This is a genomic window from Nonomuraea deserti (assembly GCF_004348685.1).
GTDB lineage: Bacteria > Actinomycetota > Actinomycetes > Streptosporangiales > Streptosporangiaceae > Nonomuraea > Nonomuraea deserti.
Genome location: NZ_SMKO01000043.1, coordinates 1 through 55373 on the forward strand (window position 1 = coordinate 1; position 55373 = coordinate 55373).

A 55373-nucleotide genomic window follows, 5' to 3' on the forward strand; every position below is an offset into this window, starting at 1 on the left:
CCCTATCCCCCCGCGCCCGCCCCCGTCGCCGCGCGGCTGGACCCGCACGCCGAGGTCTACTCCGCGCTCGTGCTCGCCGTGCGCGACTACGTGGCCAAGAACGGCTTCGAGTCGGTCATCCTGGGCCTGTCGGGCGGCATCGACTCGGCGCTGACGGCCACGATCGCCGCGGACGCCATCGGGCCCTCGCGTGTCCACGTGGTGCTCATGCCGTCCCGCTACTCCTCCGACCACTCGCTGGGCGACGCGGAAGAGCTGGTGCGCCGGCAGGGCGTGAAGTCGCGGGTCGCGCCGATCGCCGAGATCGTCGACGCGTACGAGAAGGAGATCGACCTGTCCGGCCTGGCCTCCGAGAACCTCCAGGCCAGGGTGCGCGGCATGATCCTCATGGGCCTGTCCAACGAGCACGGCCACCTGGTGCTGACGACGGGCAACAAGAGCGAGCTCGCGACCGGTTACTCCACGCTGTACGGCGACTCCGCGGGCGGCTTCGCCCCGATCAAGGACGTGCCGAAGACGATGGTGTGGGAGTTGTCGAGGTGGCGCAACACCCACTCCGACCCCTCCTTCCTGCTGGAGGCCGAGCGGCCGATCCCGGAGAACTCGATCACCAAGGAGCCGAGCGCCGAGCTGCGGCCCGGGCAGCGCGACACCGACTCGCTGCCGCCGTACGAGGTGCTGGACCGGCTGCTGGACGACTACGTGGAGAAGGACATGGGCTCGCAGGAGCTCGTCGCGGCCGGCCACGATCCCGAGCTGGTGACGCGGGTGATCAGGCTGGTGGACGTGGCCGAGTACAAGCGCAGGCAGTATCCGCCCGGCCCCAAGATCACCCCCAAGAACTTCGGCCGGGACCGCCGCCTGCCGATCACCAACAGGTGGCGCGAGACCACCGGCTGAACCCCACCCCTGGCTCATGGCGGCCAGGTCCAGGCCCGCGAGTTGTGCACCAGCGACGCCTGGTGGGCCAGCGCGGACGCGAGCTCCAGCGCTCCACCGCGCCGGATCCGCTCGGCCACCCCGGCGCTGCGCATGCCTGCGCTGACCTGCCGCCGCAACTCGGCGTGCCACGACACGGCCGTGGAGGTGCGCTCGCGCCAGATCCGCCACCCCGGGTAGGTGTCGCGCAGCACCTGGAGCTGGCGGACGCCAGGCTGGAGCGACGGCTGGGAGCGGGAGGCTCGATCCGGCGCGTCGGCGACGCCGCGAGGGCCTGCGCGGCCCCGGGCGATCCGTGAGAAGAGGTCTACGGCTCCCGTCGGCCTGCTCATGCTGCGCACCTCCGCCATCCGTGACCGCTGCGAAGAAGGTTCTTCATGTATCTGGGCCCATGGGAGGTTGCCCGGACGTGGCACCCGGACCCTGGCCAAACACGTAACCAACAGGTTACGCTTTCTGGGTGGACGAAGTGGCGGGAGCGATCGCCGATCCCGTGCGGCGGCGGATCCTGGTGATGCTGCGCGACGGACGGCTGTCCGCCGGGCAGATCGCCGATCAGTTCGCGATCAGCAGGCCGGCCGTGAGCCGTCACCTGCGCGTGCTCAGGGAGAGCGGCCTGGTGCGCGACGAGCTGGTCGGGAGGCAGCGCCTCTACGCGCTCGACCCCGCCAGGCTCGGCGAGCTGCTCGCCTGGCTCTCCCAGTTCGCCCGGCCCTCCGGGTGGGAGCAGCGCTTCGACGCACTGGAGACAGAGGTGTACCGAACGCGCCGCGAGCGCCGCCCCGACACCAGCAGCAGCGAGGAGAACACCGCATGAGCCCGATCCCCACCGGCCGGCTGTTCGGCACGGCCTCAGGACACGACCTCGTTCTCACCCGGACGTTCCGGGCGCCCGCCGAGGACGTGTGGGCGAGCATCACCGAGTCCGAGCGCACGGCCCGCTGGTTCGGCCCCTGGGGACCCTGTTGGCGAAGTAGATAAGACGGAAGCGGCCCCGTGATCACCACTGTGACCACGGGGCGTATCACGTGTCGGGGGACGTGTGCCTGGCCCGGTTTCACCGCTGAGATCACACATACCAAGAACGTTGGGACGGGGATCCTAGAGATCATTTCTCCCTGGACATGTAATCGAGGGGCTGTTGAGGTCATTACCAGGCGTGGACGATTCACAAGCGCGACTCACCGCGCTGTATGAGGAGCACTACCGCAGCGTGCTCAGCTACGTGCTGCTGCGAGCCGATCAGGAGACGGCTGAGGACATCGCCAGCGAGACCTTTGTGATCGCGTGGCGAAAACTCAGCCGCCTACCGGAGCCACCGCTGCCGTGGCTGCTCGGCGTGGCTCGCAACTTGGTACGGACGCAACGTCGCACCACTGCGCGCCGGCACAACCTGGTCGCGCGGCTCGCCGAACTTGCCCCTGCCGACGACGTGGCCGAGCAGGTGGCCGAGCGGCAGGCGGCGCTGACAGCGCTCGCGGAGCTATCCGAGCTCGATGCCGAGGCCGTGCTGCTGGCCAGCTGGTACGGGCTCACCCCGGCCGAGGCCGCGAAGATCGCCGGTTGCTCGGCTCGCACCTTCAACGTACGGCTGCACCGCGCCCGTCGCCGTCTCACCGACGCGCTCAACCTCATCCAGCCCACGTTCCTGGAGCAGTCATGAACGACCTCAACGGCCTGATCACCTCCTTGCGCCCCAACACCGAGGACGCCTACCAGCGCCGCCGCGAAGCCGACCTCGCGCGCGCCTTCGCCACCCGTCGCCGTCGCGGTATCTCCCTCCGGTTGCGGCTTATGGCCGTGGCCGCACCTGTCGCCCTCGCCGGCATCGTGGCCGCGGTCGCACTGGCGCCCAATGCTGCCCCGTCACCGGATCACAGTGCCGCAACGGATCACGACGTCAGGACATCAAGCCTGCACCAGTTCGTTCTCATGAGCTCGAAAGAGCCGGGAATCAGGGTCTTTCTATGCAAGCAGGACTCCCCATGGCCCGCGTGCGGAGGCATCATGGCCGACCCACCGGGGAGGGGTACCGCGATCACCGAACAGCAAAAAGCAGACGTCGAGCGAACGCTGGGCGAACTGCCAGGGGTCGTGAGCGTCACCTTCGAGGACCAGGCCGCCGCACTCGCCAGGTTCCGCAAATTCGCTCCTCAAATGACCGACGTAGAGACCGAGGACATGAACGAGTCGTTTCTCGTCACCATGGAGCCCGGCGCGGACTACAGTCCAGTGATCACAAGGGCGAAGAGCATGCCCGGGGTCTCGAACGCCTTCGAACAGGTTCCTGCTCCGCAGACGCCACCGGCATCCACAAGCCGGCCTGCAGAGTGAAGCCGTCCTCACTGCGCTTGCCGTGCAACCTTCACTTCCCGGGAGAAGGCAAGACGAAAACGCCTACGCATCATGCTGCTGGACGCAGAGCGGCAAAGTGAGAGGTGCGGGTCGGGGCCAGTGGCGTTCCGGTCAGCCAGGCGTCGAGCCTGGTGAGGTTCATCGCCGCGGCGATGAGTAGGTGCTGGAGATGGGTCTTGGCGGTCCCGCGGTAGCGGGACCGCCGCAGGCCGAAGCCTTTGACACCTTGGGCGATGGTGCCCTCGATACCTGCCCGGTGAGCGTAGCGTTGCTGCCATTCGTCGGTGCTTTGTCTCCGCCGGGCACGTTGCAGAGCTTCATGCTCCTCTCGCGGGCGCAGGGTGATACGTCGGCCTTTGGTACCACGGGTGCAAAGGTCCCGGCTGGGACAGTCCCTGCAGTCACGCATCGAAAGCGCACACGAATGACCGGAGTCCCGCCTTGATCGATCTCGCTGGCCCAGGGCAAGCTGGTGGCTCCGGTCGGACAGGTCATGACACGGTTGTCCCAATCGATGGTGAAGTCACTGACGGCGAAGCCGTTGCCCTCGGCACTTTGCCAGGCATTGTCATTGTCGGGCATCATCGGTCCCAGCAGTTCGATGCCGCGACGATCGGCGCGTGCGAGGTTGTGCGCGCTCATGTAACCCTTGTCGGCCAGATGCACCGCCGGCGTCAGCTTCCGTGAAGCCAGGCACTCCTGAACCTGGCCGGTGGCCTCGTAGTCGCTGCCGGGCGACGGTGCGGTGATCACGTTGGTGATCAGATGTGGGGCGTCGGTGTCGCAGGTCTCGGTGAGGTGAACCTTATAGCCGTCCCAGTGCGAGTCGCGCTTGGTTCCGGATCGGGCGTCGCCGTCGTAGGGCGAGATTTGGCGGAGAGTGCCTGGCGGCTGCTCGTCAGGGGTTCGCCAACGCAGTTGCTCCTCGATGGTGACATACTGCTGGATCCATACGTGGCGCAGGACCTGAACCGCGGGGATGTCGCGCAGCCATCCAGGAGCGCTCTGTGAGTACACCGCACGCAGGACGCCGTTCCCGTCGGCGCCGATCTCGTGGCCGAGCTGGATGCGCTCAGCCTTGTTCTTGGGTAGTCGATAGTCCTCAACGCGGGCCTCGTAGCGCTCGAACCATCCGGGTTCGGCCTGGGCCAGCAGCCAGCCGGGGGCTGCGGCGGCCAGCGCGTTGAGCGCGGCGCGCACCGTTTCATGCACCTGCTCCAGCCGATTCATCGTACGCATGGCCATGAGCACGTGGGTGGAGTCGGTCCGCTGCCGACCGCCAGCGCGAAGCAGCCCGGCAGTTACCGCTCGCTCCAGGATCGTGTCGAGCAGGCTTTGTTCAAGCGACCCTACGACCAGGCGATCCCGGAACTCGCTGAGCACGGAGTAGTCAAAGCCCGCGTCGGTCAGCTCCAGCCCGAGCGCGTACTTCCAATCGATCCGCGCTCGCACGGCCTCGGCCGTCTGCCGGTCGGACAGCCCTTCACCGAACTGCAGGATCGACACCAACGCCAGCCGGGCAGGTGACAGCGCCGGACGGCCACGAGTGGAGAAGGCTACGGCGAAGTCCTCGTCCTGGAACAGGACACCCAACGCATCTCGGATACGGATCGCCAGGCTTCCTTTCGGGAAGGCAGCTCGCGCTACCGCCAGGGTGGCTGCAGGGATCTGATCTGACCCAGTCGAACGTAGCGACACCCACGACTCCATCCGCGAGCGAGAACAACAGAAGCGGCCCCATGATCACATCTGTGATCATGGGGCCGCTTCTGTTTAATCTATTTCGCCAACGGTGTCGCCGCACGATCAAGGTGCGGATGGTGCACGAGGAGCAGGAGCCCTGGTGCGAGCTGCGCATCGAGGCCTGCGAGCCGCCACACCGGCTGACCGTGTCGGCGCTCGACGCATTCGGGGCCTGGCGGGTCGACCTGCTGCTGGCGGAGTCCGCCGGCATGACGGAGTTGCGCTTCGTCCAGCACCTGGACGGCACTGACCTGGTCGGGGACGTCGGGCCCGGCTGGGAGTACTACCTCGACATGCTCGCGACCTCCCGCGACGGCTCGCCCAAACCGGATTTCACCGACTACCACCCCGCCATGCAGGCGTACTACCGCGGCCTGTCGCCGGAGGCGCCGGCCGGCGCATGACCCACCGGACGGCACACAGGCCGCCGTCGCGGCGCTGCCTGCTGCTTCCTCCAGGCCGCGGTGGCCCCCCGTCGCCCCGGGCCCCCGACGCCCCGGGCTCCCGACGAGCTGACCCCGCCGACGCGGGCCACGTTTCGCGGCCATCAGGACGGCGAGCCTCCTCGCGAGAACTGTCGGTGGCGGCTGGCACAGTATCGCCCGTGCCCCGACCCCTGAAAGAAATGATCAATCCCGCCTCCGTGCAGGTCCTGGCCGAAGGGCTGACCGCGGCCTGGGCGCCGTTCCCCCGGGCCCGCTTCACCGAGCGGGCCCTGGCCGGGCTGGGCGGGCTGGAGCTCAAAGACCGCGTCAGGCATGTCTCGGCGGCGCTGCACGACGCGCTGCCGCTGCCCTATCCCCGGGCCGCCGAGATCGTGCGCGAGTGCGCGTCCCGGGTGAAGCTCGACATGTGGAGCGGCTGGCCGGCCACCGACCACACGGCCGCCGCGGGGCTCGATCATCTGGAGCCCGCGATGGCCACGCTGGCCACGCTGGCCACGCTCACGCCGTACGCGACGGGCGAGTTCGCCGTACGACCCTTTCTGGAGCGTTACCGCGACGACGCGCTCAAGATCATGCATGCCTGGGCCGAGTCCCCCGACGCGCACCTGCGCCGTCTGGCCTCCGAGGGCTCACGGCCCCGGCTGCCGTGGGCCGGGCGGGTGGCCTGGCTGATGACGCCCGGGCCGACCTTGCCCCTGCTCGACCGCCTGCGCGACGACCCGAGCGAATACGTGCGCCGCTCGGTCGCCAACCACGTCAACGACCTGGCCAAAGACCATCCACGGGTGGCTCTGGAGCTGCTCGCCCGCTGGCGTTCCGATGGCGGCTCCCACGTGGAGAAGGTGCTGCGGCACGCGGCGCGCGGGCTGCTGCGCGCGGGCCATCCCGAGGCGCTCGCGCTCATGGGCGCCACCCCGGGCAGCGGCGCGGTCGAGGCGCTGGCCCTGGAGGCCGGCACCGTGCCCATCGGCGGGAAGCTGTCCTTCACCGTCACGGTCACGGCCGGCGCGCCGGGGCCGATGCTGCTGAAATACGCGATCCGCCGCCCGGGCTCGCGCCGCGTGTTCCACCTGGGCCAGCGGGCGGCCGACGGGTCCGGCGCGGTGTTCACCGTACGCAAGAGCCATTCCTTCCGCCCGGTCACCACCCGTGACGAGCCGCCGGGCGGGCGGGAGCTCGACGTGATCGTCAACGGCAGGGTGGCCGCGACCGCCGCGTTCACCCTGGTCGTTCCCGCACCCGAGCCAGCCCCTGCCACCGGCCCGGCCCCGAAATGAGGAGCGTCCCGCCACCTCCGTCCCGTGCCGGACGGCAAGCCCACCGCACACCGTCCACGCGCCGCACCCCCGCGTCGGACCCACCCACCGGACGCCCGCGCCCGGGTAGATTGCCCCGGGCAGAACGTCCTGCGCAGCGGCCCGTGCACCGCACCTTCCTGGAGGCGGACCCACCGTGACCCACGACGTCGACCTGCTGGCCATCGAGATCGGCGTCATCTGGCGCCTCGACGACCGCGGCCGTCTGCCCGGGCCGGAGGACCTGGTGATGGGTGTGGCGGCCGACGGCATGACCGCGGCGGTGGGGCGCGACGTGCCCGGCGCGCTGGCCTCCCGGCTGCTCGATCTGGTCGCCGGCGGCGCCCCTTCACCCCCTGGTCAGCCGCCGGAGGTGCTGGAGCAGTGCCGCGTGCTCCTCGGAGGGACGACGACGGTGTCCAGCGGGCCGTGCTATGTGGTCCCGCCGCCACCGGTGATCTTCGACGCTCCCGGAGCCGTGGTGCTCCGGTCGGACGACCCGGCGCACGCTGAGCGCGTACGCCCTCTGCGGCCCCCGAACTGGGCCTCCGACGAGTGGGACGACCTCCTCGACGGCCGTGACGGCGCGCCCTGGGCGATGGCCGTGGCGGACGAGCAGGTGGTCGCCGTCTGCCACACCCCGCGTCGGACACCCGACGGCGCCGAGGCGGGGGTGTGGACCGCACCCGCGTTCCGCGGTCGTGGCCTCGCCGCGGCGACCACCGCCACCTGGGCCGGTCTCCTGCCGCGCACCCGCCTGTTCTACAGCACGAGCGCGGACAACCACTCCTCGCAGCGGGTGGCGGCCCGGCTCGGGCTCCGCGCCATCGGCTGGTTGTGGAAGCTCACCCGCTGACACGACCCCGCCGACACCCCGCCCGAGTTCCGAACGGACGGCACCACCTCCACATACGGGCACCCGTTCCGGGGCTCACCCGCCGGTGCCGCCTCCGTGCAGGACCTCCCGCTCCCAGCGGGACCTCGGCTGGGTGTGCAGGCGCCAGTAGTGCTCGGCGATGTCGTCGGGGTCGAAATCCGTGCCGGGCGCGACGGGCCCGGCCACGGTGACGCTGGCCACGTGCACGCCCGACGGCCCCCACTCCTGGTCGAGGATGTCCACCAGGGTGCGCACGCCCGCCTTGCCGAGCGAGAGGCTGGTGTAAGCCGCCTTGGGCTCGGGCATCCCGCCGGTGATGAGGAACGAGCCGCCGCCGCGCCGGGCCATGGCCGGCACGACGTGCGCGGCCGCGACCAGCGCGCCCACCACGTTGACCGCCCAGGTGTCGAGGTGCGTACGCATGCTCGCCTCGGCGGGCGTGTCGGGCCGGATGACGGCCGGGTTGTAGACCACGACGTCCGGCGTGCCCAGCTCGGCGGTGGCCGCGTCGAGCGCCGCGCGCAGTTCGTCCTCGTCGGCGCTGTCGGCCCGGTAGGCGCGCGCCCCGTCCAGATCCAGCGCCGTCCCTGACCGTGAGACGAGGGCGACCTCCATGCCCTCCTTCGCGAACCGGCGGGCGACGGACCGCCCGATACCCGGTCCTGCGCCGATCACCACCACACCCGGCATCATCAGCTCCTTCGCGTTGTTGCCCTAGAACAGTGAGACAGTAAGGCGTCACATCGATGTGAAGGTCAAGGGAACACATGCGGATCGGTGACCTGGCCCGGGAGACCGGGGTGAGCAGGCGGCTACTGCGTTACTACGAGGAGCAGGGCCTGCTCAGGCCCGTGCGGCTGCCCAACGGCTACCGCGACTACGGCGACGCGGACGTGGCCGCCGTACGCCACATCCGGGTGATGCTGGCGGCGGGCCTGCCGACGTCGGTGATCGCGCAGTTGCTCGACTGCGTGCATGACGACGGCGGGCGGATGGTGCCGTCCGGCTGCCAGGGCATGGCCGGCAGCCTGCGGAGGGAGCGCCGGCGCATCGCCGAGAGCATCGAACGGCTCCAGACCTCCCAGCGCGCGCTCGACTCCCTGCTGGCCGCCGTCGCGAAACAGCGGTGACCGCGTAGGACGGCTCCAGCCCGAGCCGTCCCGTCAGGGCGGGTCCGGACCGAGCCGTCCCGTCAGGGCGGGTCCAGCCCGAGCCACCCCGACAGGGCGGGTCCAGCTCAAGTTTTCCCGTCAGGGCGAACGCCGGTCACTTCGCCTGGATGATCGCGGGTCAGAGACACCAGCCGCGCATGCGCGCCCCGTGCGGTTCACGGCGGTCGCCTCGGAGGCTTGGGGCGATCGCGGTCGGGAGACCCGGCATCGGCCGACTCAACCAGGTGGCAGGCGAGTCGCGATGCCGTCGAGGACGAGGTCGAGCCCGAGCAGGAACTGGGCGTCGAAGTCGCCGTCGTCGACCTGAGCGTGCCGGGCTAGCTCGCCGACGTGGTCGTCGAGGTGCCGGGTGACCTTGCCGCGGATCTCGGCGTCGGCTTCGGGCGTGCGTACGGTGTCCCACCAGGTGTTCTCCGACGCGACGAAGCCGTTGACGTACGAGCTGAGCGTGCCGACGGCGGCGACGAGCGTGGCGCCGCTCAGCCCGGCGTCGGCCAGCGCGGAGTAGAACACGCGGGAGCGGGCCACCGCGTTCGGTCCGAGCAGGGGGCGCGTGGCGGTGAGCGCGGGCACCCAGGGGTGGCGGCGCATCACCTGCCTGCTCTGGGTGAGCTGGCGCACCAGGAGCTCTCGCCACGGGCCGGCCTCCGCGGGCTCGATCTCGCCGATCACCTCGTCGAGGGCCAGGTCGAAGACGTCCTCCTTGCTCCTGATGTACTCGTAGAGCGACATCGTCCCCGCCCGCAGGCGCGCGGCCAGCGCCCGCATCGAGAACCCGGCCACGCCCTCGGCGTCGAGCAGCGCGACGGCGGCCGTGACGATGCGCTCGCGCGTCAGGCGTGGCCGGCGCGGCCGGTCGTCGTCACGGAACCAGATGGACTCCGGCACGCTCCGCTTCCCCTTCGTTCCGTGCACTGTACGGAAAACCGTACGGCTAGCTTAGGCCGCCCAGGACGAAGGAGGAGAGTCCATGGCAGAACAGCGGTGGCAACACGACTACGCGATGCTGGCGTTGCGGGTCGACCAGCTGCTGGGCGGCGGCATGCTCATTTGTTCGGGCCCGGCGGAGTGGAGGGCGGCTGCGGAGTCGGAGCCGCCCGCCGCCCCCGGTGAGCTGGCCGGGGAGGCGGATCGGCTGCTGGAGTCGGCCCCGTCGGCGTACCTGGCCGCACAGGTGCGCGCGCTGCGGGCCGTCGCCCGCCGGCTGGACGGCGAGCTGCTGCCACTGGCCGAGTACGCGCGCGAGTGCCTGGGCCTGGAGCCGCGGCGGCTGCCCGAGGAGGTGTTCGAGCAGGCGCACGCGGAGCTGGACGCGGCGCTCCCGCAGACCGGCGGGTCGCTGGCCGACCGGATGCAGGCGTGGCAGGCGGCCCACACGCTGCAGCCGATCGAGCGGCTGCCGGAGCTGGCGGCCAGGGCGGTGGCCGAGACGCGGGCGCGGACGAGCGCGATCATCCCGCTGCCGGAGGAGAGCGTGGAGGTCCGGCTCGTGGAGGGGGTGGCGTTCCACGCGGCCGGCGCGTACGAGGGCGGGCTGAAGTCCACGATCCACGTCAACAAGGCGATCCCGTTCAACCTGGCCGACCTGCTGTACGTCATCGCGCACGAGGGGCATCCCGGGCACATCGCCGAGTCGATGTTCAAGGAGCACCGGGACGACCAGCGCGTACGGTTCATGTTGTCGCCGTCGTTCGTGCTCAGCGAGGGCCTCGGCCTGCTCGCCGAGGAGATCGTCTTCCCCGGCGACGCGGCGCGGGCCTGGCTGGACGAGCACGTCTTTCCCGAGGCCGGCATCCGGCCCGACGGGAGCGACCTGGCCGCGATCCACCACGCGAAGAACGTGTTGTGGGGTGTCTGGGGCAACGCCGTGTTCATGGCGGACGAGGGCAGGAGCGAGGCGGAGCTGGCCGCGTACCTGCGGCGGTGGGGGTTGTACAGCGAGAGCGAGGCGGCGCTGGCCATGGGGCTGGTCAAGCCGTCGCCGACAAGCCCGTACCTGTTCGGATATTTCCATGGATGGGAGCTCCTGCGGCCCTGGGCGACCACCCCGGACCGGGTCCGCCGCCTGCTCACCGAGCCGCTGCTTCCCGCCGACATCGTCCCCTGACGAGCGGCGCGCGATCACCCGGCGTCCCCTGACGCGCGCCGCGCGATCAACCCGGCGTCCTCCCCCGACGAGCGGCGCGCGATCATCCGGCGTCCTCCCCTGACGCGCGCCGCGAGATCAGCGCCTCGACGCCGTCGAGCAGCAGCTCGAGGCCGAAGCGGAAGTCGCCGTCGTCGACCCACCCTTCGGCGCCGCGCAGCGCTCCCCCGCGCACGGCGGCCGACAGCGCCGGGTAGGCCTCGGGGTCGAGCAGCCCCGCGAGAACCTCACCGTAGTCGTCGGCTCCCTCGATGCCCGCGTCGTCGAACTGCGGCTCTCCCCCGCCGACCGTGGTCACGAGCGCCGCGTCGGTCAGCGCGTAGCCGGTCAGGGCGCTGGCCACGTTGATCTTCTCTCCGTCGTCCAGTCCCACGCCGTCGAGCGCGGCGAGGAGACGGTCGAGCCAGAGCAGCCGCCTGGGGCCGAGCGGCGGGGTGAGCCGCGCGATCTGCAACAACCACGGGTGCTCAAGGAGGGTGTCGCGCTGGGCGCGGGTCCAGAGCGCGAGGTAGTCGCGCCAGGGCCGGCCCGCGGGGTCGGGCGGCGCCGACACGACGAAGTCGACCATTGCGGTGAGGAGGTCTTCCTTGCTCCCGACGTACCGGTAGAGCGCCGTCGCCGCCACCCCCACCCGCGAGGCCACGCTTGCCATCGAGACGCCGGTCAGACCCTCGGCGTCGGCGATCTCGATGGCAGCCGAAGTGATCATGCCCAGGTCGAGCCGCGGTCTCGGTCCTCGGCGCGAGACGGGCTCGCGCCCCCACAACCGCTCCACGACGGGCGGCAACGCCCGCTCCTGCGCCATCCGGGTTCCTCCTTGACTCACTCCTGGGATTCTGCATTACCTTGAAACTATGAACGTCATACACAGTACGCCATTAACAGAAGCTGTTCGCGTCAGAGGACTGACCAAGTCCTTCGGCGGCGCACGGGTGCTCGCGGGAATCGACCTGACCGTGCCCACCGGCTCCCTGCTGGCCCTGCTCGGCCCGAACGGCTCCGGCAAGACCACCACCGTGCGTATCCTGACCACCCTGCTCGCGCCGGACGGCGGCAGCGCCATCGTGGGCGGCCACGACGTCACCCGCGAGGGCGTCGCGGTGCGCCGCGTGATCGGGCTGACCGCTCAGCAGGCCACGGTCGACGGGCTGCTGACCGGCCGGGAGAATCTTGAGCTGTTCGCCGGCCTCTACCACCTCGGCGGGAGACAGGCCCGGCGGCGAGCGGCCGAGCTGCTCGAACGCTTCGACCTGACCGCCGCGGCCAACCGCCTGGTCTCCACCTATTCCGGCGGGATGCGCCGCCGCCTCGACCTCGCCGCGAGCATGATCTCCAACCCCAGGATCCTCTTCCTGGACGAGCCCACCACCGGGCTCGACCCGCGCAGCCGAGCCGAACTGTGGTCGGTCATCCGCGAACTCCTCGCCTCCGGCACCACCATCCTGCTGACCACCCAGTACCTCGACGAGGCCGACCACCTCGCCGACCGCGTCGTGGTGATCAACGGCGGGCGGGTCGTGGCCGACGACTCCCCCGCCGCGCTCAAACGCCAGGTCGGCTCGGAACGCCTGGTGATGCGCCTGTCGCTGGCCGACGACGTACCCCGCGCCGGGGCCGCGCTCGCCGACGCCCACCTCGACCCGGACGCCCGCGAGGTCACCGTGGCCGTCCAGGGCCCCCGGCACCTGCGCAAGACGCTGGACCTGCTCGACCACGCCGGGATCGGCGTCGAGCACGTGGCGTTGCGCGCCCCCACCCTGGACGACGTGTTCTTCGAGCTCACGGCGGCCGCGGCATGAGCGCCCTCGTCACCTCGGCCGGCGACCTGCGCCGCCTCGTCGTCCGCGACCTGCGCCGAGAACTGCGCGTCCTCGACGGCCTCATCGTGAACGCGGCACTGCCCGTGATCATCATGCTGCTCTTCGTGTACGTGTTCGGCGGCGCGATCACCACCGGCTCCAGCGGTCTGTCCTACATCGATTTCGTCGTCCCCGCCGTGCTGCTCATGTCAGGCGGGTACGGAGCCGCCCTGTCCGCCGTGAACATCTCCGAAGACCTGACCGGAGGCATGATCGATCGCTTCCGCACCCTGCCCATCAGCGGCTGGGTGGTGCCCGCGGGACACGTCGTGGCCTCGGTGGTGCGCAACGTGGCATCGTCCGCCATCGCCCTGCTCGCCGCGATCCTCCTCGGGTTCCGCCCCGACGCCACCCTCATCGACTGGGCTCTGGTGCTGGCGCTGGTCGCGGGATACGTCCTGGCGATGTCCGCTCTCGCGGTCGTGTGGGGGCTGCTGGTCAGCTCGACCCAGGCGGCGGGCGCGTTCAGCTTCGCGGTGCTCTTCCTGCCGTACGTCTCGGACGGCATCGTCCCGGCGGAGACGATGCCGGGCGTGCTGCGTGACTTCGCGTACAACCAGCCGGCCACACCGATCATCGAGACGTTGCGGGCACTGCTCCTCGACCGGCCCGTGGGCTCGTCGGGAGCGGTGGCGGCGGCGTGGCTGATCGGCGCGGTGGTGATCAGCGTCCCGGTCGCGGCCCTGCTCTTCCGCCGCAGAACCGCCGCCTGACCGCCGCCGTCCCACCTGGAACCAGGCAACCGACACCCCACGCTCGACGCGACACCTGAACACGGGCACAGACGTGACGCGGCCGCGGAACCCGCCAACGGCACAGAACTTGACGGGGGCGCAGGGCCCGGCAACAGCACAGGACCGGACGCGGCCGCGGGGCCCGACAACGGCATGAGGGCTGGTGCGGCCGCAGAACCCGGCATCGGCACCGGCCGGTCGAGGACCACCGGGTCGGTCAGGGGCGGGGCGCTATCCCTGCCATGACCACGTCGACGACCCGTTCGGCCAGGTCGGGAGCGAGCTCGCCCTCGGGCGCCCACTTGGTGTGCCAGAGCATCGTCCCCGACAGCAACGCCATGCCCATGTCGACATCCAGGTCGGGGTTGAGCTCGCCGGAGGCGATGCCGCGCTCGATCACCGCGCGCATCGCCTCCCTGCGAGGTGTGATGGCCCGCTTGACGAACCGCTCCGTCAGCCGCGGATAACGATCGGCCTCGCTCATCGCGATGTTCATCACGCAGCGACTGCGGGGCTGGGCCGACTCCCTGCGCATCGCGTCGAGCAGGCTGATCAGGTCGTCGCGTACCGAGGTGCCGCTGAGCTCCGGCAGCGGCGCCTTGAGCGTGGCGAGGGCGTCGACGACCAGATCTTCCTTGTTGGCCCAGCGCCGGTAGATCGTGGTCTTGCCGACGCCTGCCCTCGACGCGATCGCCTCGATGGAAAGCTCGGACACACCCATGCCTTCGCCGAGCAGGTCGAGGGTCGCCTCGATGATCGCCTTCTCGGCCTTCTCACTGCGCGGACGGCCCGCAGGGCGGGCAACCGCTGGTTCCTGGATCGTCATCGCGACCTCACACTGTAGCGGGTTCCCTCTGTTCCGTCTGCCGCAGGGGGCGCGGCTTGCCGGGCATCCACCTCGCCACGACCACGATGCCGAGCAAGCCGACCACCGCCGACACCATGGCCGTGACGTGCATGCCGTCGACGAACGCGGCGAACGCCGGCTTGATCAGCGCCTGTCCCTGCTCCCCCATAGCCTGGGCGACGCCCATCGTCCCCATGATCGACTCACCGGCGGCGTGCTGGGCGTCGGCGGGCAGGCCGGCCAGCACCGGCGCCATCTCGCCCCGGTAGCTGGAGGACAGCACCGAGCCGAGCACCGCCACGCCGAGCGCGCCGGCCAGCTGGCGGACGGTGTTGCTCATCGCGGACCCGACACCGGCCTTCTCCCTGGGCAGCGATTCCATGATGGCGGTGGTCGCGGGCGGCATGATGTTGGCCATCGCCGCACCCTGCACGAAGAAGACGATCTCGATCAGCACGATCGACGTGTTCTGGTCCATCAGAGCGTAGCTGCTCAGCGCCAGGGTCACCACGATCATGCTCACGGTCGCCGACAGCTTGGCCCCGAACCGCTCGTTCACCCGCTGGCTGAGCGGCGCGAAGATGAGCTGCGCCGCGGCGAACGGGATCATCAGCGCCCCCGCCTGCACCGGCGTGAACCCCAGCACGATCTGCAGGTAGAACGTCAGGAAGAACATCCCGCCCATCATCGCGAAGAAGACGATGCCCATCATGCCGATGGCCGAGCTGAAGCGGATGTTGGCGAAGTTGCGGACGTCGAAGACCGGGTGGTCGATGCGCCGCTCCCACCACACGAACACGCCGAGCACCGCCAGGCCGAACAGCGTCGGCACCAGCACTTCGGCGCTGGCCACGGTGGCGAGTTCGCCGCCGCGGATGATGCCGTACACGACGGCCACCAGACCGATGATCGACAGCGCCACGCCCAGGGGGTCGAGCCTGGACGGCTTAGGGTCACGCGACTCGGGCACGACCATGGAGATCAGGACCAGGCTGACCAGCACGATCGGCACATTGACCAGGAACACCGAGCCCCACCAGAAGTGCTCGATCAGCAGGCCGCCCGTGATCGGGCCGATCGCCACCGCGAGACCGACGCCACCGGCCCACACGCCGATGGCCTTGCCGCGCTCACCGGGCGGGAACACGTTGGAGATGATCGCCAGCGTGGCCGGCATGATGGCCGCGCCGCCGATGCCCATCGCCGCCCTCGCCAGGATCAGCTGCGTCGGATCCTGGGCATAGGCGCTGGCCAGCGAGGCCAGCCCGAACAACACCATGCCGATGAACAGCATGCGCTTTCGCCCTGTTCGGTCGCCGATCACGCCGAACGTGAACAACAACCCGGCGAACACCAGCGTGTACGAGTTGATGGCCCATTCGAGCTCGCTCTGCGTCGCCCCCAAGCCCACCGTCTCGTCGGCGATGGTCTTCATCGCGACGTTGAGGATCGTGTTGTCCAGCACGACGGCCAGCAGGCTGAACACCAGCACGCCGAGGATCGCCCATCGGCGTGGATGTCCCGTTCTCGGGTCCATGACAAGGTCCTTAATTTCGATACGTCTGAGTTTCGCAACGACACCGTAGCGCAATAAATTCCGATACGCAACGGTCCCGTTTCGTAAATAGGGGTGAACTGTGTGAGTCCTGAGGCCACGGCGGCCACGCCGACGCTCATTGCCAACCCCTCACACCGGCCGACGGGAGGCGTTCCCCGCCTCGACACTCACCGCGCAACCGACTGCGTGAGACGGCCATTCGCACGCGCGGACCACCACGTACGTGCTGAAACGTGCAGAAGATCGACACCCGTCGCCCCACAGTTCCGCCGGCGATCACGCGAATGCCCATCACGTTCAGTGATCTTCATGTGACAATGAGCGCCATGCCGTCCCCCCGACATGACACCCTCGTCAAGCTGTTCCACGATCGCCCCCAGCTCGTGGTGGAGATCCTGCGAGATCTCATGGGCGAGGACCTCCCCTGCACCCCGCTCATCCAGATCGAAAAGGCGACCTTCAACACCCGTAACTCCGACGACATCGAGGCCGACCTGGTCCTGACCCTGGGGCCGCCACAAAGCCTCACCCATGCCGTGATCGTGGAGATCCAACAGGACAAATCCAAAGAGCCCCGGCAACTGGCACGCTACGCCGCATCGCTGTGGCTGATGCTGAAGTGCGATGTCACCGTGCTCGTCATCTCCGCTGACCAAGGAGTGGCCGACCACTACGCGCAGCCCATCGACACCGGGCTCGCCGGCTACCGCTTCCAGGCGCGGGCGCTGGGGCCTGACGGCATTCCCGCCATCACCGACCCCCAGCAGGCCGCCGAACGCTTGGACCTGGCAGCCATGTCCGTCATGGTCCACGGCCTCAGCCGCAAAGTCGTCGAGGCATTCGCCATAGCCCTGGCGGACACGCGCGACGAACACGCTCCGAAGTACTATGAATACGCCTACAGCATGGCCGCGCCCGAAATTCGGCGCCTCATGGAGGAGATCATGACGTCCACCGACTGGCCCGTCTACAGCCCCTTCGCACGCGAGCACTATGGCCGCGGCCTGGAGGAAGGCCACAACAAAGGCAAAGCCGAAGGCCGGACCGCAGGTAAGGCGGAGGAAGCGGCCAGATCGGTGCTGCTCGTGCTGACGGCACGCGGTTTCGACATCCCGGAAGACACCCGCGCCCGGATCATCTCCTGCACCGACCTGGACCAACTCGAAACCTGGCTCACCTGCGCGGCCACCACGCAGAACCTTCACGACCTGTTCAACTGAAGTCAGAGGGGTCCTGACGTGCCGGAGCGTCCTCCACCAGGACTGGAGGCTCCGGCACCGGCGCAAAGGAGGCGTCCTTCTCCTGCGCCCGGACGACCACCTCTCCTTGCACGCCGGACATCCCCTCCACCGGCACCACGGCCACCTGCTCCACGTGCGCCGCGACAACCATCTCCACCGGCGCCGTGGCAACCGTCTGGACCGGCGCCGTGGCAGCCGTTTCCTCTGGCGTCCTGGCAACCGTCTCCACCGGTGTCCCGGCAACCGTCTGGACCGGCGCCGTGGAACCGCCCTCCGGCAGCTGCGCAGCCGGCCGGCTCGGCGCGGTGGAGGTCATCGGGCGGCGGCGCCAGAACGGGAGGGCGATCATCACCGTGGTCACCCCCGCCAGGCCGGCCACGGCGAACGCCCATGCCGGACCCGTTCCGTCGATGACGACCCCCGCGACCGGCGCCGAGACGGCACCACCCACGAGCAGCGCGGTGCCGTGGAAGCCCATCGCCTCACCCCTCGCCCCTGCGGGCACCCAGCGGGTGAGCACGTCGACGGTGGACGACAGGGAGGGCGCGCAGAGCATGCCCGAGGGCAGCAACGCCAGGACCAGCCAGTGCCAGCCGCCCCCCACCCACCCCACGGGAACGGTCAGCAAGCCCATGGCTCCGATGAGGAGCAGCGGCGAGAACCCGCGAGACAGGCCACCGTACAGGAAACCGCCGATCAGGGAGTAGACGGCCCAGACGGCCACGGCGAGGCCGACCCACGCTGTCTCGCCGGCGTGCTCCATGGTGGCGACCAGAGCGAGCTCGGCCGCCGTGAGCACGAACGTGGCCGCCGCGACCGTGCCGAGCAGAGCCACGAACGCCGGCGTGACCCACTGCCTCCTGGGCACCTGGACCGCCTGCTCCGCCGTCTCGTCGGCCGAGCGTGTGGGCGGGTTGAGCACGATCAGCGCCACACCCGCCGACGTCACCCCGAGCCCGATGACGGCCATCGTCGGGCCGCTGCCGAGCGTCGTGACCCCGGCCACCGCGAGCGCGGGACCGGTCATGTAGGACAGCTCGACCAGCATCGAGTCGAGCGCGAAGCCGCTGCGCCGCTGGGGCTCGGGCACCATGGCGGCCAGGCACTGCCGCGTCACGCTGAACACCGGCAGCCCCAGCAGCCCCGCCACCGCCGCCGCCACGGCGAGGACGGGGAACGGCAGCGCCCACGCGCACGCCCAGAACACCGCCTGCGCCACGGTCGTGACGGCGACCACGGGACGCAGCCCGTGCTTGTCGACGAACCTCCCCGCCAGCGGCGAGCCGATCGCCATGCCGATCGTGCTGGCCATGGTGACCAGCCCGGCCCTGGCGAAGCCCAGGTCGAGCGTGGTGGCGACGTGCAGGGTCAGCGCCATGCCCACCGCCGTGGACGGGATGCGCGCCAGCAGCCCCACGACCAGCAACGTGGGGAAACCCGGGATCCTGAGCAGGCGCCGGTAGGGGTCGAGAGCCATGGTGTGCGTTACCTCCGCGCTGATTCTGGCAAGAGGCCCCGACAGTTCTGCCACTGGTTTTCCGCGCGTGCCATCATCGGAGGAGTCCGGGGACGCCACCGGGGCGCCTCGAGACCTTCCTGGAGCGATGACACATGTCCTCTTCAACCACGCTGTACGGCGGCGCCGCCGGACGCCGCGTCACCGTCCGCGACCTCGCCGCCGCCAAGGAGCGCGGAGAGCGGTGGCCCATGGTCACCGCCTACGACGCGATGACGGCGAGGGTGTTCGACGCGGCGGGCATCCCCGTCCTGCTGGTGGGCGACTCGGCGGCCATGGTCGTCTTCGGCCACGACTCCACGCTCCCCGTCACGGTCGACGACCTGCTGCCGCTCACGGCGGCCGTCGTACGCGGCTCGTCGCGCGCGCTGGTGGTCGCCGATCTGCCGTTCGGGTCGTACCAGTCCTCTCCGCAGCAGGCGCTGGAGACGGCGGCGCGCTTCATGAAGGAGGCGGGCGCGCACGCGGTCAAGCTGGAGGGCGGCCGCCGGACCGTGCCCCAGGTCGAGGCGCTGGTCTCGGCGGGCATCCCGGTCATGGCGCACCTGGGCCTGACCCCGCAGTCGGTCAACGTCATGGGCGGCTACCGCGTCCAGGGGCGCGGCCAGTCGGGAGACGAGCTCATGTCGGACGCCAAGGACCTGGAGGGGGCCGGGGCGTTCTCGGTGGTGCTGGAGTGCGTGCCGGCCGATCTGGCGCAGCGGGTGACGACGTCGCTGGCGATCCCGACGATCGGGATCGGGGCGGGCCCGTCGACGGACGCGCAGGTGCTGGTGTGGCAGGACCTCATGGGGCTGACGCCGCGACCGGCCAAGTTCGTCAAGCAGTACTCGGACATGGCCGCCGAGATGGACCGCGCCGTCCGCGCCTTCGCCGCCGACGTCACCTCCGGCGCCTTCCCCGCGCCCGAGCACACCTACCGCTGACCCCGGCGCACCGGCCTCCCCGTCGGACCCGGCCTCCGCCGGGGCAGCATACGTCCGCGGCACGAACGACCGGCCGGACATGAACGTCCCCGACGAGAACGAACGGGTCCGACCGGCCGGGACACGAACCTCCTCCACATGCACGAACGGGGCCCGACCGGCCAGAACACGAACAACCCGGCACGAACGAACGGGCTGGACTGTCCGGGACATGAACGTTCCGGGTCTGGGCGTCCGTGCCGGGTGCGCACCCCGCGTCCCGGGGGGACCGCGCATGATCGTGACGCGCGCGCCGCGAGCCGCGCCGGCTCCGCTCGCCCCGGGGCCGGCGCGGCTCACGGGCAGTCAGGCGGCCAGGGTGGCGGGATCGGTGTTGGAGCCGCAGACGACGACCGCCACCCGCTCCCCCGGGCTCGGTGTGTAGACGCCCGACAGGAGCGCCGCGTACGCGGCGGCGCCGGCGGGCTCGGCCGCGATCCGGTGCCGCTGCCAGAGGGTGCGGCGGGCGGCCACGATCGCCTCGTCGGTCACCAGCGCGCTCTCCACCCTGGGCCCGGAGAGGATCTCGAAGGCCAGGCCGCCGATCTTGGAGGCGCCGAGCGCGTCGGCTCCCACACCGCTCACTTCGACGGGCACGGGCCGGCCCGCCTGCAGTGCCGCCCGCAGGGTCGGGATCTGCTCGGGCTCCACGGCGACGATCCGCGGCCCCGTCCCGGAAACGCTCGACACAGCCGCCGTGCCGAGCGTGACGCCGGCGGCGAAGCCGCCGCCGCCGACGGCCACCACCACCGTGTCCACACCACCGGTCTGTTCCACGATCTCCAGCCCGGTGGTGCCCTGCCCGGCGATCACCTCGGGCTGGTCGTAGGCGTGCACCGTCAGCGCGCCGGTCTCGGCGGCGCGTTTGGCGGCGGCCTCGGCGGCCTCGGCATAGATGGCGCCGGTCTGCGTGATGTGCGCGCCCAGCGCCTCGATCCCCGCCACCTTCACCGGGCTGGTCACTTCGGGGACGAAGATCTCGGCCCGCACGCCCAGTTCCCGGGCCGCGTACGCCACCGCCAGCCCGTGGTTGCCGCCGCTGGCCGCGATCACCCCGTCGGCGAGCGGCTCGCCCGCCGACAGGATGCGGTTGAACGCCCCGCGCACCTTGAAGGACCCGGAGTGCTGGAGCAGTTCGAGCTTGAAGAACAGCCCGGGTGAGATCTCGAGCACCGGGGTGCGGAGCGCGAGGCCGTCGATCCTCCTGGCGGCGGCCAGCACGTGTTCGTGGGCGACGGTGGTCACGTTGTCCCCTCGTTCGTCGTTGCAGATCTGATCGCGGAACCCGACCCTATGCCAGTGCCTGGGCGATGTCGGACCACAGGTCCTCGGGGTGCTCGATGCCCACCGCGATGCGCACCGTGCCTTCGCCGATGCCGCTGCGCGCCAGTTCCTCGGGGCTGAGCGACCGGTGTGAGGTGGTGGCGGGGTGCAGGATGAGCGTCTCGACGCCGCCCAGGGAGGGGGCGAGCAGCGCCAGGCGTACGGAGCTCATGAACTTCTCCCCGGCCGCGCGCCCGCCGGCCAGGTCGAACGCGAACACCCCGCCGAACCCCGGCAGCAGCTTGACCGCCAGCTCGTACGACGGGTGCGAGGCGAGCCCCGGCCAGTGCACCGCCGTCACGGCGGGGTGCTCGGCGAGCCGGACCGCCAGGTGGTGGGCGTTGGAGCAGTGGCGTTCCATGCGCAGCCCCAGCGTCTGCAGCCCGCGCAGCGTCAGCCAGGCCGCGAACGGGTCGGCCGAGGCCCCGAGCTCGATCGAGAAGTGCCACACCTTCTCGTAGAGTGCGGTGTCGGCGAAGACGGCGAGCCCGCCGACCACGTCGGTGTGCCCGGACAGGTATTTGGTCGTGGAGTGGACCACGACGTCCGCCCCGTGCTCGATGGGCCGGCAGAGCATGGCCGTGGCGAACGTGTTGTCGACCACGGACAGGATGCCCAGTTCGCGCGCGGCCGCGCACATCCCGGGCAGGTCGGCCACGAGGGTCATCGGGTTGCTGATGGTCTCCAGGTAGACGAGCCTGGTCTCGGGCCGCACGGCGGCGCGCAGGGCCGCGGGGTCGTTCTCCGGCACGTAGGTGACCGCGATCCCGAACCTGCCCGTCAGCTCGTTGAGCATGGCGGCGGTCCCGCCATAGAGGGATCGCTGCGCCACCATGTGGTCGCCGGGCTTGAGCAGGCCGAGCAGGACGGTGTTGATCGCGCCCATGCCGGATCCGGTGGCCACGGCTCCGGCGCCGCCTTCGAGCCCGGAGACGGCCAGTTCCAGGGAGCGGACGGTGGGATTGGTGTAGCGCCCGTAGACGAACGCGCCGTCGGGGCGGCCCATCGACGCGGCCATCACGGCGGGGTCCTCGAACACGAACCCCGAGGTCTGGTAGATGGGAACGCTGATCGGACGGCTGCCCTCGACGGCCGGCTGAGGCGGGTGCACGGCCCGCGTTTCAGGGCGGAATTCGCTCATAGGCTAAGGATCGCCCATAAAAGGGACTCGATGTCAGGGCCAATGCCGCAGAATTGGTCCATGAATGGGGCCAATCATGATGACCTCGTCGACCTGCTGGGCCGCTGGGCGTCGGGACGCGGGCCGCTGTACCTGCTGCTCGCCGTCAGGCTGCGGGCGCTGATCGACGACGGCGTGCTGCCGCCGGACGAGCCCCTCCCGCCGGACCGCGTGCTCGCCAGGCGGCTGGCGGTGGGCCGGGGCACCGTGGTGGCGGCGTACGACCTGCTCCAGCAGGAAGGGCTCGTGGTGCGCCGGCAGGGCAGCGGCACCCGGGTGGCCGCACTCGACCTGCCCGCGACGCGGTCCGCCGACGGCGTGGCGGCCAACCCGCTGCTGCTGCACATCCTGCATCCGCCGGACGGCGTGCGGCTGCTCACGTGCGCCGCGCCGCCAGACCCGCCGGAGGCGCTGTTCGAGGCGTACGCGGAGGCCGGGGCGCGGCTGGCCGGCCTGCGCGGCCTGGGTTACCAGCCGGCCGGCGATCCCTCCCTCCGGGAGGCGCTGGCCGCCTACTACAGCGGGCGCGGCGTGCCGACGACACCCGATGAGATCATCGTGACGACCGGTGCGCAGCAGGCGCTCACCCTGCTCGCCGGGCTGCTGCTGGCCCCTGGCGACACCGTGCTGGCCGAGACGCCGACCTACCCGGGTGCGCTGGAGGTGTTCAGGCACGCGGCGGCGGCCATCCGGCCGGTGACGGCGGAGCGGGCGGGCGCGGCCATGCGCGAGCGTCCCGCGCTGGCGTACTTCGTTCCCACCGCCCGCAACCCGGACGGCGCCGTCATGGACGTCCCGTCGCGCAGGCGGCTGGCCGCGCTGGCCGCGGAGCACGACGTGCCGCTGATCGACGACGAGGTCCGCGCCGAGTTGTGCTTCTCGGGTGAGACGCCGCCGCCGCTGGTGGCCTACGGGCGGGGTGAGCAGGTCATCACGGTCGGCTCCCTGAGCAAGCTCGTCTGGGGCGGGCTGCGCGTGGGCTGGATCCGCGCGGCGGCGCCGCTGGTCGCGCGGCTGGCCAGGCTGCGGGCCGTGCACGACCTCGGCGGCGAGGTCGTCAGCCAGCTCGCCGCCGTCGCCCTGCTCCGCCGCCTCGACGAGGTACGCGCCGCCCGCGTGCGCACGTTCCGCCGCCTCCACGACCATCTCCGCGCCGAGCTGCGCGAGCGCCTGCCGTCGTGGTCGTCCGAGCCCGCGCTCGGCGGCCAGACCCTCTGGGTACGGATCCCGCGGGGCGACGTCGGCTCCTTCGCCCAGGTCGCGCTCCGGCACGGGGTCGCGGTGCCGCCGGGCAGGTCGTTCGACCCCGCGGGCGGGCACGCCGACCACATGCGGCTGCACTTCCTGCTCCCCGAGGACGAGCTTTCGCGGGCGGTGAACGACCTCGCCGCGGCCTGGGCCGTTTACGACGGATCGGACAAATCGGTCTCCCGTAGGACCCTGGTCGTCTGACAAGGTGGGGTCATGGAGACGACCTTCGTACTCGTGCACAGCCCCGCGGTCGGGCCCTCGACCTGGGCTCCCGTGGCCGAGTCGCTGGAGCGCCGCGGGCATGCGGCGGTGGTGCCCGACCTGACCGGCGTGACCGCGGGAGAGGCGCCCTACTGGCCGCGGATGGTGGAGAAGGTGCGCGCGGCCACCGCCCCCGGCACCCGCGTGGTGCTGGCCGGGCACAGCAACGCCGGACTCTTCCTGCCGTTGATCAAGGAGGGGCTCGACGGGCGGGTGGTGGCCTGCGTGTTCGCCGACGCGCACCTCCCTCCGCGCGACGGGCTGGTCAAGGTCGCGGACGAAGGGTTCCTGCCGTTCCTGCGCGACCTCGCGGGCCCCGGCGGGATGCTTCCGCGCTGGACCGACTGGTGGGACGAAGAGGACGTGGTTGCCCTGCTGCCCGATCCCGCGGTACGCGTTCGGGTCGCGGCGGAGCAGCCGCGGCTGCCGCTCGACTACTACACGCAGTCCCTGCCCGTGCCCGCGGGGTGGGACGACGTCAGGTGCTCGCTGTTGTGGTACGGCCCGCCGTACGACACGATCGCCGAGGAGGCCGCGCGGCGCGGCTGGCCCGTGACCCGCCTGCCCGGCCAGCACCTGCACCAGGTGATCGATCCGGAGGGCGTCACCGACGCGCTGCTCAAGCTCTCCGGGAAGTCGTGAATTCTTCACTGCCGTCCGCGATCGCGTCCGGCGATAGTCGGATCCATGACAGCGATCGACGTGACCGGGCTCAGCAAGAGCCATCAGGGTTTCCCCGCGGTGAAGGACGTCTCGTTCGAGGTGGCCGAGGGCACGATCTTCGCGCTGCTCGGCAGGAACGGCGCGGGCAAGACCACGACGGTCGAGGTGCTCGCGGGTTTCCAGCGCGCCGACGGCGGCACGGTGCGGGTGCTCGGCCTCGACCCCTGGGCCGAGAGGGCCGCCGCGCGCCGGCGCGTCGGGATCATGTTGCAGGAGGCCGGGTTCTTCCCTGACCTGACGGTCGCCCGGACCGTCGACACCTGGCGCGACTTCACCGCCGCTCCTCGCCCGCGCGACGAGGCGCTGGAGCTGGCCGGGCTGGCGGGCAGGTCCGCCACGAAGGTGCGCCAGCTCTCCGGCGGCGAGAAGCGCCGGCTCGACCTCGCGCTCGCCCTGCTGGGCCGCCCCGACGTGCTGTTCCTCGACGAGCCGACGGCCGGCATGGACCCCGAGGCGCGGGCGACAACCTGGGAGGTCGTCCGCGACCTCGCCGGGCAGGGCACCACGGTCCTGCTGACGACCCACTACCTCGAGGAGGCGCAGCGCCTGGCCTCCGCCCTGGCGATCATGGACAGGGGCGAGATCGTGGCCTCCGGCGGGATGGCGGAGACGCTCGCGGCGCGGAGCGGGCGGGTGGCGTTCCGCATGCCCGCCCGGGTCCGTCCCGCGGACCTGCCGCTGCCGGTCACCCTGGAGGGCGGCAGCGCCGTCTGCCGCGCCGAGGATCCCGACCTCGCCGCGCAGACGCTCCTCAGCTGGGCCGCGTCGCGCGGCGTGCGCCTGTCCGGCCTGGAGGTCCGCACAGCGACCCTCGAAGACCTCTTCCTCGACCTGTCCAGGAGCGCCCGATGAGCATGGCCGCCACCTACCGTCTCGGCACCCGCCTGTTCTGGCGGGACAAGTCCATGGTGTTCGCCTCGGTGATCACGCCCGTCGGGCTGGCCGTGGGGATGCCCGCCCTCATGCGGAACGTGACCTCCGACGGCGCCGCCGCCGCCACCCACATCTTCCAGGGCACGCTCGCGCTGCTGCTGGCGATCACCGCGTTCATGAACGTGGCCGTCGCCCTGGCCGGCCGCCGCGACCAGCTCATCCTCAAACGGCTACGGGCGACCCGGCTGACCGACGCGCAGATCCTCACCGGCCAGATCGCCGGCACCGCCACCCAGGCCGTCGCCATGATCGTGCTGTGCACGCTGGCCGTGCACCTCGTGGCCGACGTTCCGCTGCCCGCGAACCCCCTCGCGTTCGCCACCGTCACGATCGCGGGCTCGGCCGTGCTGTCCCTCCTCGGCGCCGCGTACACGGCCGCGATCCCGCGCGCGGAGCTGGCGGCGGCGTTCACCACGCCGGTGTTCCTGGTGGCGGGCGTCTCCGCGGGCGCGATGGGCTCCATCCCGCTGCCCTCATGGCTGCGTCCCGTCCTCGACCTGCTGCCGACCACGGCCGTCGTCGACGCCGTCAGGACCGGCGACCTCGTCGTGCCCCTCCTGGTCCTGGCCGGGTGGACGCTGGCCGGGCTGGCCGCGATCCGGCTGTGGTTCCGCTGGGAACCCCGCAGGTCATAATCTTCCCTGTGATCTCGTCATCCGCGAGGCGGCTCGCGACCGGGCTGATCGTCGCCGTCTCATGCGCCTACACGATGATCGCGCTGCTCTACTTCCAGCATGGTGCGGGCTACGGCGTGCTGGCCGCGATCGCGATCACGGCCGTGGTCACCACCTACTCCCTCAACATGCGGGCAGCGCTGCGCGGTGGGCGCCCGCCGCTCTTCCCTCTCGCGCTCGTGCTCCAGGCGGTCGCCACCTACCTGCCCGAGCTGCTGCCCGGCGGCTGGTCTGCCGTGGCGGCCCCGATGCTGGCCGGAACCCTGCTGGTGTTCCTGCCGCTGCGCTGGGGCGGCGCGCTGGTGGGGCTCATGATGCTGTACGAGGGCGCCATCCTCTCCCTCAGCGGGGCCGCGCCCGTGATCGTCGCCTTCTACGTGGTCACCGTGCCCACGACGGGCGCGATGACGTACGCGCTGGTGCGGTTCGTCCGGGTGACGGCCGAGCTGGAGGAGGCCAGGGCCGAGCTGGCGGACGCCGCGGTGCTGAAGGAGCGCCTGCGCATCTCCCGCGACCTGCACGACGGGCTCGGCCGCAGCCTCACCGCGATCGCGCTCAAGGGCGACCTGGCCGCCCGTCTCATGGACGGCGACCCCGGCTCGGCCCGCGCGGAGGTGGGCCAGCTGGTGCAGGTGGCCAGGGAGGCGGCCAAGGACGTGCGGCAGGTGGCCAAGGGCTACCGGGCGCTGTCGCTGGCCGGTGAGGTCGACAAGGCGGTGGCGCTGCTGGAGTCCTCCGGGGTGGACGCTCAGGCGCACCTGGCCGACGTACCGCTCCCCAGGCGTTCCGAGGAGGCGCTGGCCTGGGCGGTGCGTGAGGGGGTCACCAACGTCCTGCGCCACAGCAGGGCCACGACGTGCACGATCACCACGTCGCTGCACGACGGGGCGCTCCGCCTCGAGGTGGCCAATGACGGCGCGCCGACCCGCTCAGGGCCGCGCGGCGGCGGGCTCACGGGCCTGGCCGAGCGGGCCGCGCAGGCCGGCGGCTCCTGCGCCGCCACCGCGACGGGGGCCGGCGGCTTCCTGCTGGCCATGGAGGTCGCGGCATGATCAGGGTGCTGCTGGCCGAGGACATGCACATGATCCGCGCCGCCCTCACCGCCCTGCTCGGCCTCGAATCCGACATCGACGTGGTCGCGGAGGTCACCCGCGGCGACGAGATCGTGCCGAGGGCCATGGAGACCCGCCCCGACGTCGCCGTCGTGGACATCGACCTGCCGGTCGTCGACGGCATCACCGCCGCCGCGGAGCTGCGCGAGCGCCTGCCGTCCTGCCGGATCCTCGTGCTCACCGCCATGGGCCAGCCCGGCCAGGTGCGCAGGGCGCTGGCCGCCGGCATCGAGGCGTTCCTGGTCAAGGACGCCCCCGGCGACCGGCTCGCGGACGCCGTCAGGCGCACCGCCGCCGGGCTGCGCGTGCTGGACGCCGAGCTGGTCTCGTCGGCGATGGAATATGGAGAGAGCCCGCTGACGCCCAGGGAGTCGACCGTGCTCAGAGAGGCGGCCCGAGGCGCGTCCGCCGAGGACATCGCCTCCCGCCTGCACCTGTCACCCGGCACCGTACGCAACTACCTGACCGGGGCGATCACCAAGACGGGCGCCCGCAACAAGATCGACGCCATCCGCATCGCCGAGGACGCCGGCTGGCTCTGAGCCGGATCCCCGGCGGCCAGCCGCCCGGCGCTTTCCTGCCGTGGGTCAGATGTCGGTGATGCGCAGTCCGGCGTGCGCCTTGTAGCGGCGGTTGACGGAGATGATGTTGGCGGTCAGCGCCTCCACCTGGTGGGCGTTGCGCAGCCGTCCGCCGTAGACGCCCCGCACCCCCGGGATGGCCTCGGCCAGGGCCTGCACCGTGCCGGTGGCCTCGCGGTCGTCGCCCAGCACCAGCACGTCGAGGTCCACCTTCTCCACCGACGGGTCCATCAGCACGACGGCCGACACGTGGTGGAAGGCCGCCACCACCCGGCTCTCGGTCAGCACCGCGGCGGCCTGCTGCGCCGCGCTGCCCTCCTCGACGGGCAGCGCGTACGCCCCCTGCTTGTCGAACCCGAGCGGGTTGACGCAGTCGACCACGATCTTGCCTGCCAGCTCGGCGCGCAGGGACTCCAGCAGCGCCTTGTGCCCTTCGTACGGCACCGCGACGATCACGAGGTCCGCCTGGGAGGCGACGGCGGCGTTCTCGTCGCCCGTCGCACCCGCCCCGATGGAGTCGGCCGCCTCCTGGGCTCGCTGGGCGCTGCGCGACCCGATGAGCACCCGATGCCCCGCCAGCGCGAACCGCCGCGCCAGCCCTTTGCCCTGGTCGCCGGTGCCGCCGAGGATGCCGATGGAAAGCCCGTTAACGTCAGTCATAGCCAGATCATGCCAGCTCCGCCCCTCCGTACCGGCAGCCGGGCTCGCCCCAAGCGAGCCCGGCGAGAAGGAACACCGGCGACGGCGGCGAACCCGGCGAGCCCCGCCCGGCGAGTCAGCAGTTGCCGGACGCGGGCAGCCCGTACATCCGCAGCGCCAGCCACTCGACGGCCAGCGGCCCGCCCTCGATGGCTCCGGTGACGTGGTCGGGCGCGGGCAGCGACACCCAGCGCACGGTCACCCCGGCCCGGCAGTACTCCGAGCGCAGCGTCGATGCCACCGAGAGCGGGATGATCTCGTCCCCGGTGCCGTGGTACAGGAACATCGGCGCCTGCGGGGCCGCGGACCCGAGCCGGTTCTCCGCCAGGCGCGCCTGCCACTTCGGCTGGCCGAGCAGGTCGATCGGGCTCAGGTCGGAGAAGCGGAGCCCGGCCAGCCTGTCCAGGTCGCCCACGCAGTCGTCGGCGGCGTCGGCGAGCAGGGCGCGGCCCCGGTCGTTGAGGTCGGCCTCGAGGTCGAGCTCGGGGTAGGCGGCGTCGAGCCCCACACCGGCGGCCGCGGCCAGCCCGAAGTCGTCGCCGCCGTCGAGGTGGTTCGCCACGGCGTACAGGTCGGCGGGGACGCCGCCGGCCGCGACGCCCTTGAGCCGCAGCTCGGGCGCGTACGCGGGCTGCAGCTGGGCGGCCCATCCGGCGGACGCGCCGCCCTGGGAGTAGCCCATGACGGCCACGGGCGCCCGGCTCGACAGCCCGGCGCCGGGCACACGGGTGGCCGCCCTGATCGAGTCGAGCACGGCGTGCCCCTGCGAGATCCCGGCCATGTACGTGTGCGGCCCGGGCGTGCCGAGCCCCTCGTAGTCGGTCATCGCGACCGCGAACCCCTTGAGCAGGAACAGGCTCACCAGCGCGAGCTCGGCCTCCCGGCCCTGGCTCATGGCGGCGGAGGGGGCGCACTGGTCGCCGAGCCCGTGGGTGCCGACGGCGTACCCGACGATCGGGCGCGTGCCGAACGGGTAGCGGCCCTCGGGCACGAGCAGCGTGCCGGAGACCGTGCTGAGCGAGCCGGTGGCGGAGGTGGAGTGGTAGAGGACGTGCCAGGCGTTGACCGGCACTTCGAGCAGCCTGCCCGGCAGCAGGTAGACGGTGGCGGGCTGGGCCGAGACCACGTCGCCGGCGGTCGCGGCGCGGGCGGGGGTGGTGATGAGGGACATGATCGATAACAGGATCACGGACATGCTGACGCGGACACGTGAGGTCATGTGCCGCCCCTCTCCTTGAGGATCACACGCTCGGGGACGGCGGCGCCGCGAGCCCGATCGTTACTTGCAAGTAACCCTCTGTCAAGGCCCGATTTGACTGGTAGATCCGCCTCGTGTCCGCACGCCACTCCCGAATCAGCCACCCCGGAAGTACGACGTCGGGCACCATGGGTGGATGGACTCAGGATCGGTGGCACTCCTGCGCGAGCTCCTGGCCGACACCGGCTGGATCGACCGCGCGCGCGAGCTGGGGCTCGCCCTGCGCGCCACCCGCTCGCCCGGCGGCCTGCTGCTGGTCGGCCCGCCCGACGACGAGCCCTGGCACCTGACCGCGCATCTCAGCGACGAGGCCAGATACTCCGGGCTGACGCAGCTCGCACCCACCCTGGTGCGCTGGACACCGCCGACCGACGCTCCCCCCCACCTGCGCGTCGGCCTCGACCGCCTGGAGCGGGCGGCCCGGGGCGAGACGTTGTTCGTGCTGGCCGAGGAGCAGGCCCCGGTCCCGCTGCTCGAACGCGTCGACGACGCGCGGCGCTCGGGCGCGACGATCCTGGCGATCGAGGGCGGCGACGCCGAGCTGACCGGCCTCGCCCACGACGCGATCGCGGTGCCGCGCGGCGGGCTGGTGACGTTCGACGGCGCGCAGCACCTGGTGAGCGCGGCGGCCGGCGAGGTGGAGCGGCGCCCGGGGCTGCGCCAACGCCTGGCCCGGCTGCTGGAGAAGGTCAGCGGCCCCCAGGTGACCGACTAGGAGGTGCCGCGTGATCATCGAGCTCAGCCACCGCATCGTCGAGGGGATGACCACCTGTCCCGGCGTCCCCGCCCCGGAACTCGGGGTGCACCTGAGCCGGGAGGACTCGCGCAGCGTGTACGCGCCGGGCACGGAGTTCCACATCGGCGTGATCACACTGGCCGCCAACACCGGCACCTACGTGGACACCCCGCACCACCGCTACGCCGGCGGCGACGACCTCTCGCAGGTGCCGCTGACGAAACTGGCCGACCTTCCCGGCCTGGTGATCCGGGCCGGAGGGCAGCGCGCGGTGACCCTGGACCGGGCGCTGGACGTACGCGGCCGGGCCGTGCTGATCCACACGGGATGGGACCGCCACTTCGGCACCGACGCCTACGTCCACGGTCACCCGCACCTCGTGCCCGAGTCGGCGGCCTGGCTGGCGGGGCAGGGTCCGGCGCTGGTCGGGATCGACTCGCTCAACATCGACGACACCCCGCCGCACGGTGAACGCCCCGCCCACTCGATCTTGCTGCGCGCGGGGATCCCCATCGTCGAGCACCTGACGGGGCTGGACGAGCTGCCCGACGAGGGTTTCCGCTTCCACGCCGCGCCGCCGATGATCGCCGGCCTGGGCACGTTTCCCGTCAGGGCCTACGCGGTCGTGCCCTAGTCGTCGTCCTCCTCGGCCTCATCCCATGCCTTGTTGCGGTCGGCGGCGCGCTGCAGCGCCCCGGCGGCCTCCTGCTCGGACGCGTAGGGCCCCATCCGGTCCTTGTTGGGACACCCCTTGTCGGGCTCGACCCTCATGTGCTTGAGGCAGAACCACCACTGGCCTTCGCTCACGGGGTCAATTCTGCCCCGTAGACTCATGTTTCATGACGACACTGCTCCAGCCAGGGCGAGTTTCGCCCATGCGAAAGGTCCCCGCCCACATCGAGCGGCCGGAGTACGTCGGCAAGAAGCGCCCCACCACCGGCGAGTCCGACGTGAAGACCCCCGAGATGATCGAGCGCATGCGCGTGGCGGGCAGGATCGCCGCCCAGGCGCTCGAGGAGGTCGGCAACAACGTCCGGCCGGGCGTCACGACCGACGAGCTCGACAGGATCGGCCACGAGTTCCTCATCGACCACGGCGCCTACCCGAGCACGCTCGGCTACAAGGGCTATCCGAAGTCGCTGTGCACGTCGATCAACGAGGTGATCTGCCACGGCATCCCTGACGACACCGTGCTGCGCGACGGCGACATCGTCAACGTCGACATCACCGCCTACATCGGCGGCGTCCACGGTGACACCGACGCCACCTACCTCGTGGGCGAGGTCGACGAGGAGTCGCGGCTGCTGGTGGAGCGCACGCGCGAGGCGATGATGCGCGCGATCAAGGCGGTCGCGCCGGGGCGGCAGCTCAATGTCGTGGGCCGCGTCATCGAGGCGTACGCCAAGCGGTTCGGCTACGGCGTCGTGCGCGACTTCACCGGCCACGGCATCGGCACGAGCTTCCACTCCGGCCTCATGGTCCCCCACTACGACGACCCGTCGCTGCGGGTGGAGCTGGTGCCCGGGATGACGTTCACGATCGAGCCGATGCTGACGCTGGGGACCATCGACTACGACATCTGGCCCGACAAGTGGACCGCGGTCACGAAAGACCGCAAGCGCACGGCCCAGTTCGAGCACACGATCGTCGTCACCGACACGGGCAGCGAGATTCTCACCCTGCCCTGACCGCGCTCCGGGGCTCCGTCACCGCCGCGGGGCTCCGTCACCGCCGCATGGGCACCACCCCGGTCACCGTGGTGCCCTCTCCGGGCACGCCGTTGACCGACAGGCTCCCGCCGATCTCCGCGAAGGCCGCCCGCATCCTGGCGATCCCGCGCCCCGCCACCGGCGCGGGAAAGCCCTTGCCGTTGTCGCTGACGGTCATGCGCAGCCCGCTCCTGCCCGCGGTGACGGCGATGGAGACGGTCTTGGCCCTGCTGTGACGCTCGACGTTCGACAGTGCCTCGCCCATCGCGGCCATGACGCCGCGTGTCACCCGCGACGGCACGTCCGTGGCGGGCAGCGCCCAGGTCTCGACCTCGATCCCCGTGCGCTCCGACCACTCGACGAGGCAGGCCTCCAGCGCCTCGGCCAGGCTCTGCCCCCCGCGCATCCGCGTCTCTTCCGACAATGGTCTCGCCTCTCTTGGCACCCCGGGCCCGCGCCGCTCCCCACTCCGGCGCTCCCAACCGCGCGGTGCGCAATCCCCCCTCAAGGCTGCGCACGCCGGCGAATGAGGTTATGCCCGTCTCCCCTGGAAGTCAGGCTACCCGGCGGTCCTGAGGCGTGTACTGAGAAGATAGAAGGCCGTGTCCGAACGGCTACTCGCCCTTGTCAGCACGGTTGAGACGGGCGAGATAGGCGTTGTAGGAGTCGAGCTCCGGGTCTCCGGCGCCGGAGCGGTCGGCCCTGCGGTCGGTGCGCCGCGCCTGCCGGTCGTCGTCCTGATACCACTGCACCGCGATGGCCAGCAGCACGATCAGCGTCGGGATCTCGCCGAACCCCCAGGCGATGGCCCCGCCGTCGCGCTGCGTCTGCAGCAGCGTGTCGCCCCAGGGGCGGCCGAGCTGTTCGTACCATCCGGAGGCGATCACCGCGCCCATCATCATCAGCGCGATGCCGAAGAACGCGTGGAACGGCATGGTGACGAAGAGCATCAGCAACCGCCAGACGTGCGGGAGCCGGTGGGGCCCCGGATCGACGCCGACGATCACCCAGAAGAACAGGCACCCGCTGATGAGGAAGTGCAGGGTCATCCAGATGTGCCCGAGGTGCTCCTGCATGGCCGACTCGAACAGCGGCGTGAAATAGAGCGCGTACGTCGACGCCACGAAGATGGAGGTCGCCACCAGGGGATGCGTGACGACCTTGGTGAACCGGCTGTGCAGGATCGTGGTGATCCACTCCCGCGGCCCGCGGTCGCCCCTCCTCGATGAGGGTTTGAGCGCGCGCAGGGCCAGCGTGACCGGCCCGCCGAGCACCAGGAAGATCGGCACGACCATGGAGAGCGTCATGTGCTCGATCATGTGCACGTCGAACATGACCTTGGCGTAGCGGGCCAGCCCGCTCTGCGTGGCGAACACCAGCAGCGCCACGCCGATGAACCAGGCCGCCGTGCGGCCCCACGACCACGCGACACCGCGCCGTGCCAAGCGGTAGACGCCGGCTCCGTAGAGCCCGGCCAGGACCGCGGCGACCACGGCGAAGAACAGGTCGAGCCACCACAGCGTGAACACGTTCGCCAGCGACAGCTCCGGCGGCATGGGGAAGCCCAGCAGCTCGAACGCCCGGTCGGCGGGCACGACGACCTCGGGGGGCCGCGTGCGCGACAGTGCCACGGCCAGCCCGACGGTGGCGAGCATGAGCAGCGTCTCGCCGCCCGCCAGCCGGGTGAACGCCCGTGGCCGGCCGGCGGCGAGGTCGGCCATCGTGCGCTGCCGGTGCCAGTAGCCCACGTAGCCGAGCAGCACGAACGCCACGATCTTGGCCACCGCCAGCAGGCCGTATTCGGACGTCCACAGGTCGGAGACCGCGCCCAGCCGCGCCACCAGGCTGAACAGCCCGGACAGCCCCACGCCGACGTAGCACCACACGGCCATCCGGGAGAACCTGGCGGCGGCCACCTCCAGCTGCGGCTGACGGCGCAGCGCGTGCGCGGCCAGCACGACGAGCCCGCCCACCCACAGGGCGAGGGCGAGCAGGTGGAGCGCCACCGACGAGGTGGCCAGGTCGTGGTTGGGCGAGGAGGCGCTGTGCCCGGTCAGCGGCGCGGGCAGCAGCGTCGCCAGCGCGAACACCAGCAGTCCCGCCGCGGCTCCGGCGGTGATGGCGCCGCGCGAGAACAGCGCGATCGCCACCCCGAACAGCACCACGAGCGTCAGCGCCACACCCTGCGTGGTCTGGGTGGCGTAGCTGGTCAGGATGGTGCGCTCGAGGATCTGGGGCACCGTCCTGCCGATGGACTCCGCGGCCCCGAAGAGGATGGCGAGGAACGCCGACCCGGCCCACGCCAGCGCCGACCACGAGCTGGCCTTGACGTAGTCGACGGCGGTCCTGCCGAGCACGCCCTTGTCGTTGGGCAGCAGCACGGCGGCCATCAGCAGCAGGCCGACGGTGAGCACTCCGGCCGCGTCCATGAGCAGCTTGGACAGCGGCAGCCCCCACCTGACGACCGCGCCGGCGTCGGGCAGGCCTGGAATGATCTTGGGAAAGGCGCTGCCTCCGGCCATCATGCCGATCACCAGGGCGGCGATCGCGGCCCCCGCACCGGCGAGCGCGAGACGCGCCGCCCGGCTCATGGCTTCTTCTTCCGCGCGCTGAGCAGGAAGCCGATGCCGATGCCGACGAGCGCGCCGATCACGATGATCAGCCAGACGGGGAACATGGCCTCCTGCTCAGCCGACGCCTGCTCGGCGGACGGCGAGGAGGCCGCGGGCGCTGCGGGCTCGGACGCGACGCTGCTCGCGGGTGCGGGCGCCGCGCTCGTCGCCGTCTCTTCGCCGGGGCTGGGGGACGGCGTCTCCGCCCCCTCGACCCGGAACGGGATCTCCCCTTCGATCGGATGGCCGTCGGAGGACACGACCCGGTAGGCGATCGTGTATTTTCCGTCGGGCAGCGGCGCCTTGACCGCCTGGCGCACGACCGCGCCGTCCAGCTCGGGCTTGCCGAGCTGGTGCTGGTCGTCGCCCGGACCCCGCACGATCACGAACGGCATGCGCACCTTGGCGGTGAACTCGAGCTCGACCTCGTCGAGAGCCTTGACCTCGGCGCCCCTGGCCGGCGAGCTGCTCTTGAGCGCGTCGTGGGCCAGGGCGGGAGCGGCGCCGGACACGAGCAGGGCGGCGAGAATCGCGGCGAGCACCGCGAACGGAGATCTCTTCATGGCACCTTCAAGGCTACCGACGCCACCGCCCGGTCCGGACCCCGATGTGCGGGCTCCGATACAGGGGTCCGCCTACAGACCCGCGCAGGCCAGTGCCCGCTGGTAGGCCTCGACGGCCCCCTCCGCATCGCCCAGCTCTTCGATCGTCTCGGCCGTGGCCAGCCAGGTGGAGGCGGAGCGGCGGGAGTCGGGCAGCGGGGTCAGCCAGTCGCGCACCGACGCCACGTGACCGGCGGCCTCGGCCGAGCGCCCGACGGAGCCGTAGGCCCGGCCGAGCAGGAGATTGGCCTCGGCGCCCAGCACGTGCCCGTATTCGGGGACCAGCCCTCTGCCGATCTTGGCGTGCTCGACGGCCTTGTCGAGGTCGCCGGTCATGTATTCGGCGTAGGCCAGCTCCACGTGGACCCGGGCCTTGTCGATCGTGCTGGTCGAGGTCTGCTCGAACTCGGCGACCGTCGCGCGCAGCTCGTCGCGCACGGCGGCGGCCTCGGCGGGCCGGGCCTTGAGCCGCTGCTGCAGGAGCGCGAGGCGCATCCTGGCGACACTGCGCGGATGGCCGTTCTCCAGCTGCACCGCCATGGCCCGTTCGGCGAAGGACAGCGCCTCCTCGTTGTGGCCGGTGTTGTAGGCGACGTTGGAGGCCATCCAGTTGGCGGCCACGATGGAGCGCGGCGTGCCGAGCGCGTCGGCCGCGTTGAGCAGCTCGGCCGCGAACTGGCGGGCGCGGAGCAGGTCGCCCCGGTGCATGTAGGCCGACAGCAGGGTCGCGGCCAGCTCGACGAGCGGATCGGTCCACGGCAGGCGGGCGCTCCCGCCCAGCATCTGCTCCCCCACCGTGACGGCCTCGGTCAGCCGCTCGCTGTCGCGGTAGGCGCGGCACAGCACCATGGCGACCTCGATGCGCCGCTCGGGTGACAGCTCCTCCTCGCGGAGCTTGAGGAGGATGGAGATCGCCTCGTCGAGGTCGCCGGCCGCCTCGGTGGCGAGGGCCAGCCCGAACTCGGTGTCTTGACGAAGCGTGGGCAACCCTGTCAGGTTGCTGTTGGCCAGCAGCTCACGGAAGCGGGTGCGGGCCTCGGCGACCTCGCCGTTCTCGAGCGCCAACCGTGCGTAGCCGAGAGCCAGCTCGATGTCCTCCATCTGCTCGGCGGTCACACCGTTGATCAGATATGACAGCGAACAGTCCAGTTTCTGGGCCAACAGCTCCAGAACGGCAGGAGTCGGGGTACGCTTGCCACTCTCGATCAATGAGACGTAGCTGTCCGACAACTCGGGATGCGCCAGCTGTGCCTGTGACAGGCCGCGTTGTCGCCGAACTGTCTTGATGCGGAGTCCGACCAGGTCAGATGTGGTCACAGTCGTCGCTCCCTGAGAAGATATAGTCCGAGCAACCCCCACATAGGCGAGGGAGAACCCCCATGCGTATGCGTATTGCCCTGTCGGCACTGGTCACCGCGATGATGGTCGCTGCGACCCTTGCGGGCAATGTTACGGCCGCGAGTGCCGAAATGTCCCCCGTCGGCGCCAATCAGGACTCCAGCGACTGCTGCTGAGGCCATCCGGCCAGAGGGGCACACTCCCGGCGTCAGGGGCGCGACACCGCACCTCGCTCCCGACACTCCCCGGGACGATGAGGCACGCCCTCGTCATGTGTGCCCCTCAAACCCCGCTCCGAAGTGTTCCTCCAGCCCGGCCTTGATCCACAAGTCTATCCGGCGCCGTCTACATTTGATCTACAGTGATCGCTTCGACGACGCTGCTTTGGGGTGATCAAGGAGCGGGGAGGTCGCGTGAGCGAAGAGATCTACATCCGCCTGCTCGGGGCCGTCACCGGTGAGCGGGAGGCCGAGCCCATCGATCTCGGCCCCGCCCGGCAGCAGGTCACTCTCGCACTGCTCGCCTCCGTCCCCGCCAGGCCCGTCCCGATGCACCGGCTCGTTTCCGGCATCTGGGGCGACGACGCCCCGCGCAACGCCGAGCAGAGCGTCTACACCTACATCTCCGGCTTACGCCGCGCCTTCGAGCCCTCGCGCGGCCGCCGTGAGCCGTCGCGGCTGCTGGCGGGCACGTCCGCCGGATACGTCCTTCGCCTGCGGCCCGGCCAGGTGGACGCGGTGCTGTTCGGCGAGCGCGTCGCCGACGCCCATCGAGCGCAGCGGCGCGGCGACGACCGGCAGGCCGTGCGCGCGCTCGACCAGGCACTGCGGATGTGGCGCGGCATCGCGCTGAGCGGCCTGTCGGGCCCGTTCGTGGAGCAGGAACGCGACCGCCTGGAGCAGCTCCGGCTGTCGGCGGTCGAGCAGCGCGCGGAGAGCCTGCTGCGCCTCGACCGCCACGCGGAGATCGTCGAGGAGCTGCGAGACCTGACCCGCCAGCGCCCCCTGCGCGAGCGGGCGCGCGAGCTGCTCATGACGGCGCTGTTCCGCTCGGGGCGCCAGGCGGAGGCGCTGGAGACCTTCGAGGAGGGCCGGGTCGTCCTCGCCGAGGAGCTGGGCCTGTCCCCCGGCGAGGGGCTGCGCAGGTGCCACGAGATGGTGCTGCGCGCCGACGCGGGCCCGCTCCCGCCGCCGGCGCCGCACCAGCTGCCGCGGCGGCTGGCGGTGTTCGTGGGCAGGGCGGATGAGATCGGCCGGCTGAAGGAGCGCCTGGCGCCCGCGGACGACGCGCCGCCCGGTCCCCTCGTGATCATCACGGGGCCGCCCGGCGTCGGCAAGTCGGCGCTCGCGGTGCAGGTCGCCCACCTGGTGGAAGAGCGGTTCCCCGACGGCCAGCTCTACGTCAACTGCCGGGCCGCCACGCCCGAGCTGCCCGCGCTCACCGCGCTGGAGGTGCTCGGGCGGTTCCTGCGCGCGCTCGGCGTGCCGCCCCACGCCGTGCCGTCCGACCTCGACGAGGCGGCCGCCGTGTGGCGCAGCCGCCTGCACGGCCGGCGGGTGCTGGCGCTGCTCGACGACGCCGCGGACCTGGCGCAGATCCGGCCGCTGCTGGCCACGCCGTTCGGCAACTCGTTGCTGGTGACCAGCCGCGAGGCCATGACGTGGGGCGACGACTATTTCCAGCTGGAGCTGGGCCGCATGTCCCACGCGGAGTCGGCCACGATGCTGGCCGGGCTCGCCGGCGCGGGCCGGGTGGCGGCCGACGCGGGGCAGACGGCGAGCCTGGTGCGGTTGTGCGACGGCCTGCCGCTGGCCCTGAAGATCGCGGGCGCGCGCCTGGCCGGCCGTACCGACTGGACCGTGGCGACGCTGGCCGCCCGGCTGAGCGACGAGCGGCGGCGCCTGCACGAGCTCGCGGTGGGCGACCTGGCGGTGCGTTCCAGCCTCGCGGCCAGCCACACCGCGCTCGAACGCGGCCGCCGGGCCGTCGACCGGCAGGCCGCGCGCATCCTCGCGCTGCTCGGCCTGCTGCACGTGCCCGAGGCGACCGCCGAGGTGGCGGGCGCGCTGCTCGGCGTGCCGCCCGCGGAGGCGGAGCCGGGTCTGGAACGCCTGGTCGACGCCCACCTGCTCGACCGCGCCGACCACGGCCGCTACCAGCCGCACGACCTCGTCCGCCTCTTCGCGGGCGAGCTGCGGCCGGACGGCGCCAGGGACGCGCTCATCCGCGTGTTCTCCTACTACGCGGCCTCGGCGCGGCTGGCGAGCAGCGTCATCGACCCGCACCGCGTGCAGACCGCCGCCCCCGTGGACGCCGTTCCCCATCAGGTCTCCGGCTTCGAGGACGCCAAGGCGTGGCTCTCCGAGGAGGAGCCCATCCTGGTCGCCGCGGCCGCCCAGGCCATGAGCTCTCCCGACGCCGCGATCGCCAGGCTGGGGATCAACCTCGCGTTCGGCCTCGCCTGGCACCAGCAGCGGACCTACGACATGACGACGATGCTCGCGCTGAACGCGCAGGCCCTGCGGGTCAGCGAGCGGCTCGGCGACGAGGCGAGCACGCAGCTCGCCCACGACCACGTCGCCAACGCCCTGCGCGTGACCGGGCGCACCGACGAGGCCGTCGCCCATCTGCGGGCCTCGCTGGCGATCGCCAGGCGGCTCGGCGACGCCTTCGGCGAGCAGCGCGCGATGGGCAACCTCGCCGTCGTGCACATCTCGGGCGAACGCTTCGAGGAGGCCCTCCCGTGGGCCGAACGCCAGCTCGCCCTCGCCACGAGCATCGGCTCGCGGGTGGGCGTCCGCTACGCGCTGCTGATGACAGGCAACGCCCACCGTGGCGCGGGGCGTCCGGAGAAGGCGTGCGAGCCTCTCTACGCGGCGCTGGCGGACGCCATGGAGGTGGGCGACCTCACCCATGAGGCGCAGATCCGCATGGGGCTCGGGGAGGCCCACCTCGCCATGGGCCGGCCGGAGGAGGCGCTGGAGCACCTCGTACGGGCCTCCGACCTGATGACGCTGGTCGGCTACCGGATCGGGAAACTGCGCTGCCTGGTCGGGCTGTCGTACACGCACCGGGTCATGGGGCAGCCGGACCGGGCGCTCGCCTGCGTGACCGAGGCCGCCGGCTTCGGCGGCGCACTCGGCAACCCCCGCTGGGAGCGGCGGCTGGCGGAGGAGCAGGCGGCCGTGCACGAGGCGCTGCACCAGGTCTGATCCGCTATCTCGGCGGGCCCGCGTCCCTGAGCGCGAGGAAGAGGTCGACCCGGTCCGCCATCGCCGACAGGTCCCTGCCGGTCAGCTCCTCGATCCTGCGGACGCGGTAGCGGACGGTGTTGACGTGCACGTGCAGCCGCTCGGCGCAGGCGTTCCACGAGCCGGCGCAGTCGAGGTAGACGCGCAGGGTGCGCACCAGCTCCGACTGGTGCGTGCGGTCGTAGTCGAGCAGCGGCGCCAGCAGCCGGGCGGTGAACGAGCGGCGCACGTCCACCGGCACGGTGGCCAGCAGCAGCGCGTGCGTGTAGATCTCGTCGCTGGTCACCACGCCGCCGGCGCGGGCCTCGGCCAGGCGTCTGGCGTGCCCGGCCTCCTCGACCCCGCCCTTGACGGCGGCGGCACCGGTCAGGGCGCCGCTCAGCCCGACGCAGACGCGCGTGCCCGGCAGGGCGGACAGCACCCGCACGCCGGCGCGCAGCCGGTCGGCGACCTCCGAGGCGGTGCGCTCGCGCAGGGGCACCACGGCGACCGCGCCGTCCCCGTCTACCGCTGGGACCACCGCCGCGACCGCCTCGCGGCCGAGCAGCTCCTCGACGACCTGGCCGCCGAGGGCGGCAGGGCCGGGAGCGGCTCCCTGGCCGGACACGGTGGCGTTCACGATCGTGTACGGCTCCGCCGCCTCGATGCCGCACGTCCGCAGCCCGGCGTTCAGCTCGGGCAGGTCGGCCTCGGCCAGCGCGGCGGCGACGAGCTGCTCGATCAACCGGCGCTCGACCCTGCGCCCCTCCTCCATCCGGCTGCGTTCGAGTGCCACGCAGGCGGCCAGCTCGTAGCCGACGTCGGCCCGGCCGAGCAGGTCGCCGTCGCAGGCCAGCGCCCAGCCCGCGGCCCGGTGACCGCGCCCGACCGCGAAGATCGTGGTGTCGCCGGCGAGCGCGGGCAGCCGGGTCGCCGTCAGGTACGCCGTCGCGAGGCGTGCCGGGTCGTCGGCCGCGCCGACGATCACCTCGCCCGACGCGGACACGACGGCGCCGGTGACGCCCAGCTCCGCGGCGGTCAGCCGGAACAGCTCGGGCAGGCCGGCGCCCTCGGCCATGGCCGCGACGAGCCTGCGGTGGCTGCCGAGCGCCTCGCGGACGTCGCCGGACAGGCGGGGCACGACCAGCTCGGCCAGCGTGCGGAACGACACCTCGGTCGGCACCTCGATCAGGGGCAGCCCGGCGGCCCGGCAGGCCGTCACCAGGTCGCCGGGCACGTGGCCGAGCCAGGCCTGCCCGGCCCCGAGCGCGGCGACGCCGGCCTCGGCCAGCGCGGCCACGAAGCGGGCCGAGTCCCCGGGCTCGTGCCACCACATGAGCCCGGACAGGACCAGCTCACCGCCGCCCAGGTAGCGCCCGGGCTCGGGGAGGTCGGTGATGTGCACGGTGCCGAACTCGCGGGCGGGGTCGCCGGCGAGCAGCGTGAGGCGCAGCTCCTCGATGGCCAGCAGGTCAGAGATCCGCATTTGGAGGAATATACAAGGAGGTGCGGGCAACCGCTGACCCGGATTTGACGCCCGGCGCATAGGACGAAACCGGCGGCGGTGCTCTACTCGGAAGATGACGGAGACGGCGAGCACCACCACCACCGCAGGACAGGGCGTCGGTGAGAGCGCGCGGCGGCCGGACGCCGTGCTGAAGGTGACCGGCGAGTTCGCCTACGCCTCCGACCTGTGGCTGGACGGCATGGTGTGGGGCGTGACGCTGCGCAGCCCGCACCCGTCGGCGTGGATCCGCTCGATCGACGTGGGCCCGGCGCTGAAGATCGACGGAGTGCTGGCGGTGCTGACGCACGAGGACGTGCCGGGGGTCAAGTTCTTCGGGCTGGACCGCAGGGACCAGCCGGTGCTGGCCATCGACCAGGTCCGATACCAGGGCGAGCCGGTGGCGCTGGTGGCCGCCGACCATCCGGAGACGGCCCGCAGGGCGGCCGCGGCGATCGTGGTGGACTACGAGGTCCGCGCGGCCGTCACCGACCCTCGCCAGGCCACGGACGTCGTCCGCCACCAGCCGGTACGCCGGGGCGACACGTTCGAGGCGGAGGTCGTCGTCACCGGCGAGTACGAGGTCGGCATGCAGGACCAGGCCTTCCTCGGCCCGGAGTCGGGGCTGGCGGTGCCCGCCGAGGACGGCGGCGTCGACCTGTACATCGCCACCCAGTGGCTGCACGTGGACCGCGACCAGCTCGCCCCCTGTCTCGGCCTGCCGCACGACAAGGTACGCCTGACGTTGTCGGGCGTCGGCGGCGCGTTCGGCGCGCGCGAGGACCTGTCCATGCAGGTGCACGCCTGCATGCTGGCCCTGCGGCTGAACCGCCCCGTAAAGATCGTCTACGGGCGCGAGGAGTCGTTCTTCGGCCATGTGCACCGCCATCCTGCCCTGATGCGCTACGAGCACGGCGCCACCCGCGACGGCCGGCTCGTCTACGTCAAGGCCGACATCCTGCTGGACGGCGGCGCCTACTGCTCGTCCTCACCCGCGGTCGTGGGCAACGCCGCCTCGCTGGGCGTGGGGCCGTACGAGGTGCCGAACGTGCGCGTGGACGCCACCGGCGTCTACACGAACAACCCGCCGTGCGGCGCGATGCGCGGGTTCGGCGCGGTGCAGGCGTGCTACGCGTACGAGTCGCAGATGGACCGCCTGGCCGAGGCGTGCGGCCTGTCCCCGGTCGAGATCCGCGTGCGCAACGCCGTCTCGCAGGGCTCGCGCCTCATCACCGGCCAGCTGATCGACGCGCCGGCGCCGCTGGCCGGGATGCTGCGCGACCTGGAGTCGATGCCGCTGCCGGAGGGGCCGCCCGCCACGGACCTGCGGGCGCTGCCGGGCGGCGTCTCGCAGACCACCCGCGGCGAGGCGGTGCGCCGGGGCGTCGGCTACGGCGTCGGGATCAAGAACATCTGCTTCTCCGAGGGCTTCGACGACTATTCCACGGCCCGGGTGCGCGCCGAGCTGGTCGGAGGCGAGCCGCACGTCACCGTGCACACGGCGGCGGCCGAGGTGGGCCAGGGTCTGGTGACGCTCCAGGCGCAGATCGCGCGCACCGAGCTGGGCATCGCCAACGTCACCGTGGCCACCGCCGACACCGCGGTCGGCTCGGCCGGCTCGTCGTCGGCCTCCCGCCAGTCGTACGTCACCGGGGGCGCGGTGCGGGCCGCCTGCGAGGCCGTGCGGAAACGGTTCGACGGCCTGCCGGCCCGGGAGGCGCTGGAGAGGTTCGGGCCGATCGAGGAGACGCGTGAATACCGGCACCGCCCCACGTACCCGATGGATCCGGTCACGGGGCAGGGCGACTCGCACACGCAGCTCGCGCTCTGCGTGCACCGGGCGGTCGTGGACGTGGACGTGGAGCTGGGCCTGGTCAAGGTGGTCGAGCTGGCGGCCGTGCAGGATGTGGGCCGGGTGCTGAACCCGCAGGCGCTGGAGGGCCAGATCCACGGCGGGTCCGCGCAGGGGCTGGGGCTGGCGCTGATGGAGGAGATCCAGGTCCGCGACGGCCTCGTGCTGAACCCGTCGTTCACCGACTACCTGATCCCCACCATCCTCGACATGCCGCCCATGCAGACGAAAATCCTGGAAAATCCGGACCCTGCGGCGCCGTACGGGTTGCGCGGCGCCGGCGAGCCTCCGACCCTCTCCTCCACCCCGGCCATCGCGGCGGCGGTGCGCGCGGCGACGGGCCTCCGGTTGACTCGCGTTCCGATTAGGCCGGAAGATATCGCCTTGTTCAACAACGGGGAGGTTTCTGATGGCAAACGCACGTGAGGCGGCCGAGGCTGAGTTCCGGCGGTTCGACGCCGACGGCGACGGCCTGCTGACCGCCGCCGAGATCCGCCAGGCCAACGAGGCGCTGGGCGGGCAGGGCGTGTCCGAGAGCGAGATCGAGGCGTTCATCGAGTCCGCCGACAACGACGGCGACGGGACGATCGGGCTCGACGAGTTCGTCGGCCTGGTGGGCCACGGGCGGCACGAACAGGCGTGATCTCGTCCCCCGCCGGGTAATTCCCCGGCATTCCCCCTGATCGTTGGGGGGATGGCGTGCTCGACAGGCTCTTCGAGCTCACCGGGCGGGGGACCACCGTCGGCCGTGAGGTGCGTGGCGGGATCACGACGTTCATGGCCATGGCCTACATCATCCTGCTCAATCCCATCATCCTGGCCGGTGCCAGGGACGTCACGGGCGCCCGGCTCTCCATCGCCGAGCTGACCACCTCGACCGCCCTGGCCGCCGCCGTCTCCACGCTGCTGATGGCCGTCGTCGGCAACGCCCCCTTCGGCCTGGCCGCCGGGCTCGGGCTGAACGCGGTCGTCGCCTACCAGGCCGCGCCGCACATGACGTGGGCCCAGGCCATGGGCCTGGTGGTGCTGGAAGGCCTGGTGATCATCGTGCTGGCCGTGACCGGCCTGCGCACCCTGATCATGAACGCCATCCCGCTCGCGCTCAAGCACGCCATCAGCGTGGGGATCGGGCTGTTCATCGCCCTGATCGGCCTGGTGGACGCCGGGTTCGTGGCGGCGGGCGAGGGCACGCCCGTGCAACTCGGCGCCACCGGCCACCTCGCGGGCTGGCCGGTCGCGATGTTCTGCTTCGGCCTGCTCCTGATGATCGTCCTGTACGTCCGCAGGACCCCGGCCGCGATCCTCATCAGCATCGCCGTCACCGCCGTCCTGGCCGTCCTGGTGAACTCGCTGGCCACCATCCCCCCGCAGGCGTGGGGCGTGGTCGCACCGCGGGTGCCCGAGTCGCTGGTCTCGGCGCCGGACTTCGGGCTCGTCGGCGCGGTCGACCTGTTCGGCGGCTTCGCCAGGGCAGGGGCGCTGACGGCGACCGTGGTGCTGTTCACGCTGGTGTTGTCCGGCTTCTTCGACGCCATGGGCACGATCATCGGCGTCAGCGACGAGGCGGGGCTGATCGACGAGCGCGGGCAGGTGCCCCGGCTGGGCCGGATCCTGACCGTGGACGGCGTGGCCGGCATGGTGGGCGGCGCGGTGAGCTCCTCGGCGAACACCGTCTTCGTGGAGTCGGCCGCCGGCGTCGGCGAGGGCGCGAGGACCGGCCTGGCCAGCGTGGCGACCGGGGCGCTGCTAGGGGTGACGCTGCTGTTCACGCCGCTGGCCACGGTGGTGCCCGCTGCGGCGGCCGCGCCCGCGCTGGTGCTGGTCGGGGCGCTGATGATGATGCAGAGCAGGAACGTGCCCTGGGACGACCCGGACCTCGCCGTGCCGGCGTTCCTGACGATCGCGCTGATGCCCTTCACCTATTCGATCACGAACGGCGTGGGCGCCGGCGTGATCGTCTACACCCTCATCAAGGCGGCAAGGGGCCGCTTCTCCGAGATCCCGTGGCTGCTCTGGATCGTCTCGCTGGTCTTCCTCGCCTACTTCGCGATCGACGGGCTCGAGTTGCTGTTCGGCTGACGGAGGTCGGCGCTGTTGCAGGCCACGCCGTTGCGGTCGACGTCGGTGTACCAGGCGTACTCGGCGTGGGTGCCCTGGTAGTAGGGCCCGTCGCCGGCGGCCACGGCCTCCTTGCAGCTCGCGTAGCGGCGGTCGGTGGCGCGTGCGGCGCCCGTCTGCGTCGTGCCGGGGCCGCTGCTCCGTGTCGTCCGCGGAGCGCCGGTGGACGGCTGGGACGGCACGCCGGTGGAGGTGGGCCCCGTGGACGCGGGGCCGGTGGGTACGGGATCGCTGGAGGCGGGGCCGGTCGGCGGGGCGGTCGGGGTCGTGCTCGGCGTGCCGCCCAGCAGGCGCGCCACCAGCGCGTCGGCCTCCTCCTTCGTGTATCCCGCGATGCTCATGCTGTCGCCGTCCATGTGCTGCGTGACGATGGGCGCGGCCAGCACCGTCTTGGGAACGTCGGGCTTCTCCGGGGCCAGCACGACGGCGACCTGCCGCTGCTCGGGCACCTGCTCGTCGATGAGCTGGACCAGCCGCTCCTTGAACGCCGGCGCGATGGCGATGCGCACGGAGTACTGGCCGTCTCTCTCGCGCACCGGCTCGATCCTCTGCACGGCGCCGACCGTGACGCCGTCCTCAAGGAGGTAGCAGGTGGTCTGCTCGGCGTCGAGCACGGCGGGGTCGCCGGGGCAGGGGGCGGGCTTGGTCTCCCTGACGGGGGCGAAGTGGATCGGCACGGACAGCCGCTTGGGCGGCGTGCCCCCTAACAGCGGGGTGTCGGGGCTGCGGGTCATCAGGACCGCGACCGTGCCGAGCACACCTGCCACGAGCACGACCAGGACGAGGGAGACGATCAGCACGATGGTGGTGAGCCTGCTGGCCTGCGGCTCTCCCGGGTCCGCGGGTGGCGGCTCTTCGGGTTTGTCCATCGATGGCGACCTCATCCTGATGTTCGGGATGCGGGTGAGCTTATCGAGGACGAGCGGCACGCAGGTAATCAGCCGAACAATCCTCACTTCTCGCCGCTATAGAAGGAAGACTGGGGGTAAATCAGCATATTGGCGAAAGAAGTTGTCTTATGAAGGTCGGTGTACCCCGAGAGGTCAAGAACAGCGAATATCGAGTGGCCCTGACCCCCGCGGGGGTGCACGAGCTCGTGCGTCACGGCCACCAGGTCTACGTCGAGCGCGACGCGGGCGCCGGCTCGTCCATCCCCGACGCCGACTTCGCCACGGCGGGCGCCGTGCTGGTCCCCGAGGCCGACGAGCTCTGGTCCGCGGCCGACCTGGTCATGAAGGTCAAGGAGCCGATGCCGGAGGAGTACCACCGCCTGCGCAAGGGCCAGGTGCTGTTCACGTACCTGCATCTGGCCGCGAACAAGGCGTGCACGCGAGCCCTGCTCGACTCGGGCTGCACCGCGGTCGCCTACGAGACCGTACAGGCGCCCGGCGGCGCGCTGCCGCTGCTCGCGCCCATGTCAGAGGTCGCCGGCCGGCTGGCGCCGCAGGTCGGCGCCTACCACCTGATGCGCTCGGAGGGCGGCAGGGGCGTGCTGATGGGCGGCGTCTCCGGCGTGCGGGCGGCGCACGTCGTGGTGCTCGGAGCGGGGGTGTCCGGCATGAACGCCGCCGCCATCGCCCTCGGCATGCAGGCCGAGGTGATGCTGCTGGACAAGAACATCGACAAGCTGCGCCAGGCCGACCTCATCTATCAGGGCCACTGCCAGACGATCGCCTCCAACACGCTGGAGGTCGAGCGCGCGGTGCTGGAGGCGGACCTCGTCATCGGGGCCGTGCTGGTGCCCGGCGCCAAGGCGCCGACGCTGGTGAGCGACGACCTGGTCAGCCGGATGAAGCCGGGCTCGGTGCTGGTGGACATCTCGATCGACCAGGGCGGCTGCTTCGCCGGCTCCCGCCCGACCACGCACGAGCAGCCCACCTACCGGGTGCACGGATCGATCTTCTACTGCGTGGCCAACATGCCGGGCGCGGTGCCGCACACCTCGACGTTCGCGCTCACGAACGTCACGCTCCCGTACGCGCTGGCCATCGCCGACCAGGGCTGGCAGCGAGCCCTGCGGCAGGACCCGGCGCTGGCGCTCGGCCTGAGCACCCACGAGGGCCGGCTGACCAGCCGGCCGGTGGCCGAGGCGCACGCGCTGGAGTGGACGCCGCCGGAGGACGTGCTCGCCTGAGCGCTCTTACTGCTGGGACTCGCTGGGCGCCGGGGAGGTGGTCTCCATCGGCGCCTGCTGGTCGCCCGTGGGCTCGGGCGGCAGGGGCGCCTGGTCGGCCGTGGTGGTGATGGCGGCCTCGCCGCCGCAGGTGGCGCCGAGCTCGGGAGTGTCGGGCCCGTTCTGGTATTTCTTGATGAACGCCCCGAGCTTCGGGTCGTTGGCGTCGGCCAGCTTCAGCTGGTGGCCCCACGACGAGACGACGATCGGCGACGGCAGGTTGGGGAACGGGCTCATCAGCATGTAGTCCTGCTGGCCCGTGGAGGAGGCGACCCCCTTCAACGCGTCGAGCTGCGCCTTCGGCAGGTCGGGCCGGTAGGTGATCCAGATCGCGCCGTGTTCCAGCGAGTGCACCCCGTGCTCGCTGTGGATCGGCTTGTCGTAGATGGCGCACTGCTGCCAGTTGTTGTGGTGCTGGCCGCCCACCGGCGGTGTCTCCTTGTAGGAGACCTTGTCCCACACGTGCTGGCCGCCTTCGTATTTCGCGCTGGTCACCGCGTCGAGAGAGGTCTCACGGGCCTGTTTGACGAGGTAGAAGCCCACCACGCCGACGAGCACCACGATAATGAGACCACCGGTGCCCCACATGAGCAGCGCTGCGCGGCGCTGTTTACGCCGCTGCTCGGCCCGCATCTTCTCCAGATGCTCGCGCCTCGCCTGCGCCTTCTCCTTGGCCATCGTTCCTCCATCGGCGTACCAAACTCCGGTCACCCTATGCCCTCCGGGTGTATGCGGGTAATAAGACCTTCATAAGGGTCCGATCACGGCCGCTCCCCCAGGTGGGTACGCTGTACTGACCATGGAAATGCCCGCGCGGAAATCGTTTCTCGCCATCGGCGGCGTGCTGGTGCTGGCCGTGGCGGCGTTCCTGTTGTTCGGCCGCGGCGGCACCCCCGGCGACACGTCCCCTGAGGCCGGTTTCGCCCGCGACATGGCCACCCATCACGCGCAGGCCGTCGACATGGCGTTCACGATCAGGGACGAAGATCCCGCCCCCGAGATCGACAGCCTGGCCTTCGACATCATCAACACCCAGGCCAACCAGCGCGGCATGTTCCTGGGCTGGCTGCAGCAGTGGGAGCTCACGCAGTCGACCGACCAGCCCGCGATGGCCTGGATGCGCGGGCACGGGCACGGCGGGGCCGCTCCCGGGGCCGCCCCTGGCGTCATGCCCGGCATGGCGAGCCCGGAGCAGCTGACCAAGCTCAAGCAGGCCCAGGGCAAGGACGCCGAGGTGCTCTTCCTGCAGCTGATGATCCGCCACCACGAGGGCGGCGTGGAGATGGCCGAGGGCCTGCTCAAGCTCTCCACCCGGTCCGAGGTGGTCAACATGGCACAGAAGATCGTCGCCAGCCAGAGCGGTGAGATCAAGCTCATGACGGAGCTGCTCGAGAAGCGGGGCGCGCGGCCCCTCCCGTCGATCCTGACCCCCCGGTAGGGCCATGAGCCCCGACGCCGCCGTCGTGGGGTCCGGGCCCAACGGGCTCGTCGCCGCCGTCCTGCTGGCCCGCGCCGGGCGCAGGGTGCTGCTGCTCGAAGCCGCCGACCAGTTCGGCGGCGGGCTGCGGTCCGGCGAGCTGACGCTCCCGGGCCGGGTGCACGACCTCGGCGCGACGGTGATGGCCATGACGCTGGCCTCCCCCGCCTTCCGCGAGCTCCGGCTCCAGGGCGTCGAGTTCGCCCATCCGCCGGTCGCCGCCGCCCATCCGTTCGACGACCGTCCCGCCGTGCTCGTGCACCGCGACGCCCACCGCACCGCCGAAGGGCTCGGGCGCGACGCGGGCGCGTGGCTGGCGACCGTGGGCGCGACCGCCAGGGCCGGGCTTCCGCTCGTGGAGCTGCTGCTCAAACCGCTCGGACCGTGGACGGTCCCGCCGTCCGCCTTCGCGCGGGCGGCCAGGTTCGGGGCGATGGGGGCGCTGCCCGCGACGACCTTCGCCAGGCGCGCGTTCGGCACCGTGGAAGGGCGGGCGGCGATCGCCGGCATGGCCGCCCACTCCATGCTCGACCTGCGCTCACCCATCACCGCCGGCTACGGCCTGCTGCTGGCGTCCCTGACCCACCTGGTGGGCTGGCCGCTCGTGCGGGGCGGGTCGCAGGTCCTCGCCGACGCCCTCGTGGCCGAGCTGCGCTCCCTCGGCGGGGAGGCCGTCACCGGCCACCGCGTGCGCCGGCTCGCGGAGCTGGACGCGCCCACGATCGTGCTCGACGTGACACCCCGGCAGCTCATGTCGATGGCCGACCTCCCCGGCGGCTACCTGCGGCGCCTGCGCCGCTTCCGTCCCGGGCCCGGGGTGTTCAAGCTGGACTGGGCGCTGGACGGGCCCGTGCCGTGGCGGGATCCCGCGGTGGCGGGCGCGGGCACGGTGCACCTGGGCGGGACGCTGGAGGAGATCGCGCTCAGCGAGGCGGAGACGGCCGCCGGGCGGCACTCGCCGCGGCCGTACGTGCTGCTCGTCCAGCCGTACGCGGCCGACCCCTCGCGGGGCGGGCACACGCTGTGGGCCTACTGCCACGTCCCCAACGGCTCGGCCGTCGACATGACGGACGCCGTCGAGAGCCAGATCGAACGGTACGCCCCGGGCTTCCGCGACCGCGTCCTCGCCCGCCACGCCATGGGGCCCGCGGTTCTGGAGGCGGCCAACCCCAACCTGGCCGGGGGCGACATCAGCGGCGGCCTGGCCAGTCTGGGGCAGTTCGTCCGGCGCCCGGTCTGGTCGCCCGCGCCCTGGCGTACACCGCTGCCCGGAGTGTTCCTCTGCTCCTCATCGACGCCGCCGGGGCCGGGCGCCCACGGCATGGGCGGCTGGCAGGCCGCCCGCCTCGCCCTCCGCCCCTGACCCCGTCCCGGCCCGCACCCCGGACCGGGCCGCACCCCGGACCGGGCCGCACCCCGGAGCCGCACGAACCGCACCCACACCGACCACCACCCGCGCGGATGGGGGCGGTTCGGAGACGGTACGGGTGCCGGACGGTGCGGGTGGGACCGCGGTGTGGGCGCCGGACGGTGCGGGTGGGGTCGGGGCGGTGGTGAGTGGTGGGTCAGGAGGAGGCGGCGGCCATTTCCTCGGCGACGGCGGCGGCGAAGGCGTCCACGTCCGCCTCCGTGGTGTCGAACGCGCACATCCAGCGCACCTCGTTCACGGCCTCGTTCCACATGTAGAAACGGAAGCGCTTCTGCAGCCGCAGGACGACGTCCTTGGGCAGGACGGCGAACACGGCGTTGGCCTCGACGGGGCGCGGCAGGCGCACTCCCGGGATCGGGCGCACGGCCTCGGCGAGCCGCCGGCCCATGGCGTTGGCCTGGCGGGCGTTGCGCAGCCACAAATCTCCGCCCAGCAGCGCCTCGAACTGCGCCGACACGAACCGCATCTTCGACGACAGCTGCATGAAGGTCTTGCGGATGTAGTCGACGCCCCGCGCCGCGTCGGGGTTGAGCACGACGACCGCCTCACCGTACAGCAGGCCGATCTTGGTCCCGCCGAACGACAGCACGTCGACCCCGGCGTCCGTGGTGAGGGCCCGCATCGGTACGTCGAGGGCGGCGGCGGCGTTGGTGAGGCGGGAGCCGTCGAGGTGGACGAGCAGGCCGAGGTCGTGGGCGTGGGAGCAGATGGCGGCGATCTCGCCGGGGGTGTAGACGGTGCCGAGCTCCGTGGTGTTGGACAGGGACACGACGCGTGGCTGGGCCCGGTGCACGTCGCCGAACCCCCACGCCTGCCGATCGATCAGCTCGGGGGTGAGCTTGCCGTCGGGTGTGGGGACGGTCAGCAGCTTGATGCCGCCGGCGACCTCGGGCGCCCCGCCCTCGTCGGTGTTGATGTGGGCGCTCTCGGCGCAGATGGCCGCCTCCCAGTGGGCGGTCATGGCGCGCAGGGAGACGACGTTCGCGGCCGTGCCGTTGAACACCGGCCAGGCCTGCGCGCGCTCGCCGAAGTGCCGCCGGAAGGTGTCCTGCAGGGCCTCGGTGTAGACGTCGTCGCCGTAGGAGATCTGGTGTCCGCCGTTGGCCGCCGCGACGGCCTCGAGGATCTCGGGGTGCACGCCGGCGTAATTGTCGCTGGCGAACGAGATGAGCTGGGGGTCGTGCCGGGGAATCAAGAAGTCAGGTCCCATCGCGTGCCGTTGATCTCCGCCGCGGGCCGGTCGTAGAGGTTGCCGACCGCCGCGGCCAGGTCGTTGACGTCGGTGAAGCCGGCGAACGCCGCGTCCGGCTTGGCCGCGCGCATGGCGTCGTTCACCAGGGCCTTGACCACCAGGACGGTGGCCGCGCTCGAGGTGCCGCGGAGCGCGTCGGCCAGGGAGAGCGTCCAGGCCTCCGCCGCGGCCTTGGCCGCCGCGTAGGCGGCGCCGCCCGCCTCCGGGTGCTGGGCCGCCTTGGCCGAGACGATCACGAAGCGGCCGTTGTCACTGCGGCGCAGCAGCGGCTCGAAGGCCAGCGACACGTGCTGCAGCGTGCGGATCAGCAGGTCGTGCAGCACCTCCCAGTCGCCGAGGTCGGTGTCGGCGAACGAGCCGCCCCCGCGCCACCCGCCGACCAGGTGCACCACGCCGTCCACGCGCCCGTGCTCGCGGTCGATCCGGCCGGCCAGGTCGTGTACGGCGGCGCGGTCGAGCAGGTCGACGTCCTGCTTGTCCACGCCTATCACGGTGTGCCCATTTTTCCGGAAATATCCGGTCACTGCTTCACCGGTGGGCCCTCCGGCCCCGGTCACCAGAATGATCATGCTCGGAGTCCCTTAGTCGATTCGACCACGTCGGCCAGCTTACGGCGGAGCGCCTCGTAGAACATGCTGAGGGGGAACTCGTCCGGCAGCACCGCGTCCACCTTGGCCTTCTGCTCCTCAGGCAGCGCCTCGATCCCCTGGGCCCAGGTCGAGGCCGGGTGCGCCGGCACGTACGCGCTCACCAGCTCGTACGCCGCCAGCCAGTGCGCCAGCTTGGACCTGTCGATGCTGTCGCGGTACAGCTTCTCGACCTCGCCTCGCAGGTCGGCCACGCCGTCGGCCACCCGCTCCCAGGCGATGGTGAGCCGGTTGTCCGTCCAGCGCACGATGTCGTTGCGGTGCAGGTACGCGAACAGCAACTGCCCGCCGAGCCCGTCGTAGTTCCGCACCCGCTCCCCCGTGATCGGGAACCTGAACAGCCGGTCGAACAGGATCGCGAGCTGCACGTACCGGGCGTACGGAACTCCCCGCGCCTCCAGCTTCACCGCCTCCCCGAACGCGGTCAGGTCGCAGCGCAGCTCCTCCAGCGAGTACAGCCAGTACGGCATCCGCTGCTTGATCATGAACGGGTCGAACGGCAGGTCGCCGTGGCTGTGGGTGCGGTCGTGCACCAGGTCCCACAACACGAACGTGTCCTGCGCCAGCCGCTGCGACTCCAGCAGCCTGGCGGCGTCGGGCGGCAGGTCCAGCCGGAGCGTCTCGGTCGCGGCCCTGGACACCCGCCGGAACCTGGCGGCCTCCCGGTCGGCGAAGATCCCGCCCCACGTGAACCGCTCGGGCGCCCTGCGCACCGCGACCGTCTCGGGGAACAGCACGGCGGAGTGGGTGTCGTAGCCGGAGGTGAAGTCCTCGAACGCGATCGGCACGAACATCGGGTTGTCGTAGCCGCCCGCCTCCAGGTCGGCCAGCCAGCCGGGCCAGATCGTACGGATCCAGACGGCTTCGAGGTTGCGGTTCGGGTTGCCGTTCTGGGTGTACATGGGGAAGACCACGACGTGTTCCAGACCGTCCTCGCGCTGGGTGTCGGGGTGGAACAGGTCGAGCGAGTCGAGGAAGTCGGGCACGCCGAGGCCCTGCTCGGCCCACTTGGCCAGGTCGGCCTGCACGGCCTGGAGGTAGGCGGCGTCATGGGGGAAATATGGCGAAATTTCGCCCAGGTGCCCCGCGATCGCCTCGATCAGCTCGCCGGCCCTGGCCTTCGACTCCGCCGGCACCGAACCGTCCTTGACCTGCAGCGGCCTGAGCTCCTCGACGGCCTCCTTGAGCCTGCCGAACACCGCCGCCCTGCCGCCACGGCCCTCCTCACGCGCGGAGCCGTCCGCGCCGGGCGCCGGGACGCGGGCGGCCCAGGTGACGACGTTCCCCCAGAGCGTGCGGTGGTCGTAGTCGTCGATGGAGTCGTCGCCGAACAGGTCGGAGTCGGCGAACACGACGACGCGGCCCTGACCGTACCGGAGCGTGAGGGCCAGCGGCGCGCCCGCGGGGTCGGCGCTCGGCGAGGTCGCGAACAACACGGTCGCGCCCGTTTGCGGCACCACACCCTCGGCGGTCCCGGCGTGCCCGCCCCCGCCGGCCGGCGTGAGCGTGCCGGAACGGTAGAAGCAGGCGGTCCTGACTCCGGCGAGCAGCCCGCCCGACGTGGCGGGCTCGGCCAGCACCCACGTGGCCACGTCCCGGTGCGCGCGCTTCGGGTCGCGCACGGTGGTGTGCCCGACGCCCACCCCGAACCGTGCGAGCAGCTCGTTCAGGTTGTTGCCGTACTTGTCCTGCTCCTCCTCGGCCAGCACCACGAGGCCGCCGCCCGCCGCGACGAAGGACTGGACGGCGTCCAGCTCGGCGGCGGTGAGGACGGGGCTGCCCTGGCCGGTCGTCCGCTCCCACCGCTCTCCCGACGGGTGCGCGATGACGAGGACGTCCTGGTCCGCCAGCACCTCAGGGCCTAGCGCTCCGGACGTGTGCGCCGTGACCGTGTGCCCCAGGTGCCGCAGCAGTCCGGCCGCGCGCGCGTAGCTGTTGTCGTCGGGATGGGCCGGGTTGATGGCCTCGGCCACCTCGCGCCGGACGGTCCACGACTCGTTGTGGGCTTCGTCGAACAACACCCGGGGGAACGCATGCATGAAAGATCTCCTGCTTCTACCGCTTTCAGGCGAAAAATATACACACACGCCCGGCATGCTTCGCAAAAGCCTCCCGAATGATGAGACGGAGCGGCCCTCAGGACACGTGGACGCTCTGCCTGATGCGCGCCTGGGTGGCGTCGTCGCAGGTGGCCTTGGCGCAGAAGTACATGACGAGCATGGTCTTCGGCTCGCGGTCGATCACGTAGCTGACGAAACCGAGCCTGGTGCCGGTGACCGGGTCGCGCAGCGCGCCGTCGAAGCGGGTCGCGGGGCTGTTGCCGGCCTGGTCCGGCACGGGTCTGCCGACGTCGACCTGGCCCGGCAGCAGGGCGTCCATCTTGGCCTTCATCTGCTCGGAGGTGCCGCCGGCGTCGAGCGTGTCGGAGACCTGGACGTACAGACCGGAGGCGCTGTCGGGCTCGTCGGCGACGATCTCCGAGACCGTCGACCAGTCGGCGGAGGGGCCGGCGACGAACAACTTCTCGAACTCGGTGGCATGCGGCGAGGCCACCGCGAACAGGTCCTGGTGGGTGCGCACGGTCCAGTCGCCGGGGTACTCGAACGTGAGCGGCGCGGCGGAGCTGGTCTTGTAACGGGACCAGGTGTCCCCCTGGTGGTTCACGACGATCATCGCGACCAGGGCGAGCGCCGCGGCGGCGGCGACCAGCGTGGCCGCCACGATCGGGACGCGTCCGGGCCGTCTCGGCGAGGACGGCTGCGTGGGCGCCCCCTGGGCACCGCCCGGGGAGCGCGCGAACCCGGCCCCGGAGTGAGGCCCTGCGGGAGACCCGGCATGGGATCCGGCGTGGGATCCGGCGTGGGATCCGGCGTGGGGTTCTGCGTGCGAATCCGAGCGGGGGTCCGCGTGCGGCCCGGAGTAGGGCTCCGCGAGCGGCCCGGAGTGGGGCTCCGCGTGCGAACCGGACTGCGGGCCCGGGTGGGGGCCCGCAGTCCGGTTCGCACG

At 71.7% G+C, this 55373-nt stretch carries 53 protein-coding genes and 1 pseudogene; 30 read left to right on the forward strand and 24 right to left on the reverse strand.

Annotation, left to right across the window (positions count from 1 at the left end; translation table 11 throughout):
* Window positions 1–900 (forward strand): NAD(+) synthase (gene nadE / locus E1292_RS18170; protein ID WP_132596401.1); only part of this gene is annotated, 900 nt, incomplete at its 5' end.
* Window positions 901–914: 14 nt separating this feature from the next.
* Here the strand turns inward: nadE and E1292_RS18175 are convergent.
* A complete protein-coding gene (locus tag E1292_RS18175) occupies window positions 915–1271 on the reverse strand; it encodes a hypothetical protein (RefSeq protein WP_132596402.1) in 357 nt (118 codons plus the stop codon).
* A 128-nt stretch (window positions 1272–1399) separates the two neighbouring features.
* On the opposite strand from E1292_RS18175, the gene E1292_RS18180 reads away from it, so the two are divergent.
* The 4 genes from E1292_RS18180 to E1292_RS18195 all read left to right on the forward strand — a co-directional run bounded on the left by E1292_RS18180 (window position 1400) and on the right by E1292_RS18195 (window position 3273).
* On the forward strand, window positions 1400–1756 hold the full coding sequence (locus E1292_RS18180) for a metalloregulator ArsR/SmtB family transcription factor (protein WP_132596403.1): 357 nt from the start codon (window positions 1400–1402) through the stop codon (window positions 1754–1756).
* Entirely contained in the window at window positions 1753–1920 is a 168-nt protein-coding gene (locus E1292_RS18185) for an SRPBCC family protein (protein WP_246090178.1), read from the forward strand. Before E1292_RS18180 ends, E1292_RS18185 begins: the two co-directional genes overlap by 4 nt.
* A 178-nt stretch (window positions 1921–2098) precedes the next feature.
* The gene (locus E1292_RS18190) at window positions 2099–2602 is read left to right on the forward strand and encodes an RNA polymerase sigma factor (RefSeq protein WP_132596404.1); all 504 of its coding nucleotides are present in this window, start codon (window positions 2099–2101) and stop codon (window positions 2600–2602) included.
* Entirely contained in the window at window positions 2599–3273 is a 675-nt protein-coding gene (locus E1292_RS18195; RefSeq protein WP_132596405.1) for a permease-like cell division protein FtsX, read from the forward strand. Before E1292_RS18190 ends, E1292_RS18195 begins: the two co-directional genes overlap by 4 nt.
* 70 nt (window positions 3274–3343) lie before the next feature.
* Here E1292_RS18195 and E1292_RS18200 read toward each other — a convergent pair.
* Window positions 3344–4992, reverse strand: a pseudogene (locus tag E1292_RS18200) (IS1182 family transposase).
* A gap of 122 nt (window positions 4993–5114) precedes the next feature.
* Here E1292_RS18200 and E1292_RS18205 point away from each other — a divergent pair.
* The 3 genes from E1292_RS18205 (at window position 5115) to E1292_RS18215 (ending at window position 7634) form a co-directional block, all read left to right on the forward strand.
* A complete protein-coding gene (locus tag E1292_RS18205; protein WP_132596406.1) occupies window positions 5115–5441 on the forward strand; it encodes an SRPBCC family protein in 327 nt (108 codons plus the stop codon).
* Between the two features lie 200 nt (window positions 5442–5641).
* Window positions 5642–6760, forward strand: a complete 1119-nt coding sequence (locus E1292_RS18210) for a YhaZ family DNA alkylation repair protein (RefSeq protein ID WP_132596407.1) — start codon at window positions 5642–5644, stop codon at window positions 6758–6760.
* 175 nt (window positions 6761–6935) lie between these two features.
* Window positions 6936–7634: a GNAT family N-acetyltransferase gene (locus tag E1292_RS18215; protein ID WP_220446911.1), complete on the forward strand. Its 699-nt coding sequence runs from the start codon at window positions 6936–6938 to the stop codon at window positions 7632–7634.
* A gap of 75 nt (window positions 7635–7709) precedes the next feature.
* Here the strand turns inward: E1292_RS18215 and E1292_RS18220 are convergent, their stop codons facing one another.
* Window positions 7710–8345 (reverse strand): SDR family NAD(P)-dependent oxidoreductase, encoded by a 636-nt coding sequence (locus E1292_RS18220; RefSeq protein WP_132596448.1) that lies wholly within the window; start codon window positions 8343–8345, stop codon window positions 7710–7712.
* Window positions 8346–8422: 77 nt separating this feature from the next.
* On the opposite strand from E1292_RS18220, the gene E1292_RS18225 reads away from it, so the two are divergent.
* The gene (locus tag E1292_RS18225; protein WP_132596408.1) at window positions 8423–8785 is read left to right on the forward strand and encodes a MerR family transcriptional regulator; all 363 of its coding nucleotides are present in this window, start codon (window positions 8423–8425) and stop codon (window positions 8783–8785) included.
* A 258-nt stretch (window positions 8786–9043) separates the two neighbouring features.
* On the opposite strand, the gene E1292_RS18230 is transcribed toward E1292_RS18225, so the two are convergent.
* The gene (locus tag E1292_RS18230) at window positions 9044–9715 is read right to left on the reverse strand and encodes a TetR/AcrR family transcriptional regulator (RefSeq protein ID WP_132596409.1); all 672 of its coding nucleotides are present in this window, start codon (window positions 9713–9715) and stop codon (window positions 9044–9046) included.
* Window positions 9716–9797: 82 nt separating this feature from the next.
* On the opposite strand from E1292_RS18230, the gene E1292_RS18235 reads away from it, so the two are divergent.
* Window positions 9798–10934 carry a DUF885 domain-containing protein gene (locus E1292_RS18235; RefSeq protein ID WP_132596410.1) on the forward strand — a complete coding sequence of 379 codons (1137 nt, stop codon included), beginning with the start codon at window positions 9798–9800 and terminating at the stop codon, window positions 10932–10934.
* An 82-nt stretch (window positions 10935–11016) separates the two neighbouring features.
* Here E1292_RS18235 and E1292_RS18240 read toward each other — a convergent pair whose 3' ends face one another.
* Complete coding sequence (locus E1292_RS18240; RefSeq protein WP_132596411.1) at window positions 11017–11778, reverse strand: TetR/AcrR family transcriptional regulator; 762 nt, start codon at window positions 11776–11778, stop codon at window positions 11017–11019.
* Between the two features lie 49 nt (window positions 11779–11827).
* On the opposite strand from E1292_RS18240, the gene E1292_RS18245 reads away from it, so the two are divergent.
* Window positions 11828–12772, forward strand: coding sequence for an ATP-binding cassette domain-containing protein (locus tag E1292_RS18245; RefSeq protein WP_132596412.1), 945 nt, complete (start codon window positions 11828–11830; stop codon window positions 12770–12772).
* Complete coding sequence (locus E1292_RS18250) at window positions 12769–13545, forward strand: ABC transporter permease (protein ID WP_132596413.1); 777 nt, start codon at window positions 12769–12771, stop codon at window positions 13543–13545. The genes E1292_RS18245 and E1292_RS18250 overlap by 4 nt, the downstream gene beginning before the upstream one ends.
* A gap of 238 nt (window positions 13546–13783) precedes the next feature.
* Here the strand turns inward: E1292_RS18250 and E1292_RS18255 are convergent, their stop codons facing one another.
* Both E1292_RS18255 and E1292_RS18260 read right to left on the reverse strand, forming a co-directional pair.
* Window positions 13784–14392 (reverse strand): TetR/AcrR family transcriptional regulator, encoded by a 609-nt coding sequence (locus E1292_RS18255; protein ID WP_132596414.1) that lies wholly within the window; start codon window positions 14390–14392, stop codon window positions 13784–13786.
* 7 nt (window positions 14393–14399) lie between these two features.
* Window positions 14400–15950: an MFS transporter gene (locus tag E1292_RS18260; RefSeq protein ID WP_132596415.1), complete on the reverse strand. Its 1551-nt coding sequence runs from the start codon at window positions 15948–15950 to the stop codon at window positions 14400–14402.
* Window positions 15951–16204: 254 nt separating this feature from the next.
* On the opposite strand from E1292_RS18260, the gene E1292_RS18265 reads away from it, so the two are divergent.
* Window positions 16205–17191, forward strand: coding sequence for an RpnC/YadD family protein (locus E1292_RS18265; protein WP_246090179.1), 987 nt, complete (start codon window positions 16205–16207; stop codon window positions 17189–17191).
* Here the strand turns inward: E1292_RS18265 and E1292_RS18270 are convergent.
* Window positions 17184–18689: an MFS transporter gene (locus tag E1292_RS18270; protein WP_220446912.1), complete on the reverse strand. Its 1506-nt coding sequence runs from the start codon at window positions 18687–18689 to the stop codon at window positions 17184–17186. The genes E1292_RS18265 and E1292_RS18270 overlap by 8 nt on opposite strands.
* Before the next feature lie 134 nt (window positions 18690–18823).
* On the opposite strand from E1292_RS18270, the gene panB reads away from it, so the two are divergent.
* Window positions 18824–19654 (forward strand): 3-methyl-2-oxobutanoate hydroxymethyltransferase, encoded by an 831-nt coding sequence (gene panB / locus E1292_RS18275; RefSeq protein WP_132596416.1) that lies wholly within the window; start codon window positions 18824–18826, stop codon window positions 19652–19654.
* Window positions 19655–19999: 345 nt separating this feature from the next.
* Here the strand turns inward: panB and E1292_RS18280 are convergent, their stop codons facing one another.
* The gene (locus tag E1292_RS18280; protein WP_220446913.1) at window positions 20000–20938 is read right to left on the reverse strand and encodes a serine/threonine dehydratase; all 939 of its coding nucleotides are present in this window, start codon (window positions 20936–20938) and stop codon (window positions 20000–20002) included.
* A 46-nt stretch (window positions 20939–20984) separates the two neighbouring features.
* Window positions 20985–22157, reverse strand: coding sequence for a trans-sulfuration enzyme family protein (locus E1292_RS18285; protein ID WP_132596417.1), 1173 nt, complete (start codon window positions 22155–22157; stop codon window positions 20985–20987).
* Between the two features lie 60 nt (window positions 22158–22217).
* On the opposite strand from E1292_RS18285, the gene E1292_RS18290 reads away from it, so the two are divergent.
* Genes E1292_RS18290 through E1292_RS18315 form a run of 6 tightly spaced genes read left to right on the forward strand, consistent with a single transcriptional unit; the run spans window position 22218 to window position 27692 of the window.
* Complete coding sequence (locus E1292_RS18290) at window positions 22218–23648, forward strand: aminotransferase-like domain-containing protein (RefSeq protein WP_132596418.1); 1431 nt, start codon at window positions 22218–22220, stop codon at window positions 23646–23648.
* Between the two features lie 12 nt (window positions 23649–23660).
* Window positions 23661–24350, forward strand: coding sequence for an alpha/beta fold hydrolase (locus E1292_RS18295; protein WP_132596419.1), 690 nt, complete (start codon window positions 23661–23663; stop codon window positions 24348–24350).
* A gap of 45 nt (window positions 24351–24395) precedes the next feature.
* Window positions 24396–25283: an ABC transporter ATP-binding protein gene (locus E1292_RS18300; protein WP_132596420.1), complete on the forward strand. Its 888-nt coding sequence runs from the start codon at window positions 24396–24398 to the stop codon at window positions 25281–25283.
* A complete protein-coding gene (locus tag E1292_RS18305; RefSeq protein ID WP_132596421.1) occupies window positions 25280–25999 on the forward strand; it encodes an ABC transporter permease in 720 nt (239 codons plus the stop codon). Before E1292_RS18300 ends, E1292_RS18305 begins: the two co-directional genes overlap by 4 nt.
* An 8-nt stretch (window positions 26000–26007) precedes the next feature.
* Complete coding sequence (locus E1292_RS18310; protein ID WP_165974606.1) at window positions 26008–27090, forward strand: sensor histidine kinase; 1083 nt, start codon at window positions 26008–26010, stop codon at window positions 27088–27090.
* Window positions 27087–27692: a response regulator transcription factor gene (locus tag E1292_RS18315; RefSeq protein ID WP_132596423.1), complete on the forward strand. Its 606-nt coding sequence runs from the start codon at window positions 27087–27089 to the stop codon at window positions 27690–27692. The genes E1292_RS18310 and E1292_RS18315 overlap by 4 nt, the downstream gene beginning before the upstream one ends.
* Before the next feature lie 45 nt (window positions 27693–27737).
* Here E1292_RS18315 and npdG read toward each other — a convergent pair whose 3' ends face one another.
* Both npdG and E1292_RS18325 read right to left on the reverse strand, forming a co-directional pair.
* A complete protein-coding gene (gene npdG, locus E1292_RS18320; protein ID WP_132596424.1) occupies window positions 27738–28391 on the reverse strand; it encodes an NADPH-dependent F420 reductase in 654 nt (217 codons plus the stop codon).
* Window positions 28392–28506: 115 nt separating this feature from the next.
* Window positions 28507–29649 carry a lipase family protein gene (locus E1292_RS18325; protein WP_132596425.1) on the reverse strand — a complete coding sequence of 381 codons (1143 nt, stop codon included), beginning with the start codon at window positions 29647–29649 and terminating at the stop codon, window positions 28507–28509.
* 175 nt (window positions 29650–29824) lie between these two features.
* On the opposite strand from E1292_RS18325, the gene E1292_RS18330 reads away from it, so the two are divergent.
* Both E1292_RS18330 and E1292_RS18335 read left to right on the forward strand, forming a co-directional pair.
* Window positions 29825–30403: a hypothetical protein gene (locus tag E1292_RS18330; protein WP_132596426.1), complete on the forward strand. Its 579-nt coding sequence runs from the start codon at window positions 29825–29827 to the stop codon at window positions 30401–30403.
* Between the two features lie 10 nt (window positions 30404–30413).
* Complete coding sequence (locus tag E1292_RS18335; protein WP_181958253.1) at window positions 30414–31058, forward strand: cyclase family protein; 645 nt, start codon at window positions 30414–30416, stop codon at window positions 31056–31058.
* Here E1292_RS18335 and E1292_RS18340 read toward each other — a convergent pair.
* Window positions 31055–31258, reverse strand: a complete 204-nt coding sequence (locus E1292_RS18340) for a hypothetical protein (RefSeq protein WP_132596427.1) — start codon at window positions 31256–31258, stop codon at window positions 31055–31057. The two genes, E1292_RS18335 and E1292_RS18340, sit on opposite strands and share 4 nt — an antisense overlap.
* A gap of 5 nt (window positions 31259–31263) precedes the next feature.
* On the opposite strand from E1292_RS18340, the gene map reads away from it, so the two are divergent.
* Window positions 31264–32112 carry a type I methionyl aminopeptidase gene (map, locus tag E1292_RS18345; RefSeq protein ID WP_132596428.1) on the forward strand — a complete coding sequence of 283 codons (849 nt, stop codon included), beginning with the start codon at window positions 31264–31266 and terminating at the stop codon, window positions 32110–32112.
* 37 nt (window positions 32113–32149) lie between these two features.
* Here map and E1292_RS18350 read toward each other — a convergent pair whose 3' ends face one another.
* The 4 genes from E1292_RS18350 to E1292_RS18365 all read right to left on the reverse strand — a co-directional run bounded on the left by E1292_RS18350 (window position 32150) and on the right by E1292_RS18365 (window position 36706).
* Window positions 32150–32539 (reverse strand): sensor histidine kinase, encoded by a 390-nt coding sequence (locus E1292_RS18350; protein ID WP_132596429.1) that lies wholly within the window; start codon window positions 32537–32539, stop codon window positions 32150–32152.
* A gap of 208 nt (window positions 32540–32747) precedes the next feature.
* On the reverse strand, window positions 32748–34724 hold the full coding sequence (locus E1292_RS18355) for a bifunctional copper resistance protein CopD/cytochrome c oxidase assembly protein (RefSeq protein WP_132596430.1): 1977 nt from the start codon (window positions 34722–34724) through the stop codon (window positions 32748–32750).
* Window positions 34721–35308 (reverse strand): copper resistance CopC family protein, encoded by a 588-nt coding sequence (locus E1292_RS18360; protein WP_132596431.1) that lies wholly within the window; start codon window positions 35306–35308, stop codon window positions 34721–34723. Before E1292_RS18360 ends, E1292_RS18355 begins: the two co-directional genes overlap by 4 nt.
* Window positions 35309–35380: 72 nt before the next feature.
* Complete coding sequence (locus tag E1292_RS18365) at window positions 35381–36706, reverse strand: helix-turn-helix domain-containing protein (protein WP_342775671.1); 1326 nt, start codon at window positions 36704–36706, stop codon at window positions 35381–35383.
* Window positions 36707–37098: 392 nt separating this feature from the next.
* On the opposite strand from E1292_RS18365, the gene E1292_RS18370 reads away from it, so the two are divergent.
* Window positions 37099–39897, forward strand: a complete 2799-nt coding sequence (locus E1292_RS18370; protein ID WP_165974607.1) for an AfsR/SARP family transcriptional regulator — start codon at window positions 37099–37101, stop codon at window positions 39895–39897.
* A gap of 4 nt (window positions 39898–39901) precedes the next feature.
* On the opposite strand, the gene E1292_RS18375 is transcribed toward E1292_RS18370, so the two are convergent.
* Entirely contained in the window at window positions 39902–41401 is a 1500-nt protein-coding gene (locus E1292_RS18375; RefSeq protein ID WP_132596434.1) for a helix-turn-helix domain-containing protein, read from the reverse strand.
* A gap of 94 nt (window positions 41402–41495) precedes the next feature.
* Here E1292_RS18375 and E1292_RS18380 point away from each other — a divergent pair, with 94 nt between their 5' ends.
* Genes E1292_RS18380 through E1292_RS18390 form a run of 3 tightly spaced genes read left to right on the forward strand, consistent with a single transcriptional unit; the run spans window position 41496 to window position 45350 of the window.
* Entirely contained in the window at window positions 41496–43697 is a 2202-nt protein-coding gene (locus E1292_RS18380) for a molybdopterin cofactor-binding domain-containing protein (RefSeq protein WP_132596435.1), read from the forward strand.
* Window positions 43681–43914: an EF-hand domain-containing protein gene (locus tag E1292_RS18385; protein WP_132596436.1), complete on the forward strand. Its 234-nt coding sequence runs from the start codon at window positions 43681–43683 to the stop codon at window positions 43912–43914. The genes E1292_RS18380 and E1292_RS18385 overlap by 17 nt, the downstream gene beginning before the upstream one ends.
* Before the next feature lie 56 nt (window positions 43915–43970).
* A complete protein-coding gene (locus E1292_RS18390; protein ID WP_132596437.1) occupies window positions 43971–45350 on the forward strand; it encodes an NCS2 family permease in 1380 nt (459 codons plus the stop codon).
* Here the strand turns inward: E1292_RS18390 and E1292_RS18395 are convergent.
* The gene (locus tag E1292_RS18395; protein ID WP_165974608.1) at window positions 45311–46258 is read right to left on the reverse strand and encodes an excalibur calcium-binding domain-containing protein; all 948 of its coding nucleotides are present in this window, start codon (window positions 46256–46258) and stop codon (window positions 45311–45313) included. The genes E1292_RS18390 and E1292_RS18395 overlap by 40 nt on opposite strands.
* Before the next feature lie 149 nt (window positions 46259–46407).
* Here E1292_RS18395 and ald point away from each other — a divergent pair, with 149 nt between their 5' ends.
* Window positions 46408–47523: an alanine dehydrogenase gene (gene ald / locus E1292_RS18400; protein WP_132596439.1), complete on the forward strand. Its 1116-nt coding sequence runs from the start codon at window positions 46408–46410 to the stop codon at window positions 47521–47523.
* Between the two features lie 6 nt (window positions 47524–47529).
* On the opposite strand, the gene E1292_RS18405 is transcribed toward ald, so the two are convergent.
* The gene (locus E1292_RS18405) at window positions 47530–48240 is read right to left on the reverse strand and encodes a thioredoxin-like domain-containing protein (RefSeq protein ID WP_132596440.1); all 711 of its coding nucleotides are present in this window, start codon (window positions 48238–48240) and stop codon (window positions 47530–47532) included.
* A gap of 127 nt (window positions 48241–48367) precedes the next feature.
* Here E1292_RS18405 and E1292_RS18410 point away from each other — a divergent pair, with 127 nt between their 5' ends.
* The gene (locus tag E1292_RS18410) at window positions 48368–49000 is read left to right on the forward strand and encodes a DUF305 domain-containing protein (RefSeq protein WP_132596441.1); all 633 of its coding nucleotides are present in this window, start codon (window positions 48368–48370) and stop codon (window positions 48998–49000) included.
* Between the two features lie 4 nt (window positions 49001–49004).
* Window positions 49005–50402: a phytoene desaturase family protein gene (locus E1292_RS18415; protein WP_132596442.1), complete on the forward strand. Its 1398-nt coding sequence runs from the start codon at window positions 49005–49007 to the stop codon at window positions 50400–50402.
* A 202-nt stretch (window positions 50403–50604) separates the two neighbouring features.
* On the opposite strand, the gene E1292_RS18420 is transcribed toward E1292_RS18415, so the two are convergent.
* The 4 genes from E1292_RS18420 to E1292_RS18435 all read right to left on the reverse strand — a co-directional run bounded on the left by E1292_RS18420 (window position 50605) and on the right by E1292_RS18435 (window position 55088).
* Window positions 50605–51678 carry a threonine aldolase family protein gene (locus tag E1292_RS18420; RefSeq protein WP_132596443.1) on the reverse strand — a complete coding sequence of 358 codons (1074 nt, stop codon included), beginning with the start codon at window positions 51676–51678 and terminating at the stop codon, window positions 50605–50607.
* Window positions 51660–52289, reverse strand: a complete 630-nt coding sequence (locus E1292_RS18425; RefSeq protein WP_132596444.1) for an SDR family NAD(P)-dependent oxidoreductase — start codon at window positions 52287–52289, stop codon at window positions 51660–51662. Before E1292_RS18425 ends, E1292_RS18420 begins: the two co-directional genes overlap by 19 nt.
* Window positions 52286–54406: a DUF6421 family protein gene (locus tag E1292_RS18430; protein WP_132596445.1), complete on the reverse strand. Its 2121-nt coding sequence runs from the start codon at window positions 54404–54406 to the stop codon at window positions 52286–52288. Before E1292_RS18430 ends, E1292_RS18425 begins: the two co-directional genes overlap by 4 nt.
* A 97-nt stretch (window positions 54407–54503) precedes the next feature.
* The gene (locus E1292_RS18435; protein WP_132596446.1) at window positions 54504–55088 is read right to left on the reverse strand and encodes a hypothetical protein; all 585 of its coding nucleotides are present in this window, start codon (window positions 55086–55088) and stop codon (window positions 54504–54506) included.
* Window positions 55089–55373: the final 285 nt, after the last annotated feature.

Excerpts from the sequence above, each read along its gene's own strand:
- E1292_RS18240 (WP_132596411.1), bottom strand. The coding sequence starts at position 11,778 with ATGGCGCAGGAGCGGGCGTTGCCGCCCGTCGTGGAGCGGTTGTGGGGG.
- E1292_RS18300 (WP_132596420.1), top strand. The coding sequence starts at position 24,396 with ATGACAGCGATCGACGTGACCGGGCTCAGCAAGAGCCATCAGGGTTTC.
- E1292_RS18245 (WP_132596412.1), top strand. The coding sequence starts at position 11,828 with ATGAACGTCATACACAGTACGCCATTAACAGAAGCTGTTCGCGTCAGA.
- E1292_RS18350 (WP_132596429.1), bottom strand. The coding sequence starts at position 32,539 with ATGCGCGGGGGGCAGAGCCTGGCCGAGGCGCTGGAGGCCTGCCTCGTC.
- panB (WP_132596416.1), top strand. The coding sequence starts at position 18,824 with ATGTCCTCTTCAACCACGCTGTACGGCGGCGCCGCCGGACGCCGCGTC.
- E1292_RS18185 (WP_246090178.1), top strand. The coding sequence starts at position 1,753 with ATGAGCCCGATCCCCACCGGCCGGCTGTTCGGCACGGCCTCAGGACAC.
- E1292_RS18290 (WP_132596418.1), top strand. The coding sequence starts at position 22,218 with ATGAATGGGGCCAATCATGATGACCTCGTCGACCTGCTGGGCCGCTGG.
- map (WP_132596428.1), top strand. The coding sequence starts at position 31,264 with ATGACGACACTGCTCCAGCCAGGGCGAGTTTCGCCCATGCGAAAGGTC.
- E1292_RS18340 (WP_132596427.1), bottom strand. The coding sequence starts at position 31,258 with ATGAGTCTACGGGGCAGAATTGACCCCGTGAGCGAAGGCCAGTGGTGG.
- E1292_RS18395 (WP_165974608.1), bottom strand. The coding sequence starts at position 46,258 with ATGGACAAACCCGAAGAGCCGCCACCCGCGGACCCGGGAGAGCCGCAG.
- E1292_RS18355 (WP_132596430.1), bottom strand. The coding sequence starts at position 34,724 with ATGAGCCGGGCGGCGCGTCTCGCGCTCGCCGGTGCGGGGGCCGCGATC.
- E1292_RS18360 (WP_132596431.1), bottom strand. The coding sequence starts at position 35,308 with ATGAAGAGATCTCCGTTCGCGGTGCTCGCCGCGATTCTCGCCGCCCTG.
- E1292_RS18250 (WP_132596413.1), top strand. The coding sequence starts at position 12,769 with ATGAGCGCCCTCGTCACCTCGGCCGGCGACCTGCGCCGCCTCGTCGTC.
- E1292_RS18220 (WP_132596448.1), bottom strand. The coding sequence starts at position 8,345 with ATGCCGGGTGTGGTGGTGATCGGCGCAGGACCGGGTATCGGGCGGTCC.
- npdG (WP_132596424.1), bottom strand. The coding sequence starts at position 28,391 with ATGACTGACGTTAACGGGCTTTCCATCGGCATCCTCGGCGGCACCGGC.
- E1292_RS18285 (WP_132596417.1), bottom strand. The coding sequence starts at position 22,157 with ATGAGCGAATTCCGCCCTGAAACGCGGGCCGTGCACCCGCCTCAGCCG.
- E1292_RS18405 (WP_132596440.1), bottom strand. The coding sequence starts at position 48,240 with ATGGCCAAGGAGAAGGCGCAGGCGAGGCGCGAGCATCTGGAGAAGATG.
- E1292_RS18375 (WP_132596434.1), bottom strand. The coding sequence starts at position 41,401 with ATGCGGATCTCTGACCTGCTGGCCATCGAGGAGCTGCGCCTCACGCTG.
- E1292_RS18325 (WP_132596425.1), bottom strand. The coding sequence starts at position 29,649 with ATGACCTCACGTGTCCGCGTCAGCATGTCCGTGATCCTGTTATCGATC.
- E1292_RS18225 (WP_132596408.1), top strand. The coding sequence starts at position 8,423 with ATGCGGATCGGTGACCTGGCCCGGGAGACCGGGGTGAGCAGGCGGCTA.
- E1292_RS18425 (WP_132596444.1), bottom strand. The coding sequence starts at position 52,289 with ATGATCATTCTGGTGACCGGGGCCGGAGGGCCCACCGGTGAAGCAGTG.
- E1292_RS18380 (WP_132596435.1), top strand. The coding sequence starts at position 41,496 with ATGACGGAGACGGCGAGCACCACCACCACCGCAGGACAGGGCGTCGGT.
- E1292_RS18385 (WP_132596436.1), top strand. The coding sequence starts at position 43,681 with ATGGCAAACGCACGTGAGGCGGCCGAGGCTGAGTTCCGGCGGTTCGAC.
- E1292_RS18330 (WP_132596426.1), top strand. The coding sequence starts at position 29,825 with ATGGACTCAGGATCGGTGGCACTCCTGCGCGAGCTCCTGGCCGACACC.
- E1292_RS18315 (WP_132596423.1), top strand. The coding sequence starts at position 27,087 with ATGATCAGGGTGCTGCTGGCCGAGGACATGCACATGATCCGCGCCGCC.
- E1292_RS18415 (WP_132596442.1), top strand. The coding sequence starts at position 49,005 with ATGAGCCCCGACGCCGCCGTCGTGGGGTCCGGGCCCAACGGGCTCGTC.
- E1292_RS18295 (WP_132596419.1), top strand. The coding sequence starts at position 23,661 with ATGGAGACGACCTTCGTACTCGTGCACAGCCCCGCGGTCGGGCCCTCG.
- E1292_RS18235 (WP_132596410.1), top strand. The coding sequence starts at position 9,798 with ATGGCAGAACAGCGGTGGCAACACGACTACGCGATGCTGGCGTTGCGG.
- E1292_RS18410 (WP_132596441.1), top strand. The coding sequence starts at position 48,368 with ATGCCCGCGCGGAAATCGTTTCTCGCCATCGGCGGCGTGCTGGTGCTG.
- E1292_RS18195 (WP_132596405.1), top strand. The coding sequence starts at position 2,599 with ATGAACGACCTCAACGGCCTGATCACCTCCTTGCGCCCCAACACCGAG.
- E1292_RS18260 (WP_132596415.1), bottom strand. The coding sequence starts at position 15,950 with ATGGACCCGAGAACGGGACATCCACGCCGATGGGCGATCCTCGGCGTG.
- E1292_RS18305 (WP_132596421.1), top strand. The coding sequence starts at position 25,280 with ATGAGCATGGCCGCCACCTACCGTCTCGGCACCCGCCTGTTCTGGCGG.
- E1292_RS18175 (WP_132596402.1), bottom strand. The coding sequence starts at position 1,271 with ATGAGCAGGCCGACGGGAGCCGTAGACCTCTTCTCACGGATCGCCCGG.
- E1292_RS18430 (WP_132596445.1), bottom strand. The coding sequence starts at position 54,406 with ATGCATGCGTTCCCCCGGGTGTTGTTCGACGAAGCCCACAACGAGTCG.
- E1292_RS18270 (WP_220446912.1), bottom strand. The coding sequence starts at position 18,689 with ATGGCTCTCGACCCCTACCGGCGCCTGCTCAGGATCCCGGGTTTCCCC.
- ald (WP_132596439.1), top strand. The coding sequence starts at position 46,408 with ATGAAGGTCGGTGTACCCCGAGAGGTCAAGAACAGCGAATATCGAGTG.
- E1292_RS18255 (WP_132596414.1), bottom strand. The coding sequence starts at position 14,392 with ATGACGATCCAGGAACCAGCGGTTGCCCGCCCTGCGGGCCGTCCGCGC.
- E1292_RS18420 (WP_132596443.1), bottom strand. The coding sequence starts at position 51,678 with ATGGGACCTGACTTCTTGATTCCCCGGCACGACCCCCAGCTCATCTCG.